The 57,671-nt window shown below is 43.4% G+C and carries 59 protein-coding genes and 1 pseudogene (1 of these 60 running past the window's edge); 27 read left to right on the top strand and 33 right to left on the bottom strand.

Annotated elements, in window-relative coordinates; genetic code table 11:
• Window positions 1–408, top strand: the 3' portion of a protein-coding gene (locus IM473_RS07040; protein WP_061430996.1) for a universal stress protein. Its footprint begins 81 nt before the window's first position; 408 of the gene's 489 nt are visible here — the last part of the coding sequence; its start codon lies beyond the left edge, outside the window; it ends in the stop codon at window positions 406–408.
• Between the two features lie 9 nt (window positions 409–417).
• Here the strand turns inward: IM473_RS07040 and lepB are convergent, their stop codons facing one another.
• The 14 genes and pseudogenes from lepB to IM473_RS06970 form a co-directional block, all read right to left on the bottom strand.
• Window positions 418–993 (bottom strand): signal peptidase I, encoded by a 576-nt coding sequence (gene lepB, locus IM473_RS07035; RefSeq protein ID WP_287658922.1) that lies wholly within the window; start codon window positions 991–993, stop codon window positions 418–420.
• Entirely contained in the window at window positions 993–1,826 is an 834-nt protein-coding gene (gene mazG, locus IM473_RS07030) for a nucleoside triphosphate pyrophosphohydrolase (RefSeq protein WP_287658921.1), read from the bottom strand. The genes lepB and mazG overlap by 1 nt, the downstream gene beginning before the upstream one ends.
• 378 nt (window positions 1,827–2,204) lie before the next feature.
• The gene (locus IM473_RS07025) at window positions 2,205–2,576 is read right to left on the bottom strand and encodes a hypothetical protein (protein WP_061430999.1); all 372 of its coding nucleotides are present in this window, start codon (window positions 2,574–2,576) and stop codon (window positions 2,205–2,207) included.
• A 391-nt stretch (window positions 2,577–2,967) separates the two neighbouring features.
• Window positions 2,968–3,435, bottom strand: coding sequence for a nucleotide exchange factor GrpE (locus IM473_RS07020; protein ID WP_287658920.1), 468 nt, complete (start codon window positions 3,433–3,435; stop codon window positions 2,968–2,970).
• A gap of 2 nt (window positions 3,436–3,437) precedes the next feature.
• Window positions 3,438–3,824 (bottom strand): J domain-containing protein, encoded by a 387-nt coding sequence (locus IM473_RS07015; protein ID WP_287658919.1) that lies wholly within the window; start codon window positions 3,822–3,824, stop codon window positions 3,438–3,440.
• Window positions 3,824–5,788 carry a hypothetical protein gene (locus IM473_RS07010; protein ID WP_287658918.1) on the bottom strand — a complete coding sequence of 655 codons (1,965 nt, stop codon included), beginning with the start codon at window positions 5,786–5,788 and terminating at the stop codon, window positions 3,824–3,826. Before IM473_RS07010 ends, IM473_RS07015 begins: the two co-directional genes overlap by 1 nt.
• 191 nt (window positions 5,789–5,979) lie before the next feature.
• Window positions 5,980–6,552, bottom strand: a pseudogene (locus IM473_RS07005) (Hsp70 family protein).
• Window positions 6,553–6,938: 386 nt separating this feature from the next.
• Entirely contained in the window at window positions 6,939–7,070 is a 132-nt protein-coding gene (locus tag IM473_RS07000) for a hypothetical protein (protein ID WP_287658917.1), read from the bottom strand.
• Window positions 7,071–7,169: 99 nt separating this feature from the next.
• On the bottom strand, window positions 7,170–7,571 hold the full coding sequence (locus IM473_RS06995) for a phosphomannose isomerase type II C-terminal cupin domain (RefSeq protein WP_002803359.1): 402 nt from the start codon (window positions 7,569–7,571) through the stop codon (window positions 7,170–7,172).
• Between the two features lie 147 nt (window positions 7,572–7,718).
• Window positions 7,719–8,015, bottom strand: a complete 297-nt coding sequence (gene gatC, locus IM473_RS06990; protein ID WP_287658916.1) for an Asp-tRNA(Asn)/Glu-tRNA(Gln) amidotransferase subunit GatC — start codon at window positions 8,013–8,015, stop codon at window positions 7,719–7,721.
• 126 nt (window positions 8,016–8,141) lie between these two features.
• Window positions 8,142–8,663, bottom strand: a complete 522-nt coding sequence (locus IM473_RS06985; protein ID WP_287658915.1) for a photosystem I assembly protein Ycf3 — start codon at window positions 8,661–8,663, stop codon at window positions 8,142–8,144.
• Window positions 8,664–9,084: 421 nt separating this feature from the next.
• Entirely contained in the window at window positions 9,085–9,744 is a 660-nt protein-coding gene (locus IM473_RS06980; RefSeq protein ID WP_287658914.1) for a PEP-CTERM sorting domain-containing protein, read from the bottom strand.
• A gap of 340 nt (window positions 9,745–10,084) precedes the next feature.
• Window positions 10,085–11,257, bottom strand: a complete 1,173-nt coding sequence (locus IM473_RS06975) for a GumC domain-containing protein (protein ID WP_287658913.1) — start codon at window positions 11,255–11,257, stop codon at window positions 10,085–10,087.
• A 259-nt stretch (window positions 11,258–11,516) separates the two neighbouring features.
• Window positions 11,517–12,458: a glycosyltransferase family 2 protein gene (locus tag IM473_RS06970; protein WP_287658912.1), complete on the bottom strand. Its 942-nt coding sequence runs from the start codon at window positions 12,456–12,458 to the stop codon at window positions 11,517–11,519.
• Window positions 12,459–12,795: 337 nt separating this feature from the next.
• On the opposite strand from IM473_RS06970, the gene glmM reads away from it, so the two are divergent.
• The 7 genes from glmM to IM473_RS06935 all read left to right on the top strand — a co-directional run bounded on the left by glmM (window position 12,796) and on the right by IM473_RS06935 (window position 20,080).
• The gene (gene glmM, locus IM473_RS06965) at window positions 12,796–14,235 is read left to right on the top strand and encodes a phosphoglucosamine mutase (RefSeq protein ID WP_287658911.1); all 1,440 of its coding nucleotides are present in this window, start codon (window positions 12,796–12,798) and stop codon (window positions 14,233–14,235) included.
• Window positions 14,236–14,292: 57 nt separating this feature from the next.
• Window positions 14,293–16,020: a hormogonium polysaccharide biosynthesis protein HpsL gene (gene hpsL, locus IM473_RS06960; protein ID WP_287658910.1), complete on the top strand. Its 1,728-nt coding sequence runs from the start codon at window positions 14,293–14,295 to the stop codon at window positions 16,018–16,020.
• 264 nt (window positions 16,021–16,284) lie between these two features.
• On the top strand, window positions 16,285–17,280 hold the full coding sequence (gene hpsN / locus IM473_RS06955) for a hormogonium polysaccharide biosynthesis glycosyltransferase HpsN (protein WP_045358222.1): 996 nt from the start codon (window positions 16,285–16,287) through the stop codon (window positions 17,278–17,280).
• Window positions 17,277–18,446 (top strand): hormogonium polysaccharide biosynthesis glycosyltransferase HpsO, encoded by a 1,170-nt coding sequence (hpsO, locus tag IM473_RS06950; RefSeq protein ID WP_287658909.1) that lies wholly within the window; start codon window positions 17,277–17,279, stop codon window positions 18,444–18,446. Before hpsN ends, hpsO begins: the two co-directional genes overlap by 4 nt.
• A 154-nt stretch (window positions 18,447–18,600) precedes the next feature.
• Complete coding sequence (locus IM473_RS06945) at window positions 18,601–19,185, top strand: sigma-70 family RNA polymerase sigma factor (RefSeq protein WP_149985612.1); 585 nt, start codon at window positions 18,601–18,603, stop codon at window positions 19,183–19,185.
• On the top strand, window positions 19,185–19,559 hold the full coding sequence (locus IM473_RS06940) for a hypothetical protein (protein WP_287658908.1): 375 nt from the start codon (window positions 19,185–19,187) through the stop codon (window positions 19,557–19,559). Before IM473_RS06945 ends, IM473_RS06940 begins: the two co-directional genes overlap by 1 nt.
• A 20-nt stretch (window positions 19,560–19,579) precedes the next feature.
• Window positions 19,580–20,080: a Spy/CpxP family protein refolding chaperone gene (locus tag IM473_RS06935; protein WP_287658907.1), complete on the top strand. Its 501-nt coding sequence runs from the start codon at window positions 19,580–19,582 to the stop codon at window positions 20,078–20,080.
• A gap of 101 nt (window positions 20,081–20,181) precedes the next feature.
• On the opposite strand, the gene IM473_RS06930 is transcribed toward IM473_RS06935, so the two are convergent.
• A complete protein-coding gene (locus tag IM473_RS06930; RefSeq protein WP_287658906.1) occupies window positions 20,182–21,333 on the bottom strand; it encodes an NAD-dependent epimerase/dehydratase family protein in 1,152 nt (383 codons plus the stop codon).
• Window positions 21,334–21,799: 466 nt separating this feature from the next.
• Here IM473_RS06930 and IM473_RS06925 point away from each other — a divergent pair, with 466 nt between their 5' ends.
• Both IM473_RS06925 and IM473_RS06920 read left to right on the top strand, forming a co-directional pair.
• Window positions 21,800–23,650, top strand: coding sequence for a polysaccharide deacetylase family protein (locus IM473_RS06925; protein ID WP_287658905.1), 1,851 nt, complete (start codon window positions 21,800–21,802; stop codon window positions 23,648–23,650).
• Window positions 23,651–23,765: 115 nt separating this feature from the next.
• Window positions 23,766–23,909, top strand: a complete 144-nt coding sequence (locus IM473_RS06920) for a hypothetical protein (protein WP_002738914.1) — start codon at window positions 23,766–23,768, stop codon at window positions 23,907–23,909.
• Between the two features lie 423 nt (window positions 23,910–24,332).
• On the opposite strand, the gene IM473_RS06915 is transcribed toward IM473_RS06920, so the two are convergent.
• Together IM473_RS06915 and IM473_RS06910 are read right to left on the bottom strand one after the other, a co-directional pair.
• A complete protein-coding gene (locus tag IM473_RS06915; RefSeq protein WP_002754911.1) occupies window positions 24,333–24,632 on the bottom strand; it encodes a hemolysin XhlA family protein in 300 nt (99 codons plus the stop codon).
• Between the two features lie 144 nt (window positions 24,633–24,776).
• A complete protein-coding gene (locus tag IM473_RS06910) occupies window positions 24,777–25,343 on the bottom strand; it encodes a Panacea domain-containing protein (RefSeq protein WP_287658903.1) in 567 nt (188 codons plus the stop codon).
• A gap of 163 nt (window positions 25,344–25,506) precedes the next feature.
• Between IM473_RS06910 and gloB the strand changes: the two genes are divergently transcribed.
• Window positions 25,507–26,280 (top strand): hydroxyacylglutathione hydrolase, encoded by a 774-nt coding sequence (gene gloB / locus IM473_RS06905; protein ID WP_287658902.1) that lies wholly within the window; start codon window positions 25,507–25,509, stop codon window positions 26,278–26,280.
• Between the two features lie 212 nt (window positions 26,281–26,492).
• On the opposite strand, the gene adhE is transcribed toward gloB, so the two are convergent.
• The 7 genes from adhE to IM473_RS22495 all read right to left on the bottom strand — a co-directional run bounded on the left by adhE (window position 26,493) and on the right by IM473_RS22495 (window position 34,562).
• Window positions 26,493–29,159: a bifunctional acetaldehyde-CoA/alcohol dehydrogenase gene (gene adhE / locus IM473_RS06900; RefSeq protein ID WP_287658901.1), complete on the bottom strand. Its 2,667-nt coding sequence runs from the start codon at window positions 29,157–29,159 to the stop codon at window positions 26,493–26,495.
• A gap of 116 nt (window positions 29,160–29,275) precedes the next feature.
• Window positions 29,276–29,506 carry a DUF433 domain-containing protein gene (locus IM473_RS06895; RefSeq protein WP_287658900.1) on the bottom strand — a complete coding sequence of 77 codons (231 nt, stop codon included), beginning with the start codon at window positions 29,504–29,506 and terminating at the stop codon, window positions 29,276–29,278.
• A 127-nt stretch (window positions 29,507–29,633) separates the two neighbouring features.
• Entirely contained in the window at window positions 29,634–30,023 is a 390-nt protein-coding gene (locus tag IM473_RS06890) for a type II toxin-antitoxin system VapC family toxin (RefSeq protein ID WP_287658899.1), read from the bottom strand.
• On the bottom strand, window positions 30,020–30,325 hold the full coding sequence (locus IM473_RS06885; RefSeq protein WP_287658898.1) for a DUF2281 domain-containing protein: 306 nt from the start codon (window positions 30,323–30,325) through the stop codon (window positions 30,020–30,022). Before IM473_RS06885 ends, IM473_RS06890 begins: the two co-directional genes overlap by 4 nt.
• Before the next feature lie 132 nt (window positions 30,326–30,457).
• Complete coding sequence (locus IM473_RS06880) at window positions 30,458–30,646, bottom strand: hypothetical protein (RefSeq protein ID WP_287658897.1); 189 nt, start codon at window positions 30,644–30,646, stop codon at window positions 30,458–30,460.
• Window positions 30,647–30,765: 119 nt separating this feature from the next.
• Complete coding sequence (locus tag IM473_RS06875; RefSeq protein ID WP_287658896.1) at window positions 30,766–34,431, bottom strand: DUF7149 domain-containing protein; 3,666 nt, start codon at window positions 34,429–34,431, stop codon at window positions 30,766–30,768.
• Between the two features lie 53 nt (window positions 34,432–34,484).
• Entirely contained in the window at window positions 34,485–34,562 is a 78-nt protein-coding gene (locus IM473_RS22495; protein ID WP_353738150.1) for an SWIM zinc finger family protein, read from the bottom strand.
• A 645-nt stretch (window positions 34,563–35,207) separates the two neighbouring features.
• Between IM473_RS22495 and IM473_RS06870 the strand changes: the two genes are divergently transcribed.
• The 4 genes from IM473_RS06870 to fmt all read left to right on the top strand — a co-directional run bounded on the left by IM473_RS06870 (window position 35,208) and on the right by fmt (window position 38,302).
• On the top strand, window positions 35,208–35,576 hold the full coding sequence (locus IM473_RS06870) for a ribbon-helix-helix domain-containing protein (protein WP_002803329.1): 369 nt from the start codon (window positions 35,208–35,210) through the stop codon (window positions 35,574–35,576).
• On the top strand, window positions 35,573–35,992 hold the full coding sequence (locus IM473_RS06865; RefSeq protein ID WP_106908509.1) for a putative toxin-antitoxin system toxin component, PIN family: 420 nt from the start codon (window positions 35,573–35,575) through the stop codon (window positions 35,990–35,992). Before IM473_RS06870 ends, IM473_RS06865 begins: the two co-directional genes overlap by 4 nt.
• Window positions 35,993–36,487: 495 nt before the next feature.
• A complete protein-coding gene (pgeF, locus tag IM473_RS06860; protein WP_287658895.1) occupies window positions 36,488–37,282 on the top strand; it encodes a peptidoglycan editing factor PgeF in 795 nt (264 codons plus the stop codon).
• Window positions 37,283–37,324: 42 nt separating this feature from the next.
• A complete protein-coding gene (gene fmt / locus IM473_RS06855; RefSeq protein ID WP_287658894.1) occupies window positions 37,325–38,302 on the top strand; it encodes a methionyl-tRNA formyltransferase in 978 nt (325 codons plus the stop codon).
• A 29-nt stretch (window positions 38,303–38,331) separates the two neighbouring features.
• Here fmt and IM473_RS06850 read toward each other — a convergent pair whose 3' ends face one another.
• The 3 genes from IM473_RS06850 to IM473_RS06840 all read right to left on the bottom strand — a co-directional run bounded on the left by IM473_RS06850 (window position 38,332) and on the right by IM473_RS06840 (window position 40,597).
• Window positions 38,332–38,712 (bottom strand): cyclic nucleotide-binding domain-containing protein, encoded by a 381-nt coding sequence (locus tag IM473_RS06850; RefSeq protein WP_287658893.1) that lies wholly within the window; start codon window positions 38,710–38,712, stop codon window positions 38,332–38,334.
• Between the two features lie 364 nt (window positions 38,713–39,076).
• Window positions 39,077–39,721 carry a hypothetical protein gene (locus tag IM473_RS06845; RefSeq protein WP_287690392.1) on the bottom strand — a complete coding sequence of 215 codons (645 nt, stop codon included), beginning with the start codon at window positions 39,719–39,721 and terminating at the stop codon, window positions 39,077–39,079.
• A 69-nt stretch (window positions 39,722–39,790) separates the two neighbouring features.
• Entirely contained in the window at window positions 39,791–40,597 is an 807-nt protein-coding gene (locus IM473_RS06840) for a TlyA family RNA methyltransferase (RefSeq protein WP_287658891.1), read from the bottom strand.
• A gap of 139 nt (window positions 40,598–40,736) precedes the next feature.
• On the opposite strand from IM473_RS06840, the gene IM473_RS06835 reads away from it, so the two are divergent.
• Window positions 40,737–40,958, top strand: a complete 222-nt coding sequence (locus IM473_RS06835; RefSeq protein WP_002736250.1) for a hypothetical protein — start codon at window positions 40,737–40,739, stop codon at window positions 40,956–40,958.
• A 105-nt stretch (window positions 40,959–41,063) separates the two neighbouring features.
• Here IM473_RS06835 and IM473_RS06830 read toward each other — a convergent pair whose 3' ends face one another.
• A complete protein-coding gene (locus tag IM473_RS06830) occupies window positions 41,064–41,342 on the bottom strand; it encodes a DUF4164 domain-containing protein (protein ID WP_287658890.1) in 279 nt (92 codons plus the stop codon).
• 62 nt (window positions 41,343–41,404) lie between these two features.
• Window positions 41,405–41,635, bottom strand: a complete 231-nt coding sequence (locus IM473_RS06825; protein ID WP_016516364.1) for a helix-turn-helix domain-containing protein — start codon at window positions 41,633–41,635, stop codon at window positions 41,405–41,407.
• Window positions 41,636–41,883: 248 nt separating this feature from the next.
• Between IM473_RS06825 and ldpA the strand changes: the two genes are divergently transcribed.
• The 9 genes from ldpA to IM473_RS06780 all read left to right on the top strand — a co-directional run bounded on the left by ldpA (window position 41,884) and on the right by IM473_RS06780 (window position 51,428).
• Window positions 41,884–42,885: a circadian clock protein LdpA gene (gene ldpA, locus IM473_RS06820; RefSeq protein WP_287658889.1), complete on the top strand. Its 1,002-nt coding sequence runs from the start codon at window positions 41,884–41,886 to the stop codon at window positions 42,883–42,885.
• A 117-nt stretch (window positions 42,886–43,002) separates the two neighbouring features.
• Window positions 43,003–44,748, top strand: coding sequence for a R3H domain-containing nucleic acid-binding protein (locus IM473_RS06815; protein WP_502845923.1), 1,746 nt, complete (start codon window positions 43,003–43,005; stop codon window positions 44,746–44,748).
• An 11-nt stretch (window positions 44,749–44,759) separates the two neighbouring features.
• A complete protein-coding gene (locus IM473_RS06810; RefSeq protein WP_287658887.1) occupies window positions 44,760–46,187 on the top strand; it encodes a hypothetical protein in 1,428 nt (475 codons plus the stop codon).
• Between the two features lie 78 nt (window positions 46,188–46,265).
• Entirely contained in the window at window positions 46,266–47,081 is an 816-nt protein-coding gene (locus tag IM473_RS06805) for a Cof-type HAD-IIB family hydrolase (RefSeq protein ID WP_287658957.1), read from the top strand.
• A 113-nt stretch (window positions 47,082–47,194) separates the two neighbouring features.
• Complete coding sequence (locus tag IM473_RS06800; RefSeq protein WP_287658886.1) at window positions 47,195–47,929, top strand: dienelactone hydrolase family protein; 735 nt, start codon at window positions 47,195–47,197, stop codon at window positions 47,927–47,929.
• A 96-nt stretch (window positions 47,930–48,025) separates the two neighbouring features.
• On the top strand, window positions 48,026–48,883 hold the full coding sequence (locus IM473_RS06795; protein WP_287658955.1) for a S1 RNA-binding domain-containing protein: 858 nt from the start codon (window positions 48,026–48,028) through the stop codon (window positions 48,881–48,883).
• 119 nt (window positions 48,884–49,002) lie between these two features.
• Window positions 49,003–49,860 (top strand): DUF6671 family protein, encoded by an 858-nt coding sequence (locus IM473_RS06790; RefSeq protein WP_287658885.1) that lies wholly within the window; start codon window positions 49,003–49,005, stop codon window positions 49,858–49,860.
• A gap of 13 nt (window positions 49,861–49,873) precedes the next feature.
• A complete protein-coding gene (locus IM473_RS06785) occupies window positions 49,874–50,533 on the top strand; it encodes a class I SAM-dependent methyltransferase (protein WP_287658953.1) in 660 nt (219 codons plus the stop codon).
• A 25-nt stretch (window positions 50,534–50,558) separates the two neighbouring features.
• On the top strand, window positions 50,559–51,428 hold the full coding sequence (locus IM473_RS06780) for an NAD(P)-dependent oxidoreductase (protein WP_287658884.1): 870 nt from the start codon (window positions 50,559–50,561) through the stop codon (window positions 51,426–51,428).
• 436 nt (window positions 51,429–51,864) lie between these two features.
• On the opposite strand, the gene IM473_RS06775 is transcribed toward IM473_RS06780, so the two are convergent.
• Both IM473_RS06775 and scpB read right to left on the bottom strand, forming a co-directional pair.
• Entirely contained in the window at window positions 51,865–52,215 is a 351-nt protein-coding gene (locus tag IM473_RS06775; protein ID WP_002803308.1) for a DUF760 domain-containing protein, read from the bottom strand.
• 136 nt (window positions 52,216–52,351) lie between these two features.
• On the bottom strand, window positions 52,352–52,870 hold the full coding sequence (gene scpB / locus IM473_RS06770) for an SMC-Scp complex subunit ScpB (RefSeq protein ID WP_287658883.1): 519 nt from the start codon (window positions 52,868–52,870) through the stop codon (window positions 52,352–52,354).
• A 61-nt stretch (window positions 52,871–52,931) separates the two neighbouring features.
• Between scpB and IM473_RS06765 the strand changes: the two genes are divergently transcribed.
• Window positions 52,932–53,744, top strand: a complete 813-nt coding sequence (locus IM473_RS06765) for an inositol monophosphatase family protein (RefSeq protein WP_287658882.1) — start codon at window positions 52,932–52,934, stop codon at window positions 53,742–53,744.
• 58 nt (window positions 53,745–53,802) lie between these two features.
• Window positions 53,803–54,567: an ABC transporter ATP-binding protein gene (locus IM473_RS06760; protein WP_287658881.1), complete on the top strand. Its 765-nt coding sequence runs from the start codon at window positions 53,803–53,805 to the stop codon at window positions 54,565–54,567.
• A 146-nt stretch (window positions 54,568–54,713) separates the two neighbouring features.
• Here IM473_RS06760 and ndhD1 read toward each other — a convergent pair whose 3' ends face one another.
• The gene (gene ndhD1, locus IM473_RS06755) at window positions 54,714–56,297 is read right to left on the bottom strand and encodes a photosynthetic/respiratory NAD(P)H-quinone oxidoreductase subunit D1 (RefSeq protein ID WP_287658880.1); all 1,584 of its coding nucleotides are present in this window, start codon (window positions 56,295–56,297) and stop codon (window positions 54,714–54,716) included.
• A 474-nt stretch (window positions 56,298–56,771) separates the two neighbouring features.
• Entirely contained in the window at window positions 56,772–57,509 is a 738-nt protein-coding gene (locus tag IM473_RS06750; protein ID WP_287658879.1) for a phycocyanobilin:ferredoxin oxidoreductase, read from the bottom strand.
• Window positions 57,510–57,671: the final 162 nt, after the last annotated feature.

The raw sequence follows: 57,671 nt of genomic DNA, 5'->3' as shown, positions 1-57,671 counted from the left end.
AAGTACGAAGCTAACCTCCTACTACTGCACGTCCTTTCCCCTGAAGAAGATTATAGCCCTTTACCGATTCCACCCAATTTAGCCGATATTTACCCCGCCCAGGGGAATGATCTCACTCTCGATTTTTGGCGGCAACAATGGGAAGAATTCGAGCAGAAAGGGGTGGCAATGTTGCAAAAAAGAGCTAATCAGGCGGGAGAAATGGGTGTCAAGGGAGAATACCGGCAAATTTATGGTCATGCCGCCAAAACTATCTGTAAAGTGGCGCGAGAGGAAAATATTGATTTAATTGTCATCGGTCGGCGTGGGCGATCGGGTCTAGGAGAGTTATTCTTAGGTAGTGTGAGTAATTATGTTCTCCATCATGCCCCCTGTTCCGTCTTAATTGTTCAACATCATCAAGACTAAAAATTCCCGTTAGCTATTCCCCCCTAAAATCCCCAAACGATTAAAAGGAAAAAAGCGAAAAACCGCCCTACCAATCACGTTATTTTCCGGTAAAAACCCCCAGATATGGGAGTCATTGCTATTATTGCGATTATCTCCCATGACAAATAAATTATTTTCCGGCACAAGCAAAGGCATTAAATTATATTGAGGGGATTCGAGAATATAATCCTCTGCCAAGGGTTGATTATTCAGGTAAATTTTGCCCTCCTTGACAGCAATCACATCTCCGGCGGTGGCAATCACTCTTTTAATAAAAGCTTGGTCCTTTTGATATCCCTGTAATTGTAATTGTGCCGGCGGTTCAAAGACGACGATATCCCCCCGTCGAGGAGGATGGAAATCGTAGGAAAGTTTTTCCACTACTAAGCGATCGCCCTGTTCTAAAGTGGGTAACATAGAATCGGAGGGGATAAAACGAGGTTCGGCCACAAAAGTGCGAATCAGTAGGGCTAAAATTAAAGCTATAGTGATAATTTGCAGATTTTCTCGAATAGAAGCCCAAAAACTCTTGGATTTGTCCTTATTAATTTCTTGCTCTTGCATTATTGCCCGGATGATGGTTGGTGTAACTTAGCTTTCGCTTGCTGCCAGAAAACTGTTAATTCCTCTAGTGTATAGTCATGGAGAGGCTTTTCCGCCACGGATTCCACTAGGGAAAAACGTTGAATAAAACGCAGATTAGTCTCTTGTAAAGCGATACTGGGGTCCAAATCATACCAGCGAGCCAGATTGACAATAGTAAAGAGTAAATCGCCTAATTCTGCCTGTTGATGCTCTTTATCGCCCGATTCTAGGGACTCTTGCCATTCTGCCAACTCTTCGCCGAATTTTTCCCAGACTCCCGCGATATTTTCCCACTCAAAACCGACTCGCGCCGCTTGCCGAGAAATTTTCATCGCCCCCATCAAGGGTGGTAAAGTTTGGGCATAACGGGTTAATTTGCCGCTAATAGTCGAGTCATTTTTTTCCTCAGCTTTGATTTTCTCCCAATTTTGACGCACCTGTTCGGGATTTTCTAGGGATAGCTCCCCGAAAACGTGGGGATGACGACGAATTAATTTATCGGTGATGCCTCTAGCCACTTCTTCTAGGCTAAAATTACCCTCATCACTGGCAATTTGGGCTTGTAAAACCACCTGTAGCAGTAAATCGCCTAATTCCTCGGCAATGGCAGTTTTATCACCGCTTTTAATCGCCGCTACCACCTCATAAGCTTCTTCGATAACGTAGGGAATCAGGGTTTCTGGGGTTTGGGCTAAATCCCAAGGACAGCCGCTTTCTGGATCTCGTAAACGGGCAACAACGCTGATTAAATGGTTTAATGCCGCTAAGATGGCCTTGTAGCGGGGATTGTCGGTTTCTGGAGGGCTAGACATCGATTTTTTCCGGTTTTCTCCCCCAGTATACCGGTTAGTTATCAGTGAGCAGTTATCAGTTATCAGTGATCACTGATCAGATGTGAGTTTTCAATTAACTGATCACTGTTTACCGATCACAGCAAAAAAGCTCTCATCTCCCTATCTTCTAATATTCAGTTACAGCCTTTCTGATAATAGATGAAGTTTAACCTAATTTGAGCGAAGACCGACTCCCCATTATTCAGATAACTGCTTTAGCTCAATAATGATGAAAAAACCCGGTAAAACCGGGTTGCACTAGCTTGGAGTGTGTATAATCAACCGATAAAGCAGTTGAAAACTTAAATAAATCTAAATAGAAAAAAGATAAGCAATTCCACTGTAAGAAAATCAGATTTAATGAACTACTCCGCAAGTTAGGGGACAAGAAGCATAAACAGCTTGATGAGAGGTTTTTACCTCACCGTGTAACCAGTGCAGCCAGCTAACTTCATGGGGATGAACACCTTTTACTGTTAATAAAGCGGCACTAATTAGGATAGCCAAAATATTGATGCCGATAATCATTCCCGCAACTAAAAGCACGGAACTAATCGGTAAAACTGACTGTAAGATAATCGCCGACAATGCTCCCACTGTCATCATTAATACTACTAAAGGAAATCCCACTACTAATAAACAGACAGTGAGGACGAAACTCCAGAGAAGAAAGCTTTTTAGCATTGCTAAAGAAACGTGGCCCCAGTTATTTCTTGCGGTTAATTGCATCTTCCTGACCTCTTACAAACTTGGTGGTCTAACTTTTCTGCACGTCGGCTCAAAGTTGATGAAAACCAGTATAGGGAAAACACCGAAGAAGATGAGCTATTCGCAATATAAATTTACAATCATCGCCGATCATCTATGTTATGTGTATCGAACTATTACGAGAATCGGCGAGAGGTATCGAAAACGTTACAATCGGTTTCTCTTGATCCCCAATGCAGTTTCCTGCTGAAATCCTTGATCCCCGTCCATAATCCTTTCTTCTGTCCCTGTCCTCAGATTTTTCCTCGTCTCGTTGTAACAAATATTTACAATTACCTCTAGAATTCTCAGGAAATAGGTGGACGGGATCGCCAGAGCGCCGAGTTGAGAGTGGGAAGTGGCAAGGGGTTATCTATTCTTGTTTAGATGTAATAACCTCCATCGGTCTGAGTAATTTATCCTCAATGGTAAATCCCTGCCTGACTATTTTTGTGATCGTCTGTTCTGCCAAATCGGGGCGTATTTCTTGCTCCACCACCTGACAAATAGTAAAATCTGGCTGATGATCGGACAGTTCTATTTTCAGCACCTGACGTTTTTCTAGGATACTTAATAATTTTGTCTGTACGCTTTTTAAAGATTTCGGTAATCTTTTCCAGACTCGCTCATCTGGTTCGTGTCGATCTTCTAAAAAATTTAATAACGACTCGAGGGGATCAAACACCTCTAATAGTTCTAAAAAAATTTGTTCTTTTTCCGAGCGATTGTTCTCTCCTTGCTGCCGTAAAGCTTGTTTTAAACTTACCTCCTCTTTGGTTAAATTTATAATTAGGCTTAATAATTTGTTTCTATCTTCTTGGCTAATTTTGTAATTATTCATCCTTATTCCTCCAAAAAATTAATGTCTTTGCGTATCGATGAAACCAGTTCGCCAGCAACTTTTTTAAGTTGTTCTTGATCGTAATTATTAATATCATCCATGGTATTTAAGATTTCTAAAGATGGTAAAGGTTTAGACAATTCCGAAAAAGACATGGTTTTCAAGCGTTGAACCAGAGGGAGATGAGGACGTAAATAATCCGCAACTATCCTATCTTGAGGATTCATTAATATCTTACGCGCTTTAGCGATGCTATCCATCGAATAGCTACGGCGTTTCATAGCCAGACCAAAAGCTTTAGTGATTTCGGCAGTGGAAGCAGCCGGAGAAATTTCTAGAATATCGTAAGGATTACTATCTAAATTATCGTACATTAATCTAACTCCCATTAAATAATATGAAATAGTTTATAGACTTCTCGAAACTCTGGATCGTCGGGGCATAATTCGTCAGCCGATCTAACAAGTTCTATCAGTAATTCTGGGGGTAATTTTTGATAGTTTTCTCTTAAAAGATCGAGACAGAGTTGGGCGGTAAGGTGACGGAGTTTTTGCGATCTCGATCGTTTCGCCTTTTCGATCGCCTCGGAAAATTGATTGCGATCCATCAATCGCCCCACTTCCCTTACGTCTTTTCTAAAAATAATCTCCTCGATCAATTCGTTTAGTATGGCATTATTGTAATCTATCTGTTTTAATTTCTCCAGTTCGCTTAAAGCTTTGGACTCGTCTATCTTTTGCTCATCCAATCTCCCGACTATTTCCAAGGCTTGATCTCGGACGTAATACATTTTCGAGTTAGTAGTTTGTCCTAACTCGTACCAATTTTTATTCATTCTTAATAGATTCTCGAAACCCTCAATCTCCTCCTGTAATTCTAGGTAAAGTCGATCGATCTCCTCAATCGATTCTGGGTGATTTTTAAGGGCTGGTTTCGCCTCTTTTAAAGGATTCTCGGCTTTTTGCCACTGTTTCTGTTGTAGATAATGACAACCTTGATGGAATGATACAAAAGTATTAGCTATCTGTTCGAGATTAGATTGGCAGGTTAGGGGTTTTAAAGCGACCCCGCGAACCCGATCCCCCTGCAAACAGGCAGCCACCGATTCCCCCCAACGGGTATAGAGAGTCGCCCAGAATTGATCGGGCAGTTTAACAGTATTTCTATCGGGGTGAGTCCGATACAACCCGGGTAGGATGGTTAACCCTTCGATATGGATTCCCTCTACAGGATTATCGCGTAATAACCCTAGGGCGACAGTATCGCGACGGTAAAGATCGCGAAGTTGCAGGTAGTAATTGAGGTCTTCTTTGGTTCGATCGATCAGCTCCTCAAGTATTCGGGTTAATTGTGCCTCTAAGTCGCGTATATCACCGTCATCGATAACTTTCCAAATCATATTCCTGATACTGGTGTTGAGATTTAAATTCGCCGTAGCGGATAACCAGACGGGTATTAATTTCTCTAGGGTAGCGGGATTTTCTACCGATCGATAATAAAGGGCGATTGCCAAATTGTGCAATGATTCTAGATTGCGTTTTCTTTCCCATTCCCTCTCGGCGTTGATCAGGATTTTTTCTCGATCCTGAGACATCCAAAGTTGATGGGCTATGCGGGGGGCAATATGATTGCTTAAGTTCTGGCTAACTTGAGGGTCATCGCCGAATTTCTCTAAAAACACCTCGCTTTTCGAGCAGGCCAATTCTAGGTTTTCTTCTGGAATTAGTTCTTGTATTTCCTTCTGTAGAGTTAATTTTTCCCTTTGGCTATATCGGGTGAGCAGCTCTATCTGTTCTTTAATTTCCGGTCGATCGATCTTTTTCCATTCCCGACGTGCTTTCCTCCATTCCTTTAATCTCGCATAACCGTAACCCCGAAAGTAGATCGATTCCCTATCTTCGATTCCCTCTAATTGTTCTATTCCCTCCCGATAGTTCCCCCCTTTAATATTCGTCATGCCTAATCGCCGCTTTATATCGATTAATTCCGGTATCATGAGTAGGGCTTTTCGATATCTATTTATAGCCTTGTTTAGATCGCCTTTTTTTTCGGCAGCCACTCCCTGTTCAAAATAATTGAAGCCGATCGTTATCTGTTCTACTTTAGTTAATAGGTTTTTAACGTCCAGTCGCTGGAAATCTGCTAGGGCTTGATTTATTAATTCTCTCGATTGTTTTAGTTCTCCCTGTCGGGCTAATTCCTGGGCTTTTTTCAGTCTTACTTGACAGATATTTTCTGGCTCTACCTGTAATTGACATTGCTGGATTTCTAAACGGATTCGGTGATGGGAATAAAGAGCCTGTGCGCTTTCCAGTACCCCTAAAGCCTTCTTAAAATATCCCCGATTTCCCAACTCCTTACCCTGTTTAAAAAAATCCAGAAATTTTTTTTCTTTTTTCTAATTCTTGTTCAAGATTTTTCTCTAAAGATCTTAACTTAGGATTATTAATTAATTTGTTAGCCTCTTGGTAAAATTTTAAAGCCTCCGATAACTTTCCTTTCTCGAAAGGGTTTCCCGTATCTTCCGCTTGTAATTTTATCGCCTTAACCGTAGGAAATTGCCGCCGCGGTCGGTTCCGAGAGCAACTCCCGGGCGATGATACCAGCCCGTTTTGCCGCCATCTGAGTGGCATGACGCTGTTTATCGTTAAAATAGGCGGGAATAGTGATCACAGCTTCCTGTATCCGGCTTTTCTGACCGTTAGCCCCTTGATAATTCTGGGCATTAGCTACTACTTTTTTTAAAATCTTGGCCGATATGTCTTCCGGTTCCTATTCCTTGCCCCCTAACCATACCGATAGACTGTCCTCTGTACCCCGGATCGAGCGAGTGACTTTATAGCTTAAACGGGGTATTTCTTCCTGAACGATAGTATCGCTAAAACTTCTACCCATCAAACGCTTGATCGACATGATCACGTTTTCTGGGGTCGCCTTGATCTGTCTGTAGGCTTCCTCTCCCACGAGCAGCCCTTCTCCGGCTAGGGAGACGAGCGATCGGGTTAATTTTCTCTCCGGAGGCGAGTTATCTGCGGCGGTCACTACCTCCACCCCCGCTAATTTAAATGCCGCTACTGAATTTGTCGTACCCAAATCTATCCCGACAATATTACCCATCGGATACCTTCATCTTTTCTAAGATTGCTCTTAATTATACCCATGATTACTCTATTTATTAAAGGAAATACTATCTATCGTTAATAGATTTTATTCTATACATATTAACCAATGCACATATAGTTGATTTTTGGCAAATTCTCGGGATTTTTTACCGCATTTATCAACAAGATCAAGCCGTTTCCTCACTCCATCCTACATAAATAATCATTGCCCCTTGTCTCTTGCCCGACTCCTGATTGGCTTTTCTTTGTCACAGAATTGACATCTGGCCGTTATAGTCCTGACAAATGAGAGTTATATGCTGAAGTTAATCCAGCAAAGGAATAAATCATTTCCCCTAGCCGAGCTTTCCTCAAGCTTCCCACACAAGGTCTAGGGGAAGTTTATTTTTCTGTAGATTTTACCCGTTCTTTGCTCACCACAGGATCAATATAAATCCCCGTCCCCGTGCCTTTACCTCCCATGAGGAAAACCGCTACCCGGCCGGAAAAGAAAATTTTTCTAGAACTTGACAAGCCTTGCCAACACAGGGAAGACAGTCAGGCAGACTGACCTAAACAGGTTTTTGGGGCGAAAATATAGTTTCTTGCCCTTCTGTCCCCCTAAACACGGTCTTAGCTCTGATGGCGAGCATAATCATCCTGAAAACGGACTATATCATCCTCTCCTAAATATTCCCCATTCTGCACTTCAATTAATACCAATTTGATCACCCCGGGGTTTTCCAGACGGTGAGCGGTACACTGTGGCACATAAGTGGACTGATTGGCTCCGAGAATTTCTTCGTTATCTCCACAGGTGACTTTTGCCGTCCCCGAAACGACAATCCAGTGTTCACTGCGATGGTAGTGCATCTGTAAACTGAGACGATGACCCGGATTCACTTCAATCCGCTTGATTTTATAACCGGGACCTTCTTCTAGGGTGGTGAAAGAACCCCAAGGCCTAAATTCTGTTGCTGCCGATTCTACGGTCGAAATAAGCTGAAATGGTGCCACATCTTGGGATGCGATCATTATATTATGTCTCCATTGCTAGGTCTGATCTTAGTCCAAGATAGCAGCAAAAACCCTAGATGGCATCTAAATCAGTGATCAGTAAACAGTAAACAGTGATCAGTAATCAGTTAACTGAAAACTCAAATCTGATCACTGATCACTGATTTAGTCTTCGTCGGTGTTGAGAATACGGGGAACCCGGAAATAATCCCCTTCTGGGGCCGGCGATTCCTGCACTAAGACCTCATGATCGGGATAAAGTCTATTACTATCGGCGCGAGTGATATTTTGAATTTCGATCGCTCGCGTGGTGGGTGGCACATTTTCCGTGTCTAATTCGCTTAACTGCTCGAAATAATCCAGTATCCCGCTTAATTGCAGCGCAAATTGTTCTTCTTCAGCGTTGGTAATCTCTAAACGGGCTAAATGGGCGATTTTTTCAACTGTTGCTCGATCGATCATGGGAGAAAGGGGGAATGATGAATGATGAATTGGGGAGTGGGGGAGTGGAAATTATGAATTATAAATTATGAATTATGAATTGGGGAGAATAAATAAAAATAATCTCCTGACTCCTGACTCCTCAATTTAGAAGAAAACATCAATTTCCGATCGCCCGGTGATTTTCAGCCAGTTTTGGGCTTCAATGTAGTTATTGGGGGCTAATCGGATGGCTTGTTTCCAGTATTCTGCCGCTTTGTCGTAGAGTGCTTCCGCTTCGGCCTGTTGTCCGTCTTCTCTGGCTTTTTCCCCCTGAAAATGGTAAATAACGGCGATATTATTCAAGGCAGAGGGCATTCTGGGATTAAGTTGGATAGCTTCTTCGTAGTATTCCAGAGCCTTTTCATGCTCGCCGTTACTAGCGTGGATAATACCGATATTGTAGAGGATATAACTGCGATCATTAGGATCCTCTTCTAATGTTAACGCCTCATGGTAATTATCGAGGGCTTCGGCGTATTCGCCGTCAGCTTGGGCAGACATCCCATCGCGGTAATAAACAAAGGCTTCCTTGGCTTTTTTATCGGCGGGGAGTATCTTTAAAATGATATCCGCCATGACGGTAAAAGATTTATCAATAAAGTTATCGTTACGTTGAGTGCGTGGCATAGTTAGGACGATTAGGCGATCGAGATGACTATCTACCTTTATAGCACTCGCGAGCAATACTAGGGCTGTTTTTCTAGTTTTTCTCGACCACGGGTTCCATTTAGAGGGTCTTGGCTGGGGGCGAACGTTATTTTCCAGCAAAAAAATTCCCCTAGCAAGGGGCAACTATGGGGCTTACTAATCTTTATCCTTTGCGTCCCGATTGGGAAAATGTCAAATCTGCTAGGGACGAGCGACGTTTCCTTCCAGTGGTGAGACCTTAACGGTTTATTCTCCAGCCGAGAATTTCACTGCCACCCTTGTTGCTCCAACGACCATTGACGCAACTCTACCTAAGATTTAGATTTTTCCCTGTTGGTTGCTGTAAGTGAGTAGATTGCTTGCATGGTGTTATCCCATAACTCAACCTACCGTCCAAAAATTAAATTCTTTTTTTCAAACCAACACCCGCTAAACCCAAGGCTAACAGAGCAAGGGTGGAGGAAGGTTCGGGGATTGATCTGAATTGAATCTCACTGAAGCCGATACGATTGTTTGAACCCGAGCCTCCTTGATTAGTCATATTACTAAATCTAACATTAGTCGCCAAGACTGGGGTAAAACTGAACTGTTGTACGGCCACATTGCCCGAAGACGCACCTTTAGCAAAAGAACTAGGAGCGCCACTCAGAGTAGTCCAAGTCCCTCCTGTGCCTAATCTATATTCAATCTTCACTGCGTTAATTCCCACATCGGCTGCCACAGTACCACCGCCACTGTTCCAGAAACTAAACCCGGCGAGATTATAGATACGATTGAAAGCAAACTCGAAAACACCTGTTGAGGAGGGAAAATTATTAGCTGATCGCCAAGCATTAGTACCAGTCGACGCTTCGTGAGTTCCCGTCAGGCTTGGAGTGCCAAGGGGCAGCCCGGCTCCGTTGGTGGTAAAGAGTAGATTACTACTAGTTGTAGCCCCAACAAGATTTGTTGTAGCAGTGACATTACGAATCAGTCCTGATGCTTGGGCGTTCTGTGGCACACCCAACATTAAGCCGAAAGTGGCAGTGGATAAAACAAGAGGTGTAATAGCGTGTTTCACAGGGAAATCTCCTTAAAGTAAGATTTAGCTAAAGTCAAGTGGGCGCAGGGCATCCTGACATATGCTATTTGTTTTTTTCACCCGTGTCTGTTACTTTTGATACAGTTTTTTGATTTTTTTATGGTAGGGGAATAGGTGGACACGGGGACATCGCCGATATAAGTAGTCGTGCAAAATAAATTTCCTAGTGAAGATAGGCACTCATGCAAGGGGCAAGAGGTGGTTGGATATGTGTAATTAATTTTGCTTAGGTACTTATGCCGATATACTAAGAAAGTCAGAAGCCAGAAATCGGGTGGGGAAGAAATTCTGTCTTCTGCCTTGATAGCGGGCAATCTGCCTACTGATGAGATTCTGGCGTCGTGGTTTTGCTATTGTCCCAATCCGAGAATAAATCATCGTTAAATAGATCATCAAGGGGAAATTCTTCGTCAGAAGGCAGGGATTCTGGATCGCTGACTTCTTCATCATCCCACATACTGAATAAATCCAGTTCTTCTTGGTCACTCGCAACAGAAGCAACATTTTGGCGGTTAGATGCAACTTTAGGGGTTTCTTCAGCAAAAGGCTCGAATAATTCGGGGCTATTGCTGTCAGTAATATCGGCAAATAAGTCATCTAGAGAATTTGGGGCAGCGGCGAATTTTTCCGATTCAGTGGCTAATAAATCAGAGAAACCCGTGTCACTGCCAACGGTTTCTTGACTGTATATCCGCTCGTAATTACCCGATAATTCTTCTAGGCTACCGATCATTCTAGTTTCTTCCTTGTCGCCAAACATCTCCATCTCAGGAGTGAATTCCGCTGCTGACTCTAGATTTTCTTCAGTGATAAAACCATCAAAAGGATTGATTTCACTGGCTAATTCTGGTTCATAAACTGTGGTTTCTAGCAGCGTTTCGGGAGCAAATTCTGGCTCCAATCCTAGGTTTTCTTCGGTGATAAAACCATCAAAAGGATTGATTTTTTCCCCAGGTTGGATTGTTTGGGTGGCGTTTTGTAGTTCTAAGAGTTGGCTTTGATAACCCTGTTCTAGTTGTTGAATTTGCGACTGATAGCCGTTTTCTAATTCTAGAATCTGCGCCTGTTGACTTTGACGCAGGGCTTCTATTTCTGCTTGCTTCCCGTCTATAATCTCTCGAATTTGACTTTGATAGCTTTGGCGCAATTCCTCGATTTTAGTTTCGTATTCCTGTTCAAGTTCCTCAATTTGGGTTTTATCGGCAACTTCCATGACTTGAACTGGATTTGCGCCGGCTGCCTCTTGTAAACGTCTTTGGCTGTCTTCTAACTCTTTTTGCAATTTAGCCACTTCTTCTTTATAGGTGGCTTCGATATTGCCAAACTGTCCTTGGGTGTCTTTTAACTCCGCTTCGGTTTGATCTAAAGCCGCCTCAGTCTCCTTATATTTTTGTCGTGCTTCCCTGATTTCTCCCTGTTGGAGGGCATATAAAGCCCCACCCCCGATCGCACCTCCACCGACAAAACCGATTAAAATATCGAAGATATTCATTATGGGATTCCTCCTCTAGGAAAATTTACTTTATAATATGCCCAATCTCAGAGGATAATTCACAAGGGGCAAATGTGGTCAGTGTTTTCCGCCGCTCTTTATGCTGATTGCTTTTGATTGTGGCAGCAATTATCAAAAAAAGAAAGAAAATATTAAGTTTTTTCTCGGCAAATATGGTGAGGTACAAAGTCTCTGGTTTTAGGGAGTTGGTTGTCGATGCTCGATCCTGTCACACCGCATCGGTGTTTGGCAAGACATTTCACTGAGGCTGCATTTCCCGATAAGCTTGATAAACGCCACGCACGTTGTACCAATTGAGAAAAATGCGGGCAATTTCTAGGGCTAATTGGGGTTTACCTCGATCGATCAACCATTGTAACAGCGGGGAGAGGCTGCGTTCATTCAGGGTTCCCCCCAGGGAAAGTAAACCCCACAACAGTCGATGAATCCAAGTCATTTGAATCATCATCCGCACTTCCCAGGTGGGATGTTTTTGATAAAAAAGCACTCCCATTCGTCCCCGTTGAATTTCCTTATCGATGAGATTGGGAATTTGAGCGAGATTAAAGGGGGGATGCCAATGATAACCGACGGCTTCAGGACATTTAATTAATTTTAGTCCTAATTGCTTCAATCTCACCCCTAATTCCAAGTCTTCCCAACCGTAGAGTTGAAACTGGGTGTCGAATAATCCCGCCGCTAATAACCATTTTTTGGCGATCGCTACGTTGCCCGTGGCAAAATAGGCGGCGGAGAAGTCGGTGATTTTATAGGGTTCACTGGTGGGATGATCGAAGTTACAGGTATTAATGACAGTGCCGTAGGTAAATAAGCGATCGCTGCCGAGACTGGCTGCCCCGGCGGTTAAAGCGTCGGCATGGGCTTGCAGAAAATTTTCTGTCACTACCAGATCGCTATCGATAAAAATAATTGTATCACCACGAGCTTTTTCTACCCCCAGATTCCTAGCGAGCGCCGGTCCGCCGTGATCCTGTGGCCACAGTTGCAGATGGGGTAAATTAGCTTTTTGACTTTCTAGCCAAGCGATCGTCCCATCGGTAGAGCCATCATCGACAACGACTATTTCGTAGTTTTCCACCTTATTATCGGTTAAACGCTGATTTTCTAGGGCGAGTAAACATTTTTTTAAGATTGCTTGGCGATTGTAGGTGGGGATGACAACACTGATCAGCACGGGCATTCGGGGTTCAAGATTACCGTTTTAGCTTATCAAATAACCTGGGTTCCTTGCTTAGACCTCCGGCAAAAATCAACAATCTTTAATTCAGGAGACAGGAGACAGGAGGCAGGAGGCAGGAGACAGGATTCAGGAGACAGGATTCAGGAGATTATTTTTATTTATTCTCCCCATTTCCCTACACCCCACACCCCACACTCTACACCCCACACCCTACACCCCACACCCTACAGTGTCAGGAACTCCGGGAGGAGGATTAGGGTCAACTGGGAACATTGATTTTAAAAAATCGGTGATCATGTTATCCTCTGATTGTGTCGTGTGAGGAAAGGAATCGGCCATGGTAGCTTCTCTATCGTATCAAAATGGGCAGAAAGCTCGATCGCATCCCCTGTTATCCTTAGGGGGTTTGATCGAATTACCGTCATCACCCCTGTTTGGCACGGACGGAATTCGTGGCCAAGTGGGAGAATTATTAACTGCCCCCCTAGCGCTACAAATCGGATTTTGGGCGGGACAGGTATTAAAAAATCAAGCTGGTGTCACCAAACCAGTAATTATCGGTCAAGATTCGCGTAATTCCAGTGATATGTTAGCCAATGCTATCACTGCGGGTTTAACTTGGGCGGGAATAGAAGTCTGGCAACTGGGATTATGTCCCACTCCCTGCGTCGCCTATTTAACCAGAGAAAGCGAAGCGATGGGGGGGATCATGATTTCTGCTAGTCATAATCCTCCTGAAGATAACGGCATTAAATTTTTTGACAGCAGCGGTTTAAAATTATCTGGCACTTTAGCGGCACAGATAGAAGCGGGTTTAAGGGGCAATTTAGAACTAGCAGATAAACCAGAAAATTGGGGAAAAGCGACTTTTTGTCCCGAATTAATCCAAAAATATTATCAAGCTGTGATTGCTTCCGTCGGGACAGATATTAACCTATCGGGATTAAAAATAGTTTTAGATCTAGCTTGGGGGGCAGCCGTTAACCTAGCACCTTTAGTATTCCAAGCCTTGGGGGCGGAAGTTATCTGCTTACACGATCGAGCCGATGGCGATCGCATTAACGTTAATTGTGGTTCTACCCATTTAGAAAGCTTACAGGCGGCGGTGATTAATCAGCAGGCGGATTTAGGGTTTGCCTTCGATGGCGATGCCGATCGGGTCCTGGCCGTGGATAGTCAAGGTAGAGTAGTAGATGGCGATTATATCCTCTATTTTTGGGGTCGTTCCCTCTTAGAAGCCGGACAGCTACCCGATGGGTTATTAGTAGCCACGGTGATGGCTAATTTAGGTTTTGAACGCGCTTGGCAAAAACTGGGGGGTCAATTCTTGCGGACTGCCGTGGGCGATCAGCACGTTCAGGCGCAAATGTGGGCAACTGGAGCCATGCTAGGGGGTGAACAATCCGGTCATATCCTCTGCCATCATTACGGGGTTTCTGGGGATGGAATGCAAACCGCCCTACATTTAGCGGCTTTAGTGCAGAAATCGGCGGTTTCCTTGGCTAACTTAGTCGATCATAGCTTTGTCACCTATCCGCAGATTTTACGCAATGTGCGGGTGGAAGATAGAGAAGTGCGACGTAATTGGCAGCAATGTGAACCTTTGCGGCGAGAAATCCGCCAAGCTGAGACAGCTATGGCAGAAAAAGGCAGAATTTTGGTGCGAGCTTCCGGGACAGAACCCTTAATTCGGGTGATGGTGGAAGCAGAAACCCTAGAATTAGCCAATTTTTGGACAGAAAGGCTAGTGGAAGCGGTGCGAAGCTATCTTTTGTAGTCGATCGAGGGGGACAGGGATTATAATGCCCTTAGCCTAGCCTAGCAAGGGATAATTATGACCGGACTAAGTATCGATCGCCAGAAAAAAAAGCATAAACAGGGCCAAACAAAAGCTGATAGTCCCCCGCTTAACATCAAAGAGAAACTTGCCCTCAAAAAAGAAGAAAGGCAAAAGAAACAAAAGTTAACGGGGTTGATTATTTTTGCCATTTGTGTAGCAATTTTGCTCGGATTACCCCTCAGCTTATTATTTGATGCCAAGATAGGAGCGGCAGTAAGTTTAGCCTTAATTTTAGGAGTTTTCTCCTTTAGCTATCCTCGCACGGCTCTTTGGGCATTTATTATCTATGTCCCCTTCACTGGCACTATTATCTATTGGTTGGGAGGTAATCAAATCCTCCAGCTAAGTAAAGATATCTTTTATCTACCCGCTTTAATCGCCTTGGTTTTAGAATGTCGAAAAAAGCGATTACCGATTATTGTCCCGAAACAATTAGGTACAACCCTATTATTAATCTTTGTTTTCTGTGTAGTCTGTCTATTAGCCGTCAATTTACAGAGACAATTTCTGCCTACTTGCGATTCCGTGGCCGGGATGACTATGTTTAGGGATGGCCGTTTGCGCGGAGTTCCCTGTCGGGAAAGTGAGACTTTTCTGCAAGGACTATTGGGATTTAAAGTTTTGCTAGGTTATGTCCCCTTGATCTTCTGCACTTATTACTTAATTAAAGACAAACCCACCCTGTTATTTTTTGGTCGTCTTTTAGTAACTTTAGTGATTATTTGTTGTGTCCTGGGACTAATGCAATACTGGATGCTGAAAACCGGTCGTTGTGTAGGAACTAGAGGCTATGTGGCCGATGCACTATTCAAAGCCACCTTAGAGGCAAGGTGTTTGGTTGGCGGGGCATTGGCCTATAGTCCGGAAGTGAATATGATCCGTCTCCCAGGAACCTTTGTTTCCCCCTGGCACTGGGCCTGGTTTTTGGTCTCTAGTGCCGTAATTTGTTATGCCAGTGCCTTTAGTGAAATTTCCCAAAAATGGCGACTAGCAGCCCTAGTGGGTTTAACCCTAGTTTTTATCAATGCAGTGGTCTCCGGGCAAAGATTAGCTTTCTTTGCCGTACCGATGATTATTGGTCTGATGACGATTCTTACAGGACAAATCGCTAACTTAAAACGATTTTTGCCGATCATTTTTGCCGCCGCTTTACTTCTAGCTATCGGTTTTTCTTTCCTTAACCCCGATTTTGTCCAACAACGCTACGATAGTGCCATCAGCCGTTGGCGACAGGCTCCCCCCACCGCTTTTCTTCAAGATCAGTTAGATTTTGCTATCCGTAATCAGGGCGGTATTTTAGGTCGTGGACTTGGTGTGGCCACATCTTCTGCTAGGGTTTTCGGTGAAATTTCTTTTGTGGAAACCTATCACAGTAAAGTTTTATTCGAGTTGGGATACATTGGTTTTACCTTGTACATGATATTCATGACCCATCTAGTTTATCTGGCCTTCCGCACCTATCGTTCCCTCAAAGATCCGACTCTGCGAGGTTTTGCCGGTAGTTATTGGGTTTTGCTGCTCTTTGTTGCCTATCTTCCCTATTGGTATGCCCTCGATACGGATCCTGTGGGCGTTTATTACTGGATATTCGCGGGCGTAATTTTTAAATTACCAGTGATCGAAAAACAGGAAAAAGAAGCCAAAATTCTGGCGGGGGAAACCGCCACAAAATCCTCCAAAAAGGGCTTAAATTTTAAACGCAAAGGTGTTTCTTTAGCTTGAAATATGCAATTGGGTGTTAGGGATTTGAGTTATCAGTTATAAGTTATCAGCTGTGAGTTTTCAGTTATCAGATTTGAGTTTTTAAGTGTGCAGTATTAAATAGAAGTTTTCTACTGTCTTTTTACTGATTACTGATTACGGCGTTGTCAAATTGAAAGATGATCCGAATCAGCTTGGAACTCAAATTACTTTGATAGCAAGGATTGCATTGCATCTTTCATATTCTGATCTGACAACGCCGATTACTGATCACTGATTACTGCTATGAATTTTCCCTCGATTTCTGTCATCATACCCACCTATCGACGCGAAGAGCCTCTTAAAGATACCCTCGATGACCTACTCAAACAAGATTATCCCGATTTTGAGGTATTAGTTATCGACCAGACCGCTACCCACAGCCCCGCCATACAATCCTATCTGGAAAATCTGGCTAATCAGCAAAAAATTAGCTGGTATCGGCTGGATTGGGCGAGTTTACCCGGTGCCAGAAATTATGGAGTCCGTCGCGCCCAGGGCGATATCGTTCTTTTTATCGATGATGATGTGCGGCTACCGGATAATTATCTCAAAGCACATGGTGAGAATTTTGTCAAGAACCCTGAGATAGGTGTAGTGGCCGGTCGGGTATTCGATCGCATGAAATTGGGTGACTCCCAAAAAATGGTGACAGATACCAGCAAACCCTACGAAATCGACTTTTTACCCCCCCAAGCGATGGATCCGGGCATTGCTTGGTATTACATCGATCTTGTCCACACCACTAAACCCCAGCAGGTAATCTCAGCCCGGGGCTGTAATATGTCTTTCCGGAAGGATATATTTACGAAATACGGCATTTGGTTCGATGAACGCTTTCGTGGCAGTGCCGTGCGCGAGGAATCGGATTTTTGCTTAAGGTTACGCCAGACTCCCTATCATGTCTGGTACGATCCCACCGCTTATCTGGTTCATTTAGGGGAAGAAACCGGCGGCTGTCATGATATTAGCACTCGTTCTCTGAGTTATCAGACGACTTTTTATCATAATCACTTTCTGATGGCCCTGAAAAATCTCACTCCCGCTCAACAATTGCGACTCTACGCTAAATTATTTGACTGTCACGTTCTTGGCAATCCTCCCTGCAATAAAGGTGGTTCCCCGATTAAAATCCTCTCTAGGGGAATTTTTTATAGTTTAGGTTTTCTTGATGCTCTAAAAACTCAAGTAAAGTCCCTCTGGAATGATGGCCAAATTTATACAAAACTAGATAATCTATGAGAATTTTAGTCGCTAGTCATACCTATATCGTTGATCTCAACTGTGAGAAACTGCGCGCCTTGACAAGATTAAATCCCAGTATTGAAGTTACTATTGTTGTTCCCCAACGTTGGCAACCGGGAGGAGTCCAAAATAAAATCATTGAAAGTCAACCGAAAATAGCCGACAATTTCCGAGTTATTCCTATCTCTAATTTTAGCCAGAATAACCAAGCTTTATTAACTTTTGGCACTGATATAATTTCTTTATTGCAAAAATTTAGACCCGATATTATTCAAGTGGAACAGGGTTCTAAATCTCTCGCTTATGGTCAATTGATTACTCTGAATCGTCTCTTAAATCTCCGGGCTAAAAATGTATTTTTTACCTGGTGGAATCTTCCCTATACTCCTAAATTTCCCATCTCTTGGTTAGAAGCTTATAACCTGAAAAATACCGATGGTTTAATCGCCGGTAATCAGGACGGGGTAGATGTTTTAAAAGAACGGGGTTACAGGGGTAAATACACCGTTTTACCGCAATTAGGCGTGGATGAAGTTCTTTTTTCCCCCAGCAAGCACCCCGATTTAGCCCGATCTTTAGGTATTGAAAACGATGAATTCGTGATTGGTTTTATCGGTCGTTTTGTGGAAGAGAAAGGCATTCTAACGCTGATTAAAGCTGTAGCTAAATTAACAGGTAACTGGAAATTATTACTGTTAGGTCGGGGCATCCTGAAAGATAAAATAATCAGCGAAGCTACAGCCGCAGGAATAAGCGATCGCTTGATGATAGTGGAAAGTGTTCCCCACGATCAAGTAGTTAATTATATTAACCTGATGAACACTTTAGTTTTGCCGTCAGAAACCACCTATCAGGTCAAAACCTTAACGGCCGTCGGTTGGAAAGAACAATTCGGTCATGTCTTAATTGAAGCCATGGCCTGTCGGGTTCCTGTTATTGGTTCTGATTCCGGAGAAATTCCCTTTGTTATTGCTGATACGGGTTTAATTTTTCCCGAAAAAGATGGGGAGGCACTGGCTAAATCGATACAAACTCTCTTAGATAATCCCAGCTTCGCTCAAGAATTAGGCCAGAGGGGTTATCAGAGAGTAATGACCAATTATACTAATAAAGCCCTCGCTCAAAAACAATTGGATTTCTATCAACAATTACTCCCTCGGTGATGGAAGAGCGGTGTGGGGTGTGGGGAGATGGGGAGCAGGAAGAAAAAAGCTGATAACTGACCACTGATAACTGATAACTGATAACTGATAACTGGTTATGAACCATTCTTGGCATCCCCTAGTCTAAACAGACAAGTAGCTAGGGGTGAGGGGAATGATCGAGGTGATAACCGATAAGCAAACAAGTGTGAGCGATCGAGAGTTAATCTTAAAGTGTCAAAGGGGTGATCGGGGTGCTTTTCGTCACCTTTACCGTCTTTATCAACCAAAAATCCGCTCTACTCTCTATCAACTCTGTGGAAGGGAATTCCTAGAGGATTTTGTCCAAGAGGTATTTTTAAGACTGTGGCGCGGGTTGCCGAAATTGCGTTCACCTGAATACTTTTCCACTTGGGTTTATCGGATCACCTGGAATGTAGCGATCGATGGTCGGCGACAATTAGCCAAAAGACAAATGAGGATGGCCAAAAGCACTGATGAGGAAAACTCCCTTGATAGCGAATCCCGTCCCCAAGATAGTCCCGATTTGATGCAATTGCATTATGAGGAGGTGGTCCGACAAGGGTTAGAAATTCTCAGTTTAGAACATCGCGCTGTCCTTGTCCTTCACGATCTAGAGGACTTACCCCAAAAGGAAATCGCCCAAATCTTAGAAATTCCCCTCGGTACGGTGAAATCACGTCTTCATTATGCGCGTAAAACCATGGGTCAATTTTTGCAAAAACAAGGAGTTCTCTAATGTCCCCAGAAGATGACAAAGTCGTTAATTTTCTGCGTCGATATCGTCCATCGCTGCCACCTCGACCGATAGATCAAGAAGAACAGTTAATGCAAATGATTAGGGGAGAAAGGCCGGTAACTTCCCCAAAATTGCTGCCTTTATTGGGGTGGATAACTGGTATTACTGCCTTATCGGTGCTGATTGTTGCTTCCTATCGTTGGTCCGATCCTCATCCACAACTGGGCCAAATTTCCGACGAGGAGTTAGAAGCTTTTTTAGTGGAGAGTTGGAACCATAGCATCGCTCCACCGATGGCTGCTCCTAGCGTTTATAGTTCGCCTTGGATGAGCTTAAACGAGCCTCAACTCACCTATTCTACCTATAATCCTTAATTTCTTTGTCGAGGTCAATTATGTCCCTTTCTACTCTCTCGATTCTCGGCACAACCATGGTTTTAACTCTGGCCGCTAACTTGGCCCCAAGTGCCACTGTGCTATCCTATCCCCAAGATGGTCTATTTATTGCTCAAACTAGCTCTCCCCAGCGTCCTGAAAATCGTCCCCGTGGGATGAATAATTCTAGAGAAGGACTAATTGAACAATTAAACCTTACCGATGAGCAAAAGTCAAAAGTTGCCGCTATTCGTCAGAAATATCAGGAAAAAACCAAACAGTTGCGAGAAACCCTGAGAAGCAACGAACAAGAATTAAATAGTTTATTATCGAATAATGCCTCCGATCGAGATATCCGTTCTAAACATCAGCAAATCTCTCGGAATCGCCAAGAAATCAGTAACCTGCAATTTGAGAGTTTTTTGGAAATTCGTCAAGTGTTAACTCCCGCTCAAAGAACGGAATTTTCCCAGTTAATGCAAGAACGTCGCGCTAATTCCCGCAATCGTGGACGACAATAATTCCCATCAGTGCGGATTAAGATCGAGTTTGATGGCGATACATTAGAAAAACGCAAAGGATGGGCAAGTAACCCATCCTCAACTTATCATTTACTAATAAATTATCGTTTCCAAGTGACTTTTGGTAGGATATGATTCATATCTACCCGATTTTTATACTTGGTGGCGAAGTTCAAGAGGGAATCGAGGAGAGAATCGGAGAGATAGTGAGGTTGTAGGCCTAGATCGAGTAATTTTGTGTTTTTAGCGTTAAAATAATGTTCCTCTAACTCGATGCGCGGGTTGTCAAGATGGTTAATCTCCACATTTAACCCCAATGCGGAACCAGCTTTTTTAACCATCAGTGCCAAGTCACCGACGCTGAATAGTTCTGTAAATTGGTTAAAAACGCGGAATTCCCCCGATTGAGCGGGATTGGCGATCGCTAATTCCAAACAACGCACGGTATCGCGGATATCTAAAAATCCTCGCGTTTGACCACCTTTACCGTACACTGTTAGGGGATGACCGATCGCCGCTTGAATACAAAAACGGTTTAAAGCAGTACCAAAAACCCCATCGTAATCGAGACGGTTAATTAACATCTCATCCATTCCCGTTTCTTCGGTGAGGACTCCATAAACCACCCCTTGATTGAGATCTGTGGCTTTTAAACCCCACATCCGACAGGCAAAATGGATATTATGGCTATCGTGGACTTTGCTGAGATGGTACATACTGCCTGGCTGTTTGGGATAGGGTAAAGTATCCTTACGACCGTTATGTTCGATCGTGATGTAGCCTTCTTCAATATCTATATTCGGTGTGCCATACTCACCCATGGTTCCCAGTTTCACTAGGTGCGCGTCGGGAAATTCCTCTTTCATCGCGTAGAGGATGTTTAAATTGCCAACAACGTTGTTAACTTGGGTTAAAACTGCGTGTTCGCGATCGATCATGGAGAAGGGTGCAGATCTCTGTTCTCCGAAGTGAACAATCGCATCCGGTTGAAACTGTCGCAGGGATTGAATCAAAAAGTCGTAGTTATTGATATCCCCGACAAAAAGATCGAGCGATTTTCCCGTCAGATCTTGCCAGCGTTGAATCCGATGAGATATGGGTGCGATCGGTGTTAAGGTATCGCAGCCTAATTGTAAGTCCCAATAGCGACGAACTAAACTATCAAGTATGCCTACTTCGTAACCTCTATTTGATAGATGGAGTGCCGTTGCCCAACCACAATAGCCGTCTCCGCCAATAACCAAAACTCTCATACAATATCTGTAAAGTTTATATACTCGTCTTTGGTAACTCTAGCAGTTTTGTGTCACGCTTTACCAGTTTAATCCCCGTGAATATAGCGGGGGTGTAGGGTGTGGGGTGTGGGGTGTGGGGTGATGGGGTGTGGGGTGTGGGGTGATGGGGTGATGGGGAAATGGGGTGATGGGGAAATGGGGAGAATCAATAAAGGTAGTCTATTGACAACTGCTCACTGATTACCACTGTCCACTGAAAACTCAAATCTGCTCACTGATAACTGATGACTGATAACTGATAACTGATGATAGTGTTCTAGAAAACTTGACAAGGGAACGGATTATGGGGAAACTCAGCTTGTAATCAGTGGGCTTTGCTGACGAGAAAACAAAAGCCAAAAATCTAGATAAAAGGCAGTTTTTTCGGTAACTCAGGGCCTATCTGCTTTTTTACTTTTTACTTTTTACTTTATTACTTGATCTTATGCGTTGGCAAGCTCGGCAAAAATCTTCCTTTTCTTTGTTTCCCCTATACGGATTTTTGGCATTTATCGTCGTTTGTCTGATTATTTGGGCAATTTCTTTCTATCCTCGTTCTAATGCTCTGGTGGGGGGTGATTCTCTCCCCGCACCCTTTAGGGAGTTTCAACCGGAATGCGCGGATTATGTCCGAGAAAATAGTTCCTTTAAGGATATATCGAGAGTTTTTGATTGTAAAACCTATAAAAACATCTCTGATCGCGTGATTCTACCCCTATCTCTCCAAAAAAACGATATTAGTCTCGATAATTGGCCAAATAACTCGGCAACAGCGCTCGAATTAGCACCCTGGCCGGAAATTCATCTCCGCGCTCAAGGGGCAAAAGTACCGATTTTAATGTATCACGACATTTTACCAGAAAAAGAGGTATTCTTTGACGTTACCCCTGGCGAATTAGAGGCACATTTTCAATTTTTGCAGGAAATCGGGGCAACTCCGATCAGTATCGATTGGTTAATTTCCCATCTGCGGACAGGTATCCCCCTTCCCGATAAACCGGTTTTATTAACTTTTGATGATGGTTATGGGGGACATTACCAGTATGTCTATCCTTTATTGAGAAAATATAACTATCCCGCCGTTTTCTCGATTTATATCAATAAAATGACTCAAAAAACCGGCCGAACCAGTGTCACTTGGCAACAACTCCAGGAAATGGCCGCCGATCCTCTAGTACAAATTGTCTCCCATAGTGTTAGTCATCCCCGGGATTTAAGGTTATTATCCGATGCAGATTTAGAGCAAGAAGTCAAGCAATCGAAACAAATCTTAGAAAAAGAATTGGGTATTCCGATTAATTATTTTACCTATCCGGAAGGGAAGGCGGACGATCGAGTGAAGGAATTCGTCAAAAAAGCGGGTTATCGGGCGGCTTTATCGATGAATGACCTCGATGAGCATTTTGCTGGACAATCTCCCAATTTACTCACGATTGGACGTTTTGGGCAATCGCGCACTAGGGAAGTTGTCCCGCAAGCTTGGGGAGGTGATCCCTTACCCCGTAGGGATGGCGGTTTTAACTTTGCCACCACCATCCAAAAACGGGAAGTGGAATTTTCAACTAATACACTTGTTCTGATTAGTGGCGGGATTCCCAAAACTATCCACGCTGATAGTCGCTATCAAGTGGAGGAAATTATCGCCGGTACAGAAGCGATCGCGGCTGTAGATGGCGGTTTTTTCTCTCTCAAGGAATTGGACTCAAATCAGATGATCGGGCCAGTTTTAAGCCAAAATGGTGGCTTTATCCCGGGATATGAGGGAGAAATCGGCAAGTTAGAGGGTCGTCCTTTAGTAATCATTACTGAGCGATGGGTGCGTTATCTTCCTTTTGATCCTGCCCGTCATAATACCCTAGAAGGAATCGCAGCCGAGGCCGGAGATGATCTCAAGGTGACGGATGCTTTTGTCGCGGCCGCTTGGTTAGTCAAAGATGGACAACCACAATCCCGAGAATCCTTTGGTACACTTTACGGTTTTGATGCCCTGCGTCACCGGGCTTTTTGGGGGATTAATCAGGCAGGACAGCCAGTAATCGGGGTTTCCAGAGACCCGATCGATTCCATGGCTTTGGGAGAATTATTAGTACAGGCAGGTTTTCGGGAGGCGGTGATGTTGGATTCAGGAGCAAGCACCTCCCTCGCTTATCGGGGCCAGTCGCAAGTGCATTATACTCCCCGTCCCGTTCCCCACGTTGTCGCTTTATTTCCCCCCACAGAACCCGATATTGTTCCCATTAGTCATGTGGGGATTCCCTGCGTAATTTTCGCCGATTCCTGTGCTGCGGGGAGTTAGGGGACAAAAAGTTGCTAACCAGAAAACGGCTGAAGCGGCGGTTTGGGTGATTCTAATCATACCCATCTCCTTTTTGATTACTTAAAATTACCCATAAGGAAATTTTGGAAACCTCATGACAGCATTAGATAAATACACAAAAGGCTTGCTTGCGATCGTTCTGACAGTGATTGTCGGAAATGCTATCTACGAATTTATTATCGATGAAATTGTTTGTGCCGGTAGTCGAGAGCTTCAGGAAGGTCACTGTGAATTATAGTCATTTCAGATAAGTCTGATACACTCTAGACCAGTTAAACCCTTATGAACTCTGGCATTGATATTCTCAATCTTAATTGAAATGACTATATAGGGGTTGCTGAATAAATCTAAAAACCTCGTTGGGTAAGATTTTTAGACTTTTGGGAAATAAAAAAGTGCCAGCCATTGGAGGGATCGGGGGGAAAATTCCTGGACTTTTTCCCTGAAAATTAGGTAATTTACCAGATGAAAATGCGTAAAACCCTACACCCCACACCCGACCCCCACGAGAAACTTTTTCAGCAGACCCTATATACAGGAGTTCAGTTATTTTAAACGAAATTAACGGATTGCCCCCAACAAAAACCCAGAAGCGCGCCACAGTTGCTGGTGCGCTTCCCGTACTTAAATAAATGCCATACACTAGCAAACTCATAGATGGTCAAGGATTCCCAGAAAAGAAAGAGCGCCACGATGCCGTAGCGGTCGGCTTCGCCGCGCCATAGGCGACCGCCCCTCCTAAAAGAATTATTAACGTCCAGACCTGATTTTTCTGGGTTCCCTCAACCTTTTCGAGCCTTCTATCCATCCCATCGACTTTCTCAGTCAGTTTAGCTTGTCCCACCTCTAACTTAGTTAGCCGTTCGTCAATTTTGTCGATTTTGTGGCTAACTTCCTTAATACTGTCTTTGATTTCCTTGAGAACAGCTTCTAGGGAATAGGTAACGGTTTCGTTAGACATTTTGGTAAAATCCTTTTGACACTTCCCGCTCTAAAAAGACGGGGATTCTTGGTTCACAGAGATTACTTGCTTAGACAGAATTGCTTCTGAAGTTGACAACCCATAAATTAAAAGTCGCCCGACCCTACACTAAAGGGCGGGGCTTTAACCCAAAATTTTCGGTAAAGCTCCATCTAAATAGGCTTCTCGCTGGGCTTCTTGGCTAATATCTTCGATTTCCTCCTCCGTTTTACCCATAGATCGCAAAACATCCTCTACTAAAATTGGAATAGCCGAACCATGGGGATCCTTCCATTCTGGTAAATCGTGAGTCCATTCGGCTACATGAAAGGGATCGAGATGGCCAAAAGTGTTGTAAACCTGTTTAAGAATCATTTCTTCTTCTTCACAGAGTTCTTCATTGCCGGGATATTGCAGCAGGTCAACATAATTAGAATCCCGGGGAGAAATATATTTCGACCACAGGGGTAAAGCAGAGTCCACGGGCTGTCCTTTAATCAAATCATAAACACCACTGAGAACCGGTCCATAATCCATTGATATATATCTATCCCCAGTAATTGGTTGATCCATGGTTTTTAAAGCAAGACGGTCAGCTATATAGAGCATTTTCAGCAACCCTAAATACTTCATCGGTTTGCCGTGCAGCTTTAAGAGTATAGCAGCGGCTTCAACTGCTTTCTCTGGATGAAACCGAAATTTGATCGTCATAACTACTATAAATTCACTGCTTTTTTATGACACTTTTATTATAGTTATTATTCTACATCGGCCATATTTAAGATTTTGTCCCAGTGGTTGAGGTTTCTAGCCTGATTTCTGAAAGATGCTGCTATAGGTATGATCGAGTTAAACCTTAGCCCAAAATTCTACCATGGAGATCGAACGTCTTAACGCCCTTTCCGATAATTATATTTTCCTCCTCTACGATCGAGCGCAAAAAATCGCGGCCGTGGTAGATCCGGCCGAACCTGAACCGGTTTTCAGGCGATTAGAGGCTTTACAGGTGGATTTAGTCGCTATTTTCAATACCCATCACCACGGCGACCATGTGGGGGCTAATCAGGCTTTAATTAATCGTTATCCCCATCTTTGTGTTTATGGGGGAAAGGAGGATCGCGGTCGCATTCCGGGCCAGCAGCTGTTTTTAGAGGAGGGGGACCGGGTGGAATTTGCCGGTCGCTGGGCCGAGGTTTTCTTTGTCCCCGGCCACACTCGCGCTCATATTGCCTATTATTTTCCCCCGGTTAACCCCGGAGATTACGGCGAGTTATTCTGTGGTGATACCCTGTTTTCGGGGGGGTGTGGTCGTTTATTTGAGGGAACACCGGGCCAAATGGTGGCTTCTTTAACTAAATTGCGATCGCTGCCTGACCAGACCAGGGTTTGGTGCGCTCACGAATATACGTTAAATAATTTAAAGTTTGCCTTGACAGTTGACCCTAATAATGCTGCTCTGCAACAGCGTTATCGGGAAGTGGAAAAACATCGCGCTGAAGATCTTCCCACGATTCCGGCAATTTTGGGGACGGAAAAGCTGACTAATCCTTTTTTGCGTTGGGATAGTCCCGCTTTGGCCATGACCATGGATAGCAATGAACCAGTACAAGTGTTTGCACGGCTGCGGGGGAAAAAGGATAATTTTTAAGTGGTAGCTAAGTAGGTAGGTGTTAAAAACTGTCAAAACCCCCCTTATTAAGGGGGGTAGGGGGGATCTTCCCTTATTAAGGGGGGTAGGGGGGATATCCCCTGATTAAGGGGGGTAGGGTGTGGGGTGTAGGGTGTGGGGTGTAGGGTGTGGGGTTGATTCATGAATCAACCCTACTAGGGGGTAGGGGGGATCAAAGGCAAAATCTATCCCTACAAGCTCAACGGTTGCGGCTCTAACTTCAAATCGGCAAGACTGACATCACCGTGACCATTTACCGCCACCTCTAGGGGCAAATTGCCGTGATAAGCTTGGATTAACAGGGTTTTTAAGTCCTCAATCAGGGGATAACGGGGATTGGCTCCGGTACACTGATCATCGAAAGCTTGTTCAGCTAAATGGTCTAATTTGGCCATAAATTCGGCTTCACTTTCGGGAATTACCTCTTTAATACTGGCCGGAATACCGATTTCCCGTTTTAAACATTCGATCGCTAATACCAATCTTTCCACACTTTCGGTCTCGCTTTCTCCTCCCAATCCCAAGGAATGAGCGATTCTGGCATAGCGCCACTTCACGTTAGGATATTTGTACTGAGAGAAAGTCGCCTGTTTAAAGGGGGCATCGGTGGCATTATAGAGGATGACGTGGGAAATCATCAAGGCATTGGCTAGACCGTGGGGAATGTGGAAAATTGCCCCCAATTGGTGGGCCATGGAGTGACAGATGCCTAAAAAGCCATTAGCGAAGGCCATTCCTGCCATTGTCGCCGCATAATGGACTTTTTCCCGCGCTTTCGGGTCTTTAGCTCCGTTATGATAGGAACTGGGCAAGTATTTAAACAGCAGTCGGATGGCATCTTGAGCAAGAGCATTGGTATATTCTGAGGCTAAAACCGAGACGTAGGCCTCAAGAGCGTGAGTTAAAGCGTCAATTCCGCCGTAGGCTGTCAATTTTTTCGGCATATTCAGCACTAATTCCGGATCAACAATTGCCATGCTGGGAGTTAGAGCATAATCTGCCAAAGGATATTTAATATTATTACGGCGATCGGTAACAACAGCGAAGGGAGTCACTTCTGATCCTGTTCCCGAAGTGGTGGGAATACACACCATGAGAGCTTTTTCGCCTAAAGGGGGCAATTCATAGACTCGTTTGCGGATATCCATAAAACGCATGGCCAAGCTCTCGAATTCTATCTCTGGATGCTCGTAGAGTAGCCAGATGATTTTAGCGGCATCCATGGGGGAACCACCACCGATAGCGATAATTACATCGGGATTGAAGGTATTAATTACATTTAACCCCCGTTCGACGGTTTCTAGGGAAGGATCGGGTTCCACATCATAAAAGATATTAATCGTGATGCCGATTTCTTCTAAAACCTCCTCTAAAGCTGCGGTAACTCCTAGGTCAAAAAGAGGTTTATCGGTGACAATAAAGGCCCGTTTTTTGCCGGCTAATTCCCGAATAGCGACGGGTAATGCTCCGTATTTAAAATATACTTTTGGTGGTACTCGGAACCAAAGCATATTTTCCCGGCGCTCGGCCACGGTTTTAATATTTAATAGGTGGGTAGGTTCGACGTTTTCGCTGATGGAATTACCGCCCCAAGTGCCACAACCGAGGGTTAAACTAGGATCGAGACGGAAGTTATAGATATCACCAATTGCACCCTGGGAGGAAGGGGTATTAATTAATACCCGGGCCGTTTGTACGTTGTCTTGAAAGTGCTTAATATGTTCCCGATTGGAGGGTGCGGTATAAAGCACGGCCGTATGACCTCGACCCGCAAATAAGACCAGTTTTTCGGCTTTTTTGACCCCATCTTCAAAGTCTTTCGCTCGGTACATAGCTAAAATTGGCGAGAGTTTTTCGTAGGAAAATGGTTCCTCTAAGCCAATATTTTCTACTTCTCCGATTAGTAAGCGGGTATCTTCGGGAACGGAAATTCCGGCCATGGTGGCTAATTTTTCTACCGGTTGTCCGACAATATCGGGGTTGATATGACCATCTTTTAGGAGAATCCCGACGACTTTTTCCCTTTCTTCGGGGGAAAGAAGATAGGCCCCGCGATCAATAAATTCCTGTCGAACTTCTTCATAGATGCTATCGACAACGATTACCGATTGTTCCGAGGCGCAAATCATGCCGTTATCGAAGGTTTTACTGAGAATAATCGAGGAAACGGCCATTTTTATGTGAGCAGTTTCGTCCACTAAAGCGGGGGTATTGCCGGCACCGACTCCTAGGGAAGGTCTTCCGGAAGAATAGGCCGCTTTTACCATACCCGGACCGCCGGTAGCAAGGATTAAATTAATGCTGGGATGTTGCATTAATGCTTGGGAAAGTTCCACCGATGGCTGATCGATCCAACCAATAATACCGGCCGGTGCGCCCGCTTTCACGGCCGCTTCTAAGACTATTTTGGCCGCCGCGATGGTGCAGTCTTTGGCTCGCGGATGGGGGGAAAAAATGATGCCGTTGCGGGTTTTCAGGGCAATTAGGGCTTTAAAAATGGCTGTGGAGGTGGGATTTGTGGTGGGTACGATCCCCGCTAAAATGCCCACGGGTTCGGCGATTTTTTGCAATCCAAAGGATTTATCTTCTTCGATAATGCCGCAGGTTTTGCTGTGTTTATATTTGTTGTAGATGATTTCTGAGGCAAAATGGTTTTTAATCACTTTATCTTCTATTACTCCCATCCCTGTCTCTTGTACTGCCATTTTAGCTAGGGGAATGCGCGCGTTGTTGGCTGCTAATGCGGCTTTTTTGAAGATAATATCTACTTGTTCTTGGTTATAGTTGGCAAATTGTTGTTGAGCTTTTTTTACCTGTTGTATCAGTTCTTCTAGCTCTTGTCTATTGGTAACTGTCATAACAATTTTGTCGAAAAAATTAGGCATTTTATTCTATTATAGCGTTTTTCGCCAAGGTACTCGCTCAATCTTGGGATTTTCTTTATAGTTTCCTAAGCATTGGTATTATAGAATACTTAGGGTTGGATGACTCGTTCTTGGGTTAGCCAAGCTGCATATCTTAAAGCTTGTTGGATGTCTTCTGGTTCGAGATAGGGATAGTCTTCAATTATCTCAGTTGTTGATAAGCCATTGGCGATGAGGTTAATAATGACCGATACGGGTATCCGCATTCCCCGAATACAAGCTTGATCTGCCATAATTTTAGGGTCAAAGGTAATGCGATCTAATCCTGCTATTGTTTTCATTTTGTTTTCCCTAATACACTACTCTATTTTAATGGCTTTATATTCCGGATCAATCATTTTTACTTCATTATAGGTGAGTTGATAGAGTTTATAAACTAAGTGATCAATCGCTTTTTTTATAAGTTGATCATGGTTCAAGTAAATTGACTGGATAAGCTTTAACGGCTCCATCTACTGTTGCGATCGCCATATCGTTTTGTAAGGCTTGACAAATCAGCATTCTGTCAAAAGGATCACGATGTAAAGATGGAAGATTAGCTAGTTGACTTACACTAGCTTGATCGAGGTCAAGATTCAGAATTTGATGCCGATCACAGTGTCTCGGGAAATAGGTTGCAGGTGATTCTGGTAATGGTAATTTACCTAACTGATATTTAACAATTGCTTCCCAAGTTGACACAACACTTAGATAAATTTCGTTATCTAGGTCTTGAATCATTGCTTGCATATCTGTGGGAAGTCGTTGATCTCCACTGATAAACCATAAAAAAATATGTGTGTCTAGTAAAATTTTCATTTTCCTTCAAAGGCATTTAAAATTTCTTCCTGGAGTGGTGCATCAAAGTCTTCGGGAACAACAAATTCTCCCGCACACAAACCAAATGGACGTAGTTTTTTAGTTTTTGGTGTTTCAGAATTTATTTGATCGATGAAGCTTAAAAACTCTGGAATATTCGATTCTTGAGTTTTTTTAAGAGATTCTTGTTGGGAAATTTCAGCAGTGCGAGCTTTGATGAATAACAGGAAGTTTAAAACTTCGTGAACTAAAAAATCTGGGGATTGATCGATTTCTTTAATTAGTTTTTCTCTCTCTGACATGGGTTGGCTCCTATTGTATTTTTTGCTGCCATTTTTTTATATCACAGGCTTGATTTTATCCAAATATCAATATCTTTATTATAGCATGGATGTCCATAAACTGCAACAGCATAACCAACGATAACCAGATATTTAACTTGATTGTCGTTTAATAATTGTATAAACTCTTTGAAATCTTGGTTGGGCATTATATTTGTATTGGTGATATTCTTGGCGGATTTGTTCTAGTGCTTCTAGTCTTTTTTGGGGTGTTTGTTTTTGCCAATAGTGAAAGTCGCTAGTTTGTTTTTTTAGAGAAATTTTATTAACAGTTTTTTCCATGTTTTGAGCCTATTAATTCAACATTTATAATATGGTGATGCAGATTCCCCTTCCCTGAATAAATAAAAACCACACTAGATACAGAGTTTTTTATTCTTGTTTTCATTTTGTTTTCCCTACTACTCTATTTTAATTGCTTCATATTCTTCCTCTGTTAGTGGAAAGTCTGGATCAATTATTTTTACTTCATTATATCTTAGTTGATAAAGTTTGTATACTATTTTATCAATCTCTTTTTCTAATTCGCTTGTATCCGCTTTGGGATTAGATTTTTTAGCCGTGAGAATTTGATCTACAAGTGCAATTATAGGTTGCTGTTGTTCTTGACTAATTTCTCTTACTGGAATACTTTTTACCGAGACAAGCTTTATTTCTAGATCAGTATCAAAATTTTTATACCAAATATTTATTAAATGAGAATTTAAAATTCCCAATAAATACTTTAAATCTAAATTTACCGTATTTAAATTGTTCTTATAAATAACAGAACAAGTATATAATCCATGAATTCCATCCCTATCATAACAAGCAACTATTCTAGGAAATAATGATATTTTTCGCATTCTCTGAAAATAAATTTTTTCAGTATCTACTATTTCTTTTGGCAAACAACTATGTAATTCTTTGCTTCTCTTAACGTATAAGTTTTCAAATACTATACTATAGGAAGCAATATTTCTTCCATTAATTGCTGGTTCCCAGCTTTGATCTATTTGATTATTAGATAATAGGTCAGTATTTTTATTTTCCTTATCTCCATAGGGTTTTGTACCTTGTTTCAGTTGAAAAAGCTCGCCTAATTTTCTAAATTTGTTCATATTGTTTATAATTTCATCTAATATAAGTTTTCTTCTGAGATTAATTTTCTTCTCTCTATCATTTATAAAAATTGAGTATGGTATTTCTTGAATAATTTCCCATTCATCATCATATAGATTATTATATTTATAATCTGGATAGGCAACCATCGCAGAAGTAGTTGAGTCTTTTTTCGGTTTAATATATTGGGAAATATTTATTACAGTGACTACATCAGGAGCATCTTCAAAAATATTCTTTCTCAACTCAATAGCTTTAATAATATGTGTATTTTGAATAAGAAAACTTCTTAGAGATTCAGATTGAGTGTTATAAAGAAATGTATTAGGAGCAATATAGCATTGATAGTATTGAGATTTTAAAAGTTGATAAGCTCTTTCATAAAATAATTTAAAAGAATCGATTTTCCCTTGACTCGAAATAGGATATTTTGTTTTATAAAAACTCTTTTCCATTTCCTTGAATTTCACTCCATAAGGAGGATTGCCAATTACCACATCAAAACCGATAAAATTCCCCTTATCATCTAGAACTTCGGGAAACTCGAAGCGCCATTCAAAAGCATTATGATAAATCTTACCGCTTTCAATCTCCTCTAGTTGCGGACGTAATTTATCAATCTCATTCCTTAACTGACTAATCTTCCTTTCCCGCGCTTTCTTTTCCTTGGGTGACTCCTCAAATAACAAAATTTGATTCTCCAGACTATATAAATCCGTTTCCAAACCGCGCAAGCGCTTTTTCTGGGGATTATCTCCCTGTAAAGTCTGACGAAAACTACTCTTAATCTCACTTATCAATCTCTCCATCTCGCGCTTTTGCGATTTATCCTCCGCGTTGCGATAGACTCTCACCGCATCCTTATAACTCTCGATACTTAAACGACTTTTGCGGGAAAAGACTTGTAAATCATTGGATAACCCAAAGCGACTAATCAGAGAATTGCCAACCTTGATATTAATATCGATATTCGGTAACGTCTCTAACTCATTATCTGCTTTGTAGTAAGCATTCTTGAGTAACTCAATCCATAAACGCAACCGACAGATTTTCACCGAGTTGGGATTGATATCAACTCCAAAGAGACACCCCTCAATCAGACGCTGTTTTTCCTGAAATAAAGTCTCCTGTACTCGCTGACTTTCTCGACTGCGGGGATTATATTCAAACAGATTACCGTCATCATCGGTGACGATTAACTCATCGTTCACCACCTCAACCCGATAATCCCTGAGAGTTTTCCCCTCTTTATCCAATAAAATCTGTAACTCACTCTTAATCGCGATTATCTCGTTCAAAGCAGAAACAAGAAAATGTCCCGAACCCACCGCAGGATCACAAATTTTGAGACTATTGATAATAGCATTGGCTGCCGTTTTATCTTTGATGCGGTTATACACATCCTCGATAGTCTGACAATCCCATCCCTGACTCTGGTTAAATTTCTCTATTACTGCGCGTCGAATCGTTTCCCGACACATATACATAGTGATGAAACCGGGGGTGAAAAAGGAACCATCCTTATATCCGTTGATTTTCTCGAAGATTAATCCCAACACTGACGCATTGATAAGAGTCTTATTATCCTCCTGTATCGCTTCCCCACCTTCGCTGCTAAAATCGTAGGCGTTGAGAAACTCAAATAGGTATGCTAAAGCGTTGATTTCTCCTGTTCGCTTTTTCCCCTGACTATCCTTTAAGACTGTTCCTGCAAAAATCTCTATATTCTCCGAACGCAGGTTACTGATGACTATGGTTGATTGTTCTAAGTCTGTCGGTTCAAATAGGGAACTGTTGAGATAGGGAACCTGAGTATAGATATTCTGGATGTCTTTGCTTCTTTCTGACTGTTTTTTTGCCAAGACGCTGAAAAATAACCGATTTAAGTCGTCATAGTCGGCAATTTTGCTTAAATTGAGAAACCCTAAGGACTTATCCCCCCGATGATACCTAATTATCTGCGCTTCTAATAGTTTGAGGAAGAGGATTCTATTTATCCAGGTTATCCCCAACTCTAAACCGATATTAAATAGTCTCTCCTCTTCCGTCTCCCCAAATTCTTCGGGATTGGGTAAACGAGAGATTTTATCTAAACTCTCCACTTGACTGATAGCGTTCTCTAGCAGCGAACCGGGTTGACGCGCTGCCGGTTGCAGACGTTGGATGAGTTTTTTCCCTCCCTCTTTTATCTCTGTCAATCCGATGATATGCAGCAACTCACTATAAAAGTTCTTGTCGAGACTGTTGCTATCGTTCGCAAAGGGGAGTTTTAAGAGGTGTTCGGGAGAAAAGATTTTATAGAGACTGATTAGCTGATGTTCATCCTCCCCGATGGTTTGGGTGTATTCCCGCAAGTCAAAATGGGTGTATGTCAGGGAATCGAGTATGGAGTTCAGGAAGGGTTCTCCTATCTGTTTGTAGAAGAAGTCGGTGGTTTTTCCCGTTAGTCTCCCCGTCTCAAAGTCATTAAACTGTCTGACAAGTTCCTGATTTTGTGCGAATAGTCTCTCGAAGATATTCCCATCGAAGATAAACCACTCATATATATTGGTTGCAATCAGGTGTTTTATCTCTAGGTTTTTCTCGGTTATCCTTTCCCGTAGGAAGTAGAGGAGTAATTCCTGTAATGCTTTACAGTTGAGTTTGTCTCTCCGCAGCATCTCGCTTTTATTGCTGGGTTTCTTGACTTCCAGTATTACCCCCACGGAATCCCGCGATTCTTTCCCATTATGGATGACTAAATCATTCCTTCCCTTGGTGTTGATGAAATGTTGGGGACTATAGTAGCTGTGTTTGAGAAAGTCTGCAAGCAGGTTTTTATGGAACTCCTCTGATTCTGTCTCGTTTATACTCCCCAAAAGTTGTTCTAGGTGGGTTTGAAACTTCTCTACCTGACTACGACTCGGTTTGACTCTCAGAAATGCTTTGTTTAATGCTTGTCGGGGAGAGAAATTTTCCGTCTTCATACCTTTATCCCTATTCCTACTCAACCCGATTTTGGGGTCTATTTTTTTCTCTCTTATCTTCGCTCAAAAACCCTATATATATGGGCGCACGGATTCCCATTATATAAAAAGTCTAAAGCAAGTCTCGCCATTTGTCAAGGGTTTTTAGAAAAAAATCGAGCCGATTTTATATCCATCAGCAGTCAGCTTTGGATTCTGTCTCGTTTATACTTCCCACTTTCCAGTCAGTCCCGATGAAAAAATTTTCACCCCCACAGATGAAAGAGGTTTCTTTCCCTAAACCCTACACTCTACACCCACTTTCCAGTCAGGTGGGTTTGAAACTTCTCTACCTGACTACGACTCGGTTTGACTCTCAGGAATGCTTTGTTTAATGCTTGTCGGGGAGAGAAATTTTCTGTCTTCATACCTTTATCCCTATTCCTACTCAACCCGATTTTTGAGTCTATTTTTTTCTCTCTTATCTTTGCTCAAAAACTATATATATATTTGCGCACGGATTCCCATTATATAAAAAGTCTAAAGCAAGTCTCGCCATTTGTCAAGGGTTTTTCTGAAAATTTCCCCACTTCCCCAGTTCCTGGAAGATTTTGAACATTTGCCCCCCGAACAGTTGCTGAGTGCTATTATGAAAAAGGATGCAAGAATCAGGTGGTTGATGGCTGAGATTAAGGGGGTTTTAAATCAGGATAAAGAAAATGTTGTTAGGCATCAGGGTCAGATTAAGGTTTCTGCTATATTCAAGCTTTATCTAATCTTCAAACTATTTGGTAATTATGATACAAATTACGTTAACCCCTGAACAGGAACAGTTTTTAGAAAGACAACTGAAAACTGGTAAATATAATACCCCTCAAGAGGTTATCTCTAAAGCGTTTCAGCTATTAGAAGAACAGGAGGATGAAATTATATTACCTGATTATGTTAAAGGGACAGAATCCGCAAAAGCTTTATTAAAAGAAAAGATTAGGAAGTATCGAAAAGAACGGGAACAAAATAAGGACAAACCGATTGATCCTGAAAAAGTAAGGTTAGCAGAAGAATTTAAGCGTTTATGCCAAGAAACCCAAGCTTTACACGCTGATAATCCGTTAACCGATGAAGAAATTGCGGCGGAAATTGAAGCTTATCGGAGAGGAGAATGAGAGTTATTATTGATACAAATATCCTTATTTCTGCGGCGGTTGCTGATGGAAAACCAGAAAAGGTGATTAATTTTATTATTAGTCATGCTGATTATGATTGGATAGTATCACAGGAAATTTTAGATGAGTATAGAGAAGTTTTACAGCGAAAGAAGTTAAAACTACGTGATACCAAGAAAGCAGAATGGTTAACTTTAATTGAAAATAGCACAAAGTTAATAGAAGTTAATGTTAATGTTGACTTTACAAGGGATCCGAAAGATGCTAAGTTTATCGCTTTAGCAAGGGTTAGTGAGGCGGATTTTTTGATTACTGGTGATCGGGATTTTGAGGAGATGATAGAATTAGAACAAACGGTTATTATTTCGGTTTCTTTGTTTTATGATTTGTTTATAGGTGAGGGTGAATATGAGTAAAAATTGGGATTTAGAACAAGAAATCTTCACTTATCTTGATAACCTACAAGGCAAAATCAACGAGGTGAAACAACTCAGAGAAAAAGCCTTCAAAGGAGAATTATAAATCCTCGATAATTGGCATAATCCCCTGATTAGAGGTATTTTGATAATATTATCCCCACATAACATTAAAATTAAATCTGCCCCTTCCTCAATCTGTCGCGAATCTCGAATAATGCTTTGTTTAATGCTTGTCGGGGAGAGAAATTTTCTGTCTTCATACCTTTATCCTCTTCCTACCCAACCCGGTTTTGGAGTCTATTTTTTTCTCTCTTATCTTTGCTCAAAAACCCTATATATATTTGCGCACGGATTCCCATTATATAAAAAGTCTAAAGCAAGTCTCGTCATTTGTCAAGGGTTTTAAGTAATAATCTTCCGTTGCCGTTTAGCCAAGCTCAGAACTAGGATAGGAGAGAATAAGGTAATATTGCAGCCAGAGAGGCTTAGACTGTGACCAATGTAGCGATCGATGTGGGATTAACCGAGACTTCTCTGTGGCAATGGCAAACATGGCAAGGATTGCCCTATCTTACCTGTAATCTCCTAGAGGATTGGTCCCACGGCTTTTTTACCCGTCATTATTACCCCCAAACCCCGGAAGCTTTTACGGGTGCTTTAGGGGCAAATGTACCAGTTTATCGGGTCAAACAGGTACATGGCGATCGCCTATTAAATCCCCAAGGGATTGCTAACCCAGAAATAGCCGAAGCGGATGGAATTATTACCGATGCTTCCGGTCAAGGGATTTGGGTGGCCAGTGCTGATTGTACGCCCGTACTAATAGGCGATCGCTCTACTGGTGTTGGGGTGGCGATTCATTCTGGATGGAGAGGGACCGCTAAGGGGATAGTTGTCAAAGCAGTTAAGCAGTTATTAAACTCAGGTAGTTGTTTAGATAACTTAGTCCTGGCCCTGGGGCCGGCAATTGCTGGGGAAGTCTATCAAGTCGATGGAGAAGTTGCAGCAGAAGTGGGTTTAAGTTTATTCCCTCAAGAAACCAATCCCGACCAAATTCTGGGGAATTTATTTAACCTCTCCCCTTCCCCCTTATTTGCTGACGAGGAAAAAGGGAAAGTGCGCTTGGACGTGCGAAGGGTGATTTATCATCAACTACAACAGTTAGGAATTAGAGATCAACAAATTGCGATCGCTCCTTTTTGTACCTATCAACAAGAGGAGCATTTTTTCTCCTATCGTCGGGAAAAAGCCAAAAAAATCCAATGGTCTGGCATAGTTAGTCGTTAATGGTTACTGCACACTGATAACTGAAAAATCCCCCCTTTTCTCATGCGTATTGTTTTTTTCGGAACCCCTACTTTTGCCGTCCCCACCCTAAAAAAATTATTAGCCAATCCCGATATAGAAGTGATTGCCGTCGTTACCCAACCGGACAAGCGCCGGGGAAGGGGTAATCAATTAACCCCCTCACCGGTGAAACAAATAGCCATAGAACAGCAAATACCAGTTTTGCAGCCCAAAAGTGTCAAAAAAAACGCTCGAACCTTAGATTTTCTCAGACAATCGCGAGCGGATGCCTTTGTAGTAGTTGCCTACGGACAAATCCTCTCCCCAGAAATTCTAGAGATGCCGAGATTAGGCTGTATTAACGTTCATGGCTCAATTTTACCGAAATATCGGGGAGCAGCCCCCGTGCAGTGGTGCATCGCTAGGGGAGAAAAAGAAACCGGCATTACCACCATGTTAATGGATGCGGGCATGGACACCGGACCGATGCTACTGAAAGCCTACACCCCGATCGCTCTTTTTGACAATGCCGAACAGGTGGGAGCAACCCTAGGCCAAATGGGGGCGGATTTGCTCCTAGAAACCCTCTCTAAGCTCGATCGAGCAGAAATTACCCCAATTCCTCAAAATAACGATGATGCCACCTATGCCCCTTTAATTCAAAAATCTGACTATCTAATCCACTGGCAAGATTCGGGACAGACAATTCACGATCGAGTCCGGGGTTTTTATCCTAATGCGCTGACCACTTTCCGGGGACAACCCCTAAAAGTGATGGCCACTATTCCCCTAGACGATCTCGGTCAACTTCCTCCAGAATTACAGACAAAAGACCTTTCTCATCTAAGCGGAGAAGTGGGATCGATCGTGGCTCTCTGGAAAAATTTCGGGCCGGTAGTGCAGACGGGAGCGGGTTTATTATTATTAAAAGAAGTGCAATTATCGGGTAAACCTCCGCGTTCTGGTGGGGATTTAGTCAATGGTTCCCGTTTAACTATCGGTGAGATTTTCGGTCAATAGTTTTCAGGGGATGGCTTTCTTTTGTTCCTCTATGCTTCACTGGTGAAGATTTTTTTTAACTTGCGAAAGCGATCGGAATAACTTCTTAACACTTCGATCGCAAACATGGGAGTTTCCTGCACGGCAAATAAAAACTGTGGTTGATTGAGATAGGCTAATTTACAGTCAGTTTTGGCGATAGCTGTGGATTCTCGCCGTTTATCCCCATGCAGGAGCGCTCCTGCTCCGAATACATCCCCTTTTTCTAGAGTTTCTATCAATTGTCCCTTAACATACATCTCCACTTCTCCGCTAAGAATACCGTACATTAACTCGCCCTCCGTGCCATCGGTAAAAATAACTTCACCAGCTGGAAAAGTGCGATCGGGATGATTTTCGAGAATTTTAATCGTTTCTACGGGACTTAACATGATTTAACGATAATTTTTTTGGGTTATCTCTCCCATTTTCCGATATATTGAACTCCCCGATCATCGTTTTTGTATGTAAGAATACTTGAAACTTCTCTACCTGACAAAGATTCGGTTTGACTCTCAGAAATGCGGCTCTCTTGGATTTGGTGGGTAAAATGTATTCTAAGATACATTGCTCCTAGCGAGGGGGTGGAACGAACCACAAAGACACAAAGGACACAAAGATCGATCGATCCTATGTAAGTTAAACTGATCACACAGAACCTAGAAGAGCCGAAATGCTTTGTTTAATCCTTGTCGGGGAGAGAAAATTTCCGTCTTCATACCTTTATCCTCTTCCTGCTCAACCCGATTTTTGAGTTTAATCGCTGCCTCCTCCACCAAAAAGTTTGTATATTCCAAACCCAATTGCTCCAGCCGCAGCAACAGGAGCAAGAGCTACTATAGCAGTGCCAGCAATAGCACCTCCCCCAACAACCCCACCGATACCAGCTAAAGTACTCATAATTGCAGCACCAGATGCGCCACCTGCTACTGTGATAGCCCCAGCACCTGCTACACCAGCAACAGCCCCAATTCCTGTTGCAGTTCTTGCCGCCGCACGAGCGCTGCGTTCTTCTACTGGAAGTTCAGGCTGATCTTTGAAAAGGGTCTCGTTAATAATTTTGGCTCCAGCATATGCGGGACCTGCGGCTAAAACTGCCGGTCCCATAGCCATTCCTCCACCAACAACACTACCTGCTGCTGCAAGACCAGAAGTAATTCCTGCTCCCGAAGTTGCGGCAACAGTTAATCCTGTAGCTGCGCTAACTGCCGCACCTGCCGCCGTACCAGTTTTTATTACTTCTTTTGCGACCTTGATATTACTAATGCCTTGAGCTGCCTGTATACCGTCTTGAAGGAAATCATTGATATTATTGATATTATCGTCTTGATCTTCGAGAGACATAATCGAAATCTTCCTTAAAATTATGACTATTCGTTTGAAGTCTAAACTATAAAGCAAGTCTCGCCATTTGTCAAGGGTTTTCCGAAAATTTCCCCCTCTCCCCACTTCCTTGAGAAAATACCTGGTTTAAAACTGTTCGATCGCTGCTTGGGTGATTTCTGCGATCGCTGATAAACTGGGACTAACTGGGCCGATATCGGTGGATAACCAGAGAAGATACTCGACGTTACCCGCAGGTCCGGTAATGGGAGACCAAGTTAAACCCCGATAGAACCATCCTAAGACTGCGGCGGCCTGTAAAACCTGAAAAATTGCCGCTGCTTGGTCTTGATGGTCGCGAACTACCCCTTTTTTACCGACTTTTTCCCGTCCCACCTCGAATTGGGGTTTGACCAATAAAATCGCTTCTCGCGGTGGATTTAATAGCGTCCACAGGGTCGGTAAAACTTTGGTCAGAGAAATAAAGGACAGATCCATAACTGCTAAATCGGCGGGTATTTCCTGTCCGTATAACTTTTCTGGGGTTAAATAGCGAAAATTAGTTCTTTCTAGTAAAATAACCCGTTCATCCTGCCGTAAACTCCAGGCCACTTGTCCATAACCCACATCGACCCCATAAACCCGTTTTGCCCCTTTTTGCAAGAGACAATCGGTAAATCCCCCCGTGGAAATGCCTCCATCTAAACAAATGCGATCGCTGACATCGATGGCAAACAATTCTAAGGCCTTGGCTAATTTTTCGCCCCCCCTTGACAAATAGGGCAGTTTCTGCTTAATCTCGATCGCCGCTTCTGGATCGATTTCTGTGGCAGGTTTATCGATGATTTGATGATTGACTTTCACCTCTCCAGCGCGAATTAATCGCTGTGCCTGTTGACGGGAATCACAGAGATTTTTGGCTACTAATAATAAATCTAATCTTTGTTTCGGCAAGGAAGGCCTCCCAATAATCAGTGCCTAATTCTAAAAAATACCTTATTTTTCCCCAAGCAATCCCAGAAGGAAGATTATAAATAAAGATAGGGACAAGCGGAACCCATCAGCCAAATTTTCGCTGCCATCACGATATTTTATGGATAAAGATACTCGATTCGCCATTTTAGTCATTGGCATTCCCTTTCTCGGACTAGCTTACTGTGGCTTGATTTTTGCCGTGATGATTTATTGGGTCTGGGCCCGGGAACATCCCGTAACCATGGCCACTTTTTTCGTCCTTGCTCCTTCTTTGATTTCTGGCTCTATTTGGCTGTTAGCTTCCTATAAAGCCCGTCAAAAGCAGCGTTTGGGTTTATAGTTGAATGTAGAGGCCGATGGCATTCGTCCAAAAAGAATCAACTGGATTTTAGAACTTGGTTTAAGTCTTTAGTGTCAACCTCGGCCTAACCGATGGCGATCGCTGTCAGGGATTGGGGAAAAAACCAAAAAGTTTAGCTGCCCCTCCTAAAATGGCGACAACTAGGGCGATAAAAATCCCCCGGTTGGTAAATTCCTGATAAGCAACCCGTGTCGTTAGTCCTTTAATTTCTGTAGTTAGTCGCTCATCTAAAGCTTTAATGTCCCCTCTGATCTCCGATTGTCCTATTTCTACTTTGGTTAACCGTTCATCGATTTTGTCTATTTTACCCTCGATCCTTGTCAGAACAGCTTCTAGGGAATAAGTAACGGTTTCGTTAGCCATTTTCTGTCTCCTATATTTTCTTTAATTGCGATCGCTGGTGAGATTGGGGATACCTAAATATGTCAGTTGTCTTGGCATGGTGCGATCGCTCCAGCTAGTTGTGCAAGTGAGCAGTTAAGGGATTGACATAGCTTTAATGTTTGAGATGGGTTCATTCTCGGTTCCCTGTAGCCTGTTTCCCAATTGCTTACGGTTTGCACTGTCACACCTAACCGTTCCGCTAGTTTTCTTTGAGTTAACCCAGCGTTCTCCCGTAATTTCTGCATACGCTGTCCTAGTTCCCTATCCGTCATTATATCTCAAAAATTATCTAAACATACTATTGACATTATATAACTATCATTATACATCAAGAATATAAAGGAAGACGACCGCCCTTCGGTGACTTACTGGTAAAAAGACAATGAAGTTGTTGAATAAATCGGTTTTACTTACCGTTTCTGACTTAGTACGTCCAAGAAGAATCAATAATCAGTCTTTAGGTAAGAATCAGAGCAGCACAGGGCTGACATTTAGGGACTGGCCGCGATAGGATGAAAAAGTGCTAGATAAAAACTCCTCTCCCTTACAGTCCTTAGTTGCGGGTCACTGGTTCAAGCTCATCTGTGGAGCTAGTTACCAAGATTTGCCCACGATTCGCAACCTTGCATTGGCCTATACTATCGTCGGAGCCGATTGTATTGATGTGGCCGCCGACCGAGCCGTGATCCTTGCGGCCAAAGAAGGCATCGAAACCGCCGCCAAAATCGCCGGATTCCCGCCCAATCGACGACCTTGGTTGATGGTCAGTCTCAATGACGGTGAAGATCCCCACTTTCGTAAAGCTGTCTTTAACCCGCAACTTTGTCCAGTCGATTGTCCCCGTCCCTGCGAAAAAATCTGTCCCGCTTATGCTATCGATAGGGGAGGAGTGATCGAACAGCGCTGTTATGGTTGCGGTCGCTGCTTACCCGTTTGTCCCAGGCAAATAATCGAGACAAAATCCCGTGTCTGTCAACCCGCAGAAATTATCCCCTTAATTATCGAAATGGGAGTAGATGCGATCGAAATTCATACCCAAGTCTGTCATGGAGAGGAATTTGCTCGACTCTGGCAAGCGATCGCACCTGTCAGTAAAAACCTAAAAATCCTCGCCATAAGTTGCCAAGATCATGAATATATCATTGATTACCTCCACTATCTGCGAGAAACCATTTCACCCCTAAACTGTCCTCTGATTTGGCAGACGGACGGCCGACCGATGAGCGGCGATATCGGCAAAGGGACCACCCACCCGGCCATTAATATGGCCAAAAAAGTCCTTTCCAGCAATCTAGCCGGATTTGTGCAGTTAGCCGGGGGAACCAATGACCATACCGTGACCAAATTACAGCAACTGGGACTGAGAGAAAAAATCGCTGGTATTGCCTATGGAAGTTACGCCCGTTCATTGATTTTGCCAATTTTAGAGCAGTTAGACCAGCCTAACCTTGAAAATGACCCCCAAGCCTACCAAGAAGCCCTTAAAGCCGCTTCTATTCTCGTGGCTCAATTAAAAGCCTAGCCTTGTTCAAAAAACTATAATATTTTTTTAATTGACAACTAACCCCTAAATGTGTTAGACCCCAAGAAAATCTTGGAAATAAAAACAGCCAATTATCGCCAAAACCCTTTACTATTAATGCCAGAAACCCTACCCTCCTCTCGGATGCCAGTGACCGACGATTTAAACAAACTCTTGGCAATTCTACCGGCTCGGATTCGCGGCAAAATCGAGGAACACCCGCGGCAGCATCAACTAATCGAAGTAGTTATGGATTTGGGACGCATACCAGAAGCGCGTTTTCCCGATGGGGCGATCGATCTGGGGGACGAACCGATCTCAAAAGAAGAAATCCAGTATTCGATCGCCAGGGTGGGCAGTTTTAGCGGCGATAATCGCGCCGGGATTGAACGCACCCTGCACCGCATCAGTGCCATTCGCAATCGAGACGGGGAAATTATCGGTTTAACCTGTCGTATCGGTCGGGCCGTTTTCGGTACGATCACCCTAATTAACGACCTAGTGGAAACGGGTAAATCCCTACTGCTGCTCGGTCGTCCGGGGGTAGGGAAAACCACCGCTCTCCGGGAAATAGCCCGAGTTTTAGCCGACGATCTCAATAAACGGGTAGTGATTATCGACACCTCCAACGAAATCGCCGGAGATGGAGATATTCCCCATCCGGCCATCGGTCGCGCTCGTCGGATGCAGGTGGCCCGTCCGGAATTGCAGCATCAAGTCATGATCGAAGCGGTGGAAAACCATATGCCGGAGGTGATCGTGATTGATGAGATCGGTACGGAATTAGAAGCTCTGGCCGCTCGCACGATCGCCGAACGCGGGGTGCAGTTAGTGGGAACCGCCCACGGCAATCAGCTGGAAAATTTAATTAAAAACCCGACTTTATCGGATTTAGTCGGGGGAATTCAGGCAGTAACTCTCGGAGACGAAGAAGCACGCCGCCGGGGTTCCCAGAAGACCGTTTTAGAACGCAAAGCACCGCCCACCTTTGACATTGCCATCGAAATGTTGGAACGTCAGCGCTGGGTCATCCACGAGGACGTATCCACCACTATCGACCAACTGCTGCGGGGACGGGAAGCAATTGCCCAAATCCGTTGGGTGGACGAGGAGGGAAAAGTACAGGTCGCTCAGGAAGAACCAAAACCGGAAAACCTCACCCCTTTGCGTCGCAATTATCTGCCAGAAATGGATAAACCCAAGGGATGGCGGGCCGATGGCCGGATGACTCCCGTGGCCCGTTTTGGTGCAGGCGGACTCAACCGGGAAAACGATTTTGATCGCCTCCTCGAACAATCCTGGCTGCAGGAAGAACCGGAAACGGAAAAAGTCCGCGTCCCCGGTCCCAATGGCGAAGATTGGCCGGTTTATGTCTATCCCTACGGGGTTAGTCGCGCCCCGATCGAACAGGTAGTACAAGCCCTAGATTTGCCGATCGTTTTGACCAAAGATTTACAGGGGGCCGATGCGGTGCTAGCCCTGCGTTCCCACGTTAAAAATCAGTCAAAATTGCGTCAAATTGCCAAAGTAAGACAAATTCCCATCCACGGCATCAAATCCAATACCCTGCCCCAAATTTCTCGGGGTTTAAAGCGGATTTTGGGCATTGATGACCCGATGAATCAGGAAGGTGCCGACCTGCGTTTATTTGCCCGCAGCGGCAGCGATGACGAGATCGAAGCTTTAGAGGAGGCCAGGTTAGCGGTGGAACAAATCGTTATTCCTACCGGTCAACCGGTGGAGTTACTGCCGCGATCGGCGAAAGTGCGGAAAATGCAGCACGAATTAGTGGAACATTACCGTCTCCAATCCGATAGCTTCGGAGAGGAACCGAATCGCCGTATTCGCATCTATCCAGCTTAGGAGTCAGGAATTTGAAGCGACGCACGCTAATTATTATGGGTACGGGGGCGGCGATCGGTGCGGTGGCCTCCCTGATTATCCATCGTCCCGAATCGGCGGCGGAATTACGGGACAAAATGCCCCTAGCCCAAAGAATCAAGCTCTGTCTCGATCTGGCTAGGATTAAACTAACCACTACGATCGATTATCTCGATAGTTATGCCCGTCGGGGAATTCTCTATCCCTATCTTACCCATCCAGAGCCATCGGGTTTTAATTTCTTCAATTGGCGACGGAGGCTCAATAGTCCCACCCCCGGCACTTGGAAGTTAGAAAACGCCGATTTTTGGGCGGCAGGGGCTTTTCCTGCTTTATTATGGAAAATGGCTGATTTAGAATCAGACCCTATGTATGGGGGCTTTTGGTCTGCTGCTGCGAAAAAATGGAGCGATCCCTTAAAAGAAGCGAGTTTGAAGAACAAAGACATCGCTCTTAATAATGTACTGGTGTTTGCTCCTTGGTTTGAGTCGGGACAGGGCAAGGAAAAACAGGCAGCTTTAGAGATAACTTTACGGGGGGCCAGACAACTAGCACAACCTTTTCAGGATGGTAAAGGGAGTTTTCACACCGATATCGGGACTTTTGGCTGGTTACGCAAGGCTGATCGCACCGATCAGCAAGAGCATTGGCACGTTTTTATGGATCATACGATCAATATAGAACAACTGCTCTGGGCAAGTCTCCACAATCCTGACCCCAAGGAAGCAAAAGATTGGCAAGAAAAGGCTCTTTCCCACATCCGCACCATTAGCCGCACCTTTGGGGCTAATCGTCGCCCGGGTAAAACGGGAACTTGGCAAAGAGGGTATTTTGATCAAAATGTCAACTCTCCCACCTATAGAAATTTCTTATTTAATGAAGGAAAACAGGGCTGGCGCGATGATAGCACTTGGTCCCGGGGTCAAGCTTGGTTTATTTATGCTGCCACGACGGCCTATATTTACACCGGCGATCCGGAAATGTTAACGATTGCCAAGGATGCCATTAATTATTATCTGGAAAATTTGCCCGATCGTTGGCCCGGTGGACAAAGACGCGCCGGAGATTTTATTCCCCCTTGGGATTTTGATTATGCCTTGCAAAAAAATGCCGCTACCGAAAGGGATTCTTCGGCAGCAGCGATCGCTGTGGCGGGGATGATTCGCTTATTAAAAGCTTTACCCAGCAGTGATCCTAGTTATGGAACCTATCGAGAGGCGATCGATAATATTCTCTTGAATCTGACTTCTTTTCAGTATTTTCCCGATGAAACCGCCCCAGAGATGAGTCTATTGCGTCATGGTTGTTATCATCATCCCGCATCGATCCGACCCAGCCAAATCTATGATACGGGTTTAATTTGGGGAGACTTCTTTTTTATCAATGCTTTGGCTGAATACCAAGATTTACCCGATACTTAATAGACTACTTAATTCTTACCCTTTTTGAGGGGGGAAGTGGCAAACTATTAACTGTTGACCGTTGAATGGGAAAAGACTGTGGATATTCGCTTAATCGTTGTCGATGTGGATGGAACGATCGCCGGGGATAACAATCAGGTTAATCCGGCTGTGGTGCAAGCTGTCTCGGCCGTCCAAAAAAAGGGAATTCGCGTCGCTATCGGCACTGGTAGGATGTACCGCTCGGCTTTACGTTTTCATCAACGCCTTAAATCGAGTTTACCCTTAATTGCTTACAATGGCGCTTGGATTCAAGATCCTGTTTCCCAAGTTCACCATCGACATACTCCCATTTCCCCCGACTTAGCGATCGATCTTTTAGATTATCTCGAACAACCCCAATGGAAGGAGAAAATCTCCCTTAATTTTTATATGGACGATGTGCTTTATGTGCGGCAATTAAACGCGGAAACGGAATTCTATCGGCAGCGATCGGGTATTATTGCCGAAGCAGTGGGAGATTTACGCAAAGTTGCCCACAAAACTACTAAAATCCTGGCCATGGGGGAAGATAAGCAATTTATCGCCGAGATTTGGCAGCATTTACAGCAACGTTATCAAAATCAAGATTTATATTTTACCCAATCGAGTCCGACTTTTTTTGAAGTTACCCACGTTGAGGCTACCAAGGGAAGCGCTGCCAAATTTTTGGCCGAAGATATCCTAGGATTACAACCCAAAAACGTCATGGCGATCGGTGATAATTTTAATGATGTTTCTATGCTCACCTACGCGGGTGTCGGTGTCGCCATGGGTAATGCTCCCCAAGCTGTTAAGGATCAAGCCGATTGGGTTGCCCCCAGTGTAGACTTAAATGGGGTAGCCGCGGCCTTGGAAAAGTTTGTTTTGATTTGAGGAATGGGGAAGTGGGGGAATGGGGAAATGGGGGAATGGGAAATTTCAACTAAAACCCCAACACCCTAAAACCCCGAAACCAAAAAACCAACAGCCTTTTTACCGAGAAAATTATGACTATTAATACGCAAACTGTTACGATTCCTAACAAAGATATTGACATAGATGCCTATTTAGCCATTCCCGATCGGGTGGGAATTTACCCGGCAATTATCGTGATTCAGGAAATATTCGGCGTAAACGACCATATTCGCGATGTCACCCGTAGAATTGCCCAAGAAGGCTATATAGCGATCGCTCCTGCCATTTATCAGCGATTCGCTCCTGGTTTTGAAACGGGGTACAGTATGGCAGATATCGAAATCGGTCGTCAGTACAAAGAACAAACCAAAGCATCCGAATTAATCAGCGATATCCAAGCCACCATCGATTATCTTTATAGTTTGCCACAGGTGCAAAAAACCGGTGTCGGCACGATCGGTTTTTGTTTTGGTGGTCATGTGGTTTATCTTGTCTCCACTCTAGAGGATATCAAAGTTAGTGCCTCTTTTTACGGTGCGGGAATCACCACGGGAACCCCCGGTGGTGGCCAAGCGACAGTGAAGGTGACTCCCCAAATCAAGGGGACAATCTACGCATTTTTCGGGATGTTAGATGCGAGTATTCCCCAAAAGCAAGTGGATGAGATAGAAAACGCATTAACTCGTTATCAAATTCCTCATCGAGTTTTCCGCTATGAAAACGCCGACCATGGCTTTTTCTGCGACCAAAGAGCTAGTTATAATGCTAAGGCGGCCAAATCTGCCTGGGATCATGTGCTAGAGTTATTTAGCCTTCTTAAATCTTAATGGTCTGACTCCTCAAGCTTCAGCTTACACTGGAAGCAGATCGAAATTATACTTGTAACCATTCTATTTATCATGACACCGAACCCTGCCTTTTCCATGGACGATTTTGCCAAAGCTCTTGATCAATACGATTATCAATTTGAAAAAGGGCAGATCGTGCGCGGGAGAGTAGATCAACACACCTCCGATGGAGCATTCATCGATATTGGCGGCAAATCCTCCGCTTTTATTTCTTTAAGGGAAATTTCCCTGGAAAATGTTACTTCCATTGCCGAAGCTTTACCCATAGGTGCAGAATTCGATTTTCTGATTACCCGTGGACAGGATGCGGAAGGACAAGTTACCCTGTCTCTGCGGCAATTATTACTACAAAAAGCCTGGGAAAATGTCAGGGAAATCTCTGAAAGTGCTAAGTCGGTGCAGCTGCGCGTCACGGGGGTGAATAAGGGAGGAGTGACGGGAGAAGTGGAGGGATTAAAAGGATTTATCCCTCGCTCCCATTTAATCGAAAAAAATGATTTAGATTCCCTGATCGGACAACTTTTAACCGCAACTTTTATTCAAATCGACCAAGAAAATAATAAATTAGTTTTATCTCAGCGAGAAATTGCTCGCGCTAACGCTATCAGTCAATTAGCTGTGGGTAAATTATTAAGTGGCACTGTGGTTAAATTACAACCCTACGGTGTTTTTGTCGATTGTGGTGGAGTGACGGGATTACTCCATGCTAAACAGGTGACGGGAGCCTCTTTTAATTCTCCCATGACTTTCTTTAAAGTTGGTCAAGCAATTCAAGTGGTAGTCGCGGAAATTGACGAATATAAAAACCGCATTTCCCTATCCACAAAAATCCTGGAAGCACACCCCGGCGAAATTCTCGAAAACTTTGCAGAAGTCATGGAAACAGCAGCAGAAAGATTAAAACAAGCTCAGGGAAAAACAATGGACAGTTAAATCAGTTATCAGTTATCAGTTATCAGTTATCAGATGTGAGTTTTAAGTGGACAGTCTTAAGTAGGAAATTGCCGTTTTCTTTTCGCTGATTGCTGTTTTTTACTTTTTCCTTGATCAAGATGTTTCAAGAAAAGATGTTTCAAGATCGGATAGCAATTTTAGGGACTATGCACGGAAAAGAGCGGGTAATAGCGCCGATTTTAGCGCAAGAAATAGGTCTCAAGGTGATTGTACCCGATAATTTTAATACCGATCGCTTTGGCACTTTTACCCGGGATATTAAGCGCATCGGGACACAAATTGAAACCGCTCGCAGGAAGGCACAAGAAGCGATCGAGCTTTCGGGATACTATATCGGAATTGCTAGTGAGGGTAGTTTTTATCCCTATCCCAATTTGCCGTTGATTTCCTGTAATCGTGAATTGATTTTATTGCTCGATCGAGTCCATAATCTAGAAATAATTGGTCAAGCAATAGTCACGGAAACTAATCACGCTCACCAAACTGTCACTAATCTAGCAGCTGCTTTAGAATTTGCCGAAAAAATCGGGTTTCCTAGTCATGGTTTAGTGGTGATGTTTGATAAAAATTCTCTCGACTCTGAGCAGATTTTTAAGGGAATTACTGACCAGAAAAATTTAGTTAAAATTGTTGAAGATATTCTTGACAAAAACGGCAAAGTACACCTAGAAACCGATATGCGCGCTATGCACAATCCCACGCGGATGAAAGCAATTGCAGCCGCAACGGCAAATCTGGTGCAGAAACTTAATCAATTATGTCCTAATTGTGGTTGTCCGGGGTTTGATATTATCGAAATAACATCGGGTTTACCCTGTGGTTTATGTCACTTTCCCACCTCTTTGATTAAACTGGAACTATACGGTTGTCAAAGGTGTGATTATCGAGAGGAAAAACTCTTTCCCAACGGTCAAAAAAACGCCGATCCGATGTATTGTGAATATTGTAATCCTTAAAGATAGCTTTTCTATGGAAAGAATTTTAGAACCAGAAGTAATGGATGATCGGGAAGAAGCGATCGAATATGATGCCATGGACTTCACCGAAGTTAATACTAATTTTGCTAAAGAAGCCGTACAATTGGCCAGTATTAATGCTAGGGTGTTAGATGTAGGAACCGGTACTGCACGCATTCCGATTATGCTCAGTCAACTACGTCCCCAATGGCAAATTATCGCTATTGATCTGGCCGATTCTATGTTAGAAATTGGTCAAAAAAATATCCTTAATGCTAACTGTCAAGAACAGATCAAATTGGAGAAAGTTGATGGAAAAAATCTTCCCTACCAATCCGAGCAATTTGATTTAGTTATTTCTAATAGTTTAATCCATCATCTCGAAAATCCTCTGCCTTTTTTACGCGAAATTAAGCGAGTTTTAAAACCCCATGGTGGCATTTTTTTAAGAGATTTATTCCGTCCCGATTCCGAGGAAATAATCAAGGGGATGGTGAGGGAAATCGATCCTAATTTTTCTCCCCGACAAGCGCAACTATTTAAAGATTCTCTCCAGGCCGCTTTTACCCTAGCAGAAATCGCCGATTTAATCCAGCAATCGGGATTAAAAAATGTTAAAATTTTTCAGTCTTCCGAACGTCATTGGACAGCCATAAAAACAAGTAAAAACTAATCAATAAATAAGGAAAAATCAAGTTATGAAAGTTGGATTTTTGGGAACGGGATTAATGGGAACGCCAATGGTAGAAAGATTATTAAATCAGAAAATTCCTGTTATTGCTTATAATCGCACCTTAGAAAAATTAGCACCTTTACAGCAGTTGGGAGCCAAAACAGTTAGCTCTCCTGAGCAAGTAATTCAAGAAGCAGATTGTCTGATTTTAATGTTAACTAATGCTGCCGCTATCCAAGAGGTTTTAGGATTAAATTCCGAGCAATCTAACCTCAATAATCGTACTATTATCCAGATGGGAACCATTGCCCCTTCGGAAAGTAAACAACTGCGAGATCAAATTATGGCTAAAGGGGGAGAATATCTAGAAGCACCCGTGTTAGGAAGTATTCCTGAAGCTAAAAATGGGACTCTCTTAGTTATGGTGGGAGCAACGGAAAAACAGTTCCATCAATGGTCAAATTTATTAGCGAATTTTGGTCAAGAACCGATGTTAATTGGGGAAGTGGGAACCGCTGCGGCGTTAAAATTAGCTTTAAATCAATTAATTGCCGCTCTCACCAGTGCTTTTGCTTTGAGTTTAGCTTTTTTATCCCAGCAAGGAGTAGAGCTAGAAAAGTTCATGACTATCCTGCGTCAAAGTGCCTTATATGCGCCTACTTTTGACAAAAAATTAACCAGAATGTTAGAAGAAAATTATGCTAACCCTAATTTTCCCACTAAACATTTACTCAAAGATGTCAATCTCTTTTTAGAGGAATCGGAGAAGTTAGATTTAACCACTTTTCCCCTAACAGGAGTACAGCGCCTTCTTGAAAAAGCTTTAGAAATGGGATTCGCAGAGGACGATTATTCAGCTTTATACGGGGTGCTGAAACAAGAATTAAGTAGGTAGGCGTTAAAAATTATCAGACACCCCCCTTATCAAGCGTAGGGTTGATTCATGAATCAACCCTACCTTATCAAGGGGGGCAGGGGGGATCGAACCTAAAATCCATTTTTAATTTAATTATAACCAGCTACTTATAAACCGCTTACCCACATCAAAAAGACTCTTTTTGGTTTGTGTAGTTGGACAACTGATAGAAGAAAAACCGATAAAAGGCTTTAAATTTTCCTTAAGCTTTGTTGAGGTGGCCAAAAGAGGGGGTTAGAGTAAAAAGTGATGGAATTTTGGGCATATTCTCCTATGACGCTGACTGAATTTGGATTATTAGCGGGTTTACTTGTCCCCGGTATCCTGCTCTCGATTTTGGTGATGGTGAGTTTTGCCAAAGGGGGCTAAAAACCGATAGAGACACCGATGAAAGTGTCTCTGTCTTGGGTGAAGATTAATCTATTTTTGGTTTTTTGCCCAATTTAATTGATTCTGTAGCTAACAAAATTGATTCTAAATGATGGCGCTTCTCCACTTGACCGAGGAAATAACCTGTCATCATCGCTGAAGCGAGAAGATTCGCCAAATTCTCGCGGTCGGTGGTAATTTGTACCGCAAAGTCCTCTGAGGGCAACATTCCCACCAATCCCTTGACGTTTTGCGAGATAATATCTTTAATTTCGCTACTGACCGATTGGGCTATTCTCTCAAGGGTTTCAGGATGCTGCTGCTGGAGATACTGCATCAGACAGTTATCATTTTGTTCTTCGGTTTCCCAGGGAAAAAAATCAGGATTAAAAGTCATCAGAACTCCCACGCTGTAGTGGTTATTGGATTTAGGTTAACAAATCGCTCTTCTTGATTGCCCGAAGTCCCCCCTATCTTTTTCAAGTTTAGCTCAGTGATCAGAAACATTCACCCCTAATATACCCTCTCTCTCCCTATTCCTGATCGGTAGCTTCCAGAATACCCTGTTCCCTAAGATTGTCAACCTCGAAATATTGATGAAATTTATCGGTTACTTCTAACCAGTAGGATCTACCTTCGTTTTGCTTGCGTTTTCTCACAAATCCTCGTTCTACCAAGTCCTGAACCTGTTGATAGGCCGTACTGCCGCGTAAATTAATTAAATCCGCTTGTAAAATCGGTTCTTTTAGTGCGATCGCTGCTAAAGTGCGGAGAGTTCCCGTGCCTAATTCGGCCGGGATCAGGTCTTCGATCAAATTCTGATAAGCTGACCGCAATTGTAAACTATAACCGAGGGGGGTTTCCACCACTTCCAAGGCACTATCCCGGTGAGCATAATCGGACATTAACTCGATCATGGCATCTTCCACCGTCAAGCGATCGCTGTTGGTTAATGTCACCATCTCGGTTAAGGGGACAGGCTGCCCTTTTAGGTAAAGTATCGCTTCTAGACGGGTAGCTAGTCTGATCTCCTGGTGGGGTTCCGCGCTCAATCTCGACTACCTAAGTTTAGACAATGATTTGATATTCTACTAGAAGACGAACGAGAAAATTATGGAAACTTTTTGGAGTCAGGTTTTAGACTTTTGTTATCAGGCTACCGGCCAGGTTAGCGATCGCCTACTGGCTGATTTTGGCAAATTACAGGCCACCAATAAAGCAGACGGGACTTTAGTGACGGCTGCCGACCGTTGGTCTGATCGGGAATTGCGATCGCTAATTGCCCGCACTTTCCAGGATCATGGAGTCTTAACCGAGGAAACTACCCATATTTTCCCGGATCAAGAATGGTGTTGGGTAGTGGATCCAATCGACGGCACGACTAATTTTACTCGCGGTATTCCCATCTGGGGCATTTCCCTAGGACTTCTCTACCGGGGGACTCCTGTGTTCGGATTTGTTTATCTGCCCTGCCTGAAACAGTCCTATTATGGTTATTGGTACGGTGAGACGGGTTTAACCGGTCCAGAGGGAGCCTACCGCGATGGTCAACCGATTCACACCAGCGAAGATTTTCCCAGCAAAAATCATCTTTTCAATCTCTGCGCTCGTAGTACAGATATATTTAAAAATCCCTTTCCCTGCAAAGTGCGGATGATAGGAGTGGCTAGTTATAATCTGCTTTTGGTTGCCGATGGCACTGTCTTGGGAGGAGTGGAAGCAACCCCGAAAGTCTGGGATATTGCCGCAGTTTGGGCAATTCTACAGGCCGCCGGCGGGATATTTATCTCTTTAGGAGAAAAGATTTTTCCCTTGCGGGTAGGGGAAAATTATAGTGATCGATCCTATCCCTGTTTAGCCGTGGCTCGATCGAATTTAGCGCCGGTTTTCTTGCCTCTAGTCGGTTTTCTCAAGGATGTTGCTTGAATGGAGAATTGCTCAGGTTAGAATAGCTGCATTTATTGGTTTTATCTCTATTTATTTCATGAGTTTTGATACTTCCTCTCTCAGCGAACGCAACGATAAAGCCGAAGTCTATCAGCCAGTAATTATTCGCCTCGAAAATGTGTCTAAAATCTATGGCAGTGGCGAAACCATGGTTAAAGCCCTTAATAACGTCAATTTAAGCCTAAAAAAAGGGGAATATTGCGCTATTATGGGGGCATCGGGTTCGGGAAAATCCACGGTCATGAATATTATCGGCTGTCTTGATCGTCCCACCTCGGGGTCCTATTATCTAGAAAATCTCGACGTTTCCACGCTGCCGGATGGGGATTTAGCCCAGATTCGCAATCGTAAAATCGGCTTTGTTTTCCAGCAATTCCATCTTTTACCCCAGATGAGTGCGCTAGAAAATGTCATGTTACCGATGATTTATGGTGGGGTTTCTCCCCAAGAAAGAAAGGAAAGAGCGATCGCTGCTTTAACGAAGGTAAAATTAGATAATCGACTGCACAATAAACCCAATCAATTATCGGGGGGACAACAGCAGCGCGTCGCTATTGCCCGGGCAATTGTCAATCAACCCATATTATTACTTGCCGATGAACCGACGGGGGCGCTAGACTCGAAAACTACCCAAGAGGTGATGGCTATTTTCTCGGAATTGAATAACAGTGGCATTACTATCGTCATGGTAACTCACGAGGCTGATGTGGCGCGTAATTCCGGGCGCATTATTTGGTTTAAGGATGGTGAAGTGGTTTATCCTAATCTCGCACCGACGGATTTACATGAGGTGATTGGGTAGGATGGGGATTTTTCGGTAATCAGTGAACAGTAATCAGTAAACAGTGAAAAGACAGTGGGAAACTACTATTTAATACTGCTCACTTAATACATACTGCTCACTTAAAACTCAAATCTGATAACTGATAACTGATAACTGATAACTTTTTAGATTTCGGGGGCTTTTAGGGAATAAAGGGAGAAACTAGCGGTTTTTGCCTTTGCCTGTTGCACTAAACTGGGGACAGAATTACGCGCTAGGGCGGTTAATTTATTGGTAGTAGCATCGTAAATTGTCGTGGCCACTTTGGGATAGAGTCCAATGCCGATAATTGGCACTAATAGAGAAGCGATAATAAATACTTCCCGGGGTTCCGCATCCACTAGGGCATGGTGTTCTTCTAATTCCTTATTTTCCGGCCCGTAGAGAATTTCTCGCAACATGGACAACAGATAAATCGGGGTGAGAATGACACCGATAGCCGCTAAAAAGACGATAATAACGCGGAAAGTGGGACTATAGGCATCACTGGTGGCAAAACCGATAAATACCATTAATTCCGCCACAAAGCCGCTCATCCCGGGCAAAGCGAGGGAAGCGAGGGAACAGGTGGTCCACATGGCAAAAACTTTCTTCATTTTCTTGCCGACACCGCCCATCTCGTCTAACATCAGGGTATGGGTGCGATCGTAGGTACAACCGACCATAAAGAATAAACTCGCCCCAATCAGTCCGTGGGAAATCATCTGTAACATCGCCCCACTTGTACCAATATCGGTAAAGGAAGCCATACCAATCAGGACAAATCCCATGTGAGAGATGGAAGAATAGGCAATTTTGCGCTTAAGATTGCGTTGGGCAAAGGAGGTTAAGGCGGCGTAGATAATATTAACTACCCCTAAAATCACCAAAACGGGGGCGAAAACGGCGTGAGCATCGGGTAACATCCCCATATTCATCCGTAAGAGCGCATAACCACCCATTTTAAGCAAAATTCCCGCTAGTAACATATGGGCAGGGGCAGTGGCTTCGCCGTGGGCATCCGGCAGCCAAGTATGGAGGGGGAAAATCGGCAGTTTTACCCCGTAGGCAATCAGAAAACCGGCGTAGAGGAATAATTGCAGTTTCAGGGGAAAATCCTTGCCGGCAATAGTCACCATGTCAAAGGAGACGGTATCGCCATAAAAAGCCATCGTCAGCGCCGCTACAAGGATGAAGAGAGAGCCTCCGGCGGTGTAAAGGATAAATTTGGTGGCTGCGTAGAGACGGCGTTTACCGCCCCAAATAGAGAGGATGAGATAGACGGGGACTAATTCTAATTCCCAGACGAGGAAGAACAGTAACAAATCCTGTACGGCAAACACCGCAATCTGTCCCCCGTACATCAACAGCATCAGGAAGTAGAATAGTTTCGGTTTAAAAGTGACCGGCCAAGCCGCTAAGATAGCCAGAGTGGTGATAAATCCCGTTAAGATAATCAGAGGCATGGAGAGGCCATCGGCTCCTAAGGACCATCTTAGGTCAATTTCTGGCAACCATTGGTAACTTTCCACTAATTGCAGATTGGGATTAGCGAAATCGTAACTGGTATAGAAAGCGTAGATAATTAGGGCAAAGTCGATTAATCCCACCGTCAGAGCAAACCATCTCACGGTTTTACCGTCTTTATCGGGAATTATGGGAACCAATAAAGCGGCGGCGATGGGAAAAAGGATGATGGCAGTTAACCAAGGAAAGTTCGTTAGATTCATCGGCTGTTTTAATATTTATTTAATCGTCAGAATCGAGAAATTAAGCTAAGGCCTTTTGACGGTTTTACCGGGGAAAACCGCTTTTTTTCTCTTGTTCTTGCGGTTACAGTTAACTGTACCTAAATCAATCTAGCAATTATTCTCCCGTCCTTGTCTGTTAATATTGTTAAGTTTCAAGAGACTTCTGGCCTAATTAGGGTTTGAGAGTTCAAAAATGGGAAAAATAGCGATGAGGTTGCAGAAAATCTCTAAATAAGAGGTAGGTGTTAAAAATTGTCGGCTCCATTGAAGGTAGGGTTGATTCATGAATCAACCCTACGATGAATCAACCCTAGGATGAATCAACCCTAGGATGAATCAACCCTAGGATGAATCAACCCTAGGATGAATCAACCCTAGGATGAATCAACCCTACGATCAATCAACCCTACGATCAATCAACCCTAGGAGCAAGGGGGGAAGGGATAGTTCAGTTTAATCGGGCAAATCAAAGAGAACACCCGTCATATAACGCTCTGCCCATTCCCAACCAAAGGCTTTTTCTAGTACACGCCGAGTTTTATCATTTTTTTGCTGTTGACTACAATAATCCCGTTGTCCCTGTAAATAAATGCGCGCTTCTTCCCCGGAAAGGGGCTGAGTTTCCCTAGCACATTTGCAGTGAATTGTCAAGAAATCTGTAACTCTTTGTAAAAATTGTCGTTCCTCGGCGGCGGTTTCGGGACGAATAAACAGACAATATTGGGAGAAAATATGACCCCAAGGCGGTAAATCACGAGCTTGGGCGAAATCAGCCCCAGGTAAAGCCGCTAAAGCTTGATTATAGGCACTAGGGAGAGTTTTATCGCTACTGGTGGGAGAAAGATCCACAATAGCGGCACTGATTCCCGCTTTGCCGGAGACTATATCACATCCAAACATCGGCAGCGGATATTCTGGACGGGGGAACATGACACAGTGAAGGATATCCAAACCATTGCCCAGTTTAGCCAGTTCTAGGTGCATTTTGCGGAACTGGGGAGTTTGATAGCAGCGATTCTCGATAATTAATTTTTCCCCTTCTAAACGTCCCTCCACATAGCCTAAACCTTCCGGCAACTCAAAGGGCGACAAATCAAGATATTTTTCCCAGTGGGACAGAATTGCTGTGGCTAATTGTCCAATCAGGGGATGAAGTAACGGTAAAATTTCAGGCTTGGTAACGGCTATCATAGGTCAGTAATCAGTAATCAGTCATCAGTTATCAGCTTTTTTCTCCCTATCACCCTATCACCCTATCACCCTATCACCCTATCACCCTATCACCCTATCACCCTATCACCCTATCACCCTATCACCCTATCACCCTATCACCCTATCACCCTATCACCCTAT

It is taken from the genome of Microcystis sp. M015S2 (genome assembly GCF_020245945.1).
Classification (GTDB): Bacteria; Cyanobacteriota; Cyanobacteriia; order Cyanobacteriales; family Microcystaceae; genus Microcystis.
This window is presented reverse-complemented; position numbering and strand designations above follow the sequence as displayed.

Coding starts and splice junctions, on each gene's coding strand:
- lepB (WP_287658922.1), bottom strand. CDS start 993: ATGCAAGAGCAAGAAATTAATAAGGACAAATCCAAGAGTTTTTGGGCT.
- mazG (WP_287658921.1), bottom strand. CDS start 1,826: ATGTCTAGCCCTCCAGAAACCGACAATCCCCGCTACAAGGCCATCTTA.
- IM473_RS07025 (WP_061430999.1), bottom strand. CDS start 2,576: ATGCAATTAACCGCAAGAAATAACTGGGGCCACGTTTCTTTAGCAATG.
- IM473_RS07020 (WP_287658920.1), bottom strand. CDS start 3,435: ATGAATAATTACAAAATTAGCCAAGAAGATAGAAACAAATTATTAAGC.
- IM473_RS07015 (WP_287658919.1), bottom strand. CDS start 3,824: ATGGGAGTTAGATTAATGTACGATAATTTAGATAGTAATCCTTACGAT.
- IM473_RS06995 (WP_002803359.1), bottom strand. CDS start 7,571: ATGATCGCATCCCAAGATGTGGCACCATTTCAGCTTATTTCGACCGTA.
- gatC (WP_287658916.1), bottom strand. CDS start 8,015: ATGATCGATCGAGCAACAGTTGAAAAAATCGCCCATTTAGCCCGTTTA.
- IM473_RS06985 (WP_287658915.1), bottom strand. CDS start 8,663: ATGCCACGCACTCAACGTAACGATAACTTTATTGATAAATCTTTTACC.
- IM473_RS06975 (WP_287658913.1), bottom strand. CDS start 11,257: ATGAATATCTTCGATATTTTAATCGGTTTTGTCGGTGGAGGTGCGATC.
- IM473_RS06970 (WP_287658912.1), bottom strand. CDS start 12,458: ATGCCCGTGCTGATCAGTGTTGTCATCCCCACCTACAATCGCCAAGCA.
- glmM (WP_287658911.1), top strand. CDS start 12,796: ATGGTAGCTTCTCTATCGTATCAAAATGGGCAGAAAGCTCGATCGCAT.
- hpsL (WP_287658910.1), top strand. CDS start 14,293: ATGACCGGACTAAGTATCGATCGCCAGAAAAAAAAGCATAAACAGGGC.
- hpsN (WP_045358222.1), top strand. CDS start 16,285: ATGAATTTTCCCTCGATTTCTGTCATCATACCCACCTATCGACGCGAA.
- hpsO (WP_287658909.1), top strand. CDS start 17,277: ATGAGAATTTTAGTCGCTAGTCATACCTATATCGTTGATCTCAACTGT.
- IM473_RS06945 (WP_149985612.1), top strand. CDS start 18,601: ATGATCGAGGTGATAACCGATAAGCAAACAAGTGTGAGCGATCGAGAG.
- IM473_RS06940 (WP_287658908.1), top strand. CDS start 19,185: ATGTCCCCAGAAGATGACAAAGTCGTTAATTTTCTGCGTCGATATCGT.
- IM473_RS06935 (WP_287658907.1), top strand. CDS start 19,580: ATGTCCCTTTCTACTCTCTCGATTCTCGGCACAACCATGGTTTTAACT.
- IM473_RS06930 (WP_287658906.1), bottom strand. CDS start 21,333: ATGAGAGTTTTGGTTATTGGCGGAGACGGCTATTGTGGTTGGGCAACG.
- IM473_RS06925 (WP_287658905.1), top strand. CDS start 21,800: ATGCGTTGGCAAGCTCGGCAAAAATCTTCCTTTTCTTTGTTTCCCCTA.
- IM473_RS06920 (WP_002738914.1), top strand. CDS start 23,766: ATGACAGCATTAGATAAATACACAAAAGGCTTGCTTGCGATCGTTCTG.
- IM473_RS06915 (WP_002754911.1), bottom strand. CDS start 24,632: ATGTCTAACGAAACCGTTACCTATTCCCTAGAAGCTGTTCTCAAGGAA.
- IM473_RS06910 (WP_287658903.1), bottom strand. CDS start 25,343: ATGACGATCAAATTTCGGTTTCATCCAGAGAAAGCAGTTGAAGCCGCT.
- gloB (WP_287658902.1), top strand. CDS start 25,507: ATGGAGATCGAACGTCTTAACGCCCTTTCCGATAATTATATTTTCCTC.
- adhE (WP_287658901.1), bottom strand. CDS start 29,159: ATGACAGTTACCAATAGACAAGAGCTAGAAGAACTGATACAACAGGTA.
- IM473_RS06895 (WP_287658900.1), bottom strand. CDS start 29,506: ATGAAAACAATAGCAGGATTAGATCGCATTACCTTTGACCCTAAAATT.
- IM473_RS06890 (WP_287658899.1), bottom strand. CDS start 30,023: ATGAAAATTTTACTAGACACACATATTTTTTTATGGTTTATCAGTGGA.
- IM473_RS06885 (WP_287658898.1), bottom strand. CDS start 30,325: ATGTCAGAGAGAGAAAAACTAATTAAAGAAATCGATCAATCCCCAGAT.
- IM473_RS06880 (WP_287658897.1), bottom strand. CDS start 30,646: ATGGAAAAAACTGTTAATAAAATTTCTCTAAAAAAACAAACTAGCGAC.
- IM473_RS06875 (WP_287658896.1), bottom strand. CDS start 34,431: ATGAAGACGGAAAATTTCTCTCCCCGACAAGCATTAAACAAAGCATTT.
- IM473_RS22495 (WP_353738150.1), bottom strand. CDS start 34,562: ATGGCGAGACTTGCTTTAGACTTTTTATATAATGGGAATCCGTGCGCC.
- IM473_RS06870 (WP_002803329.1), top strand. CDS start 35,208: ATGATACAAATTACGTTAACCCCTGAACAGGAACAGTTTTTAGAAAGA.
- IM473_RS06865 (WP_106908509.1), top strand. CDS start 35,573: ATGAGAGTTATTATTGATACAAATATCCTTATTTCTGCGGCGGTTGCT.
- fmt (WP_287658894.1), top strand. CDS start 37,325: ATGCGTATTGTTTTTTTCGGAACCCCTACTTTTGCCGTCCCCACCCTA.
- IM473_RS06850 (WP_287658893.1), bottom strand. CDS start 38,712: ATGTTAAGTCCCGTAGAAACGATTAAAATTCTCGAAAATCATCCCGAT.
- IM473_RS06835 (WP_002736250.1), top strand. CDS start 40,737: ATGGATAAAGATACTCGATTCGCCATTTTAGTCATTGGCATTCCCTTT.
- IM473_RS06830 (WP_287658890.1), bottom strand. CDS start 41,342: ATGGCTAACGAAACCGTTACTTATTCCCTAGAAGCTGTTCTGACAAGG.
- IM473_RS06825 (WP_016516364.1), bottom strand. CDS start 41,635: ATGACGGATAGGGAACTAGGACAGCGTATGCAGAAATTACGGGAGAAC.
- IM473_RS06815 (WP_502845923.1), top strand. CDS start 43,003: ATGCCAGAAACCCTACCCTCCTCTCGGATGCCAGTGACCGACGATTTA.
- IM473_RS06800 (WP_287658886.1), top strand. CDS start 47,195: ATGACTATTAATACGCAAACTGTTACGATTCCTAACAAAGATATTGAC.
- IM473_RS06795 (WP_287658955.1), top strand. CDS start 48,026: ATGGACGATTTTGCCAAAGCTCTTGATCAATACGATTATCAATTTGAA.
- IM473_RS06790 (WP_287658885.1), top strand. CDS start 49,003: ATGTTTCAAGAAAAGATGTTTCAAGATCGGATAGCAATTTTAGGGACT.
- IM473_RS06785 (WP_287658953.1), top strand. CDS start 49,874: ATGGAAAGAATTTTAGAACCAGAAGTAATGGATGATCGGGAAGAAGCG.
- IM473_RS06780 (WP_287658884.1), top strand. CDS start 50,559: ATGAAAGTTGGATTTTTGGGAACGGGATTAATGGGAACGCCAATGGTA.
- IM473_RS06775 (WP_002803308.1), bottom strand. CDS start 52,215: ATGACTTTTAATCCTGATTTTTTTCCCTGGGAAACCGAAGAACAAAAT.
- IM473_RS06765 (WP_287658882.1), top strand. CDS start 52,932: ATGGAAACTTTTTGGAGTCAGGTTTTAGACTTTTGTTATCAGGCTACC.
- IM473_RS06760 (WP_287658881.1), top strand. CDS start 53,803: ATGAGTTTTGATACTTCCTCTCTCAGCGAACGCAACGATAAAGCCGAA.
- ndhD1 (WP_287658880.1), bottom strand. CDS start 56,297: ATGAATCTAACGAACTTTCCTTGGTTAACTGCCATCATCCTTTTTCCC.
- IM473_RS06750 (WP_287658879.1), bottom strand. CDS start 57,509: ATGATAGCCGTTACCAAGCCTGAAATTTTACCGTTACTTCATCCCCTG.